Source organism: Paenibacillus tyrphae, from assembly GCF_024158745.1.
GTDB lineage: Bacteria > Bacillota > Bacilli > Paenibacillales > NBRC-103111 > Paenibacillus_G > Paenibacillus_G tyrfis_A.
On record NZ_JAMZAW010000041.1, the window covers coordinates 1 to 40,645 of the forward strand.

Annotated in this window: 35 protein-coding genes and 1 pseudogene; 12 read left to right on the forward strand and 24 right to left on the reverse strand. The window is 53.3% G+C overall.

Annotated features, from left to right (window positions below):
- Positions 1-48: 48 nt before the first annotated feature.
- The 3 genes from NI000_RS35065 to modA all read right to left on the reverse strand — a co-directional run bounded on the left by NI000_RS35065 (position 49) and on the right by modA (position 6,807).
- Positions 49-5,139 (reverse strand): S-layer homology domain-containing protein, encoded by a 5,091-nt coding sequence (locus NI000_RS35065; RefSeq protein WP_253415919.1) that lies wholly within the window; start codon positions 5,137-5,139, stop codon positions 49-51.
- Positions 5,140-5,293: 154 nt separating this feature from the next.
- Positions 5,294-5,956 (reverse strand): molybdate ABC transporter permease subunit, encoded by a 663-nt coding sequence (gene modB, locus NI000_RS35070; protein WP_253415920.1) that lies wholly within the window; start codon positions 5,954-5,956, stop codon positions 5,294-5,296.
- Positions 5,957-5,961: 5 nt separating this feature from the next.
- Positions 5,962-6,807, reverse strand: a complete 846-nt coding sequence (modA, locus tag NI000_RS35075) for a molybdate ABC transporter substrate-binding protein (RefSeq protein WP_253415921.1) — start codon at positions 6,805-6,807, stop codon at positions 5,962-5,964.
- A gap of 214 nt (positions 6,808-7,021) precedes the next feature.
- Here modA and NI000_RS35080 point away from each other — a divergent pair, with 214 nt between their 5' ends.
- Both NI000_RS35080 and NI000_RS35085 read left to right on the forward strand, forming a co-directional pair.
- A complete protein-coding gene (locus NI000_RS35080) occupies positions 7,022-7,972 on the forward strand; it encodes a helix-turn-helix transcriptional regulator (RefSeq protein WP_253415922.1) in 951 nt (316 codons plus the stop codon).
- 233 nt (positions 7,973-8,205) lie between these two features.
- Entirely contained in the window at positions 8,206-8,850 is a 645-nt protein-coding gene (locus tag NI000_RS35085) for a TVP38/TMEM64 family protein (RefSeq protein WP_253415923.1), read from the forward strand.
- 67 nt (positions 8,851-8,917) lie between these two features.
- On the opposite strand, the gene NI000_RS35090 is transcribed toward NI000_RS35085, so the two are convergent.
- From NI000_RS35090 to NI000_RS35120, 7 genes are all read right to left on the reverse strand, one after another.
- A complete protein-coding gene (locus NI000_RS35090) occupies positions 8,918-9,814 on the reverse strand; it encodes a hypothetical protein (protein ID WP_253415924.1) in 897 nt (298 codons plus the stop codon).
- A 121-nt stretch (positions 9,815-9,935) separates the two neighbouring features.
- Positions 9,936-10,721 (reverse strand): DeoR/GlpR family DNA-binding transcription regulator, encoded by a 786-nt coding sequence (locus NI000_RS35095; protein WP_253415925.1) that lies wholly within the window; start codon positions 10,719-10,721, stop codon positions 9,936-9,938.
- Between the two features lie 84 nt (positions 10,722-10,805).
- Entirely contained in the window at positions 10,806-11,906 is a 1,101-nt protein-coding gene (gene phnW, locus NI000_RS35100) for a 2-aminoethylphosphonate--pyruvate transaminase (RefSeq protein WP_253415947.1), read from the reverse strand.
- A 33-nt stretch (positions 11,907-11,939) separates the two neighbouring features.
- Positions 11,940-12,767, reverse strand: a complete 828-nt coding sequence (phnX, locus tag NI000_RS35105; protein ID WP_253415926.1) for a phosphonoacetaldehyde hydrolase — start codon at positions 12,765-12,767, stop codon at positions 11,940-11,942.
- A gap of 18 nt (positions 12,768-12,785) precedes the next feature.
- Positions 12,786-14,498: a putative 2-aminoethylphosphonate ABC transporter permease subunit gene (locus NI000_RS35110; RefSeq protein WP_253415927.1), complete on the reverse strand. Its 1,713-nt coding sequence runs from the start codon at positions 14,496-14,498 to the stop codon at positions 12,786-12,788.
- A gap of 23 nt (positions 14,499-14,521) precedes the next feature.
- Positions 14,522-15,550 carry a putative 2-aminoethylphosphonate ABC transporter ATP-binding protein gene (locus NI000_RS35115; protein WP_253415928.1) on the reverse strand — a complete coding sequence of 343 codons (1,029 nt, stop codon included), beginning with the start codon at positions 15,548-15,550 and terminating at the stop codon, positions 14,522-14,524.
- Between the two features lie 220 nt (positions 15,551-15,770).
- Positions 15,771-16,859: a putative 2-aminoethylphosphonate ABC transporter substrate-binding protein gene (locus NI000_RS35120; RefSeq protein WP_253415948.1), complete on the reverse strand. Its 1,089-nt coding sequence runs from the start codon at positions 16,857-16,859 to the stop codon at positions 15,771-15,773.
- A gap of 258 nt (positions 16,860-17,117) precedes the next feature.
- Between NI000_RS35120 and NI000_RS35125 the strand changes: the two genes are divergently transcribed.
- On the forward strand, positions 17,118-17,453 hold the full coding sequence (locus NI000_RS35125; protein WP_216791950.1) for a L,D-transpeptidase: 336 nt from the start codon (positions 17,118-17,120) through the stop codon (positions 17,451-17,453).
- 58 nt (positions 17,454-17,511) lie between these two features.
- On the opposite strand, the gene NI000_RS35130 is transcribed toward NI000_RS35125, so the two are convergent.
- Positions 17,512-19,617 carry a methyl-accepting chemotaxis protein gene (locus tag NI000_RS35130; RefSeq protein ID WP_253415929.1) on the reverse strand — a complete coding sequence of 702 codons (2,106 nt, stop codon included), beginning with the start codon at positions 19,615-19,617 and terminating at the stop codon, positions 17,512-17,514.
- A 315-nt stretch (positions 19,618-19,932) separates the two neighbouring features.
- Here NI000_RS35130 and corA point away from each other — a divergent pair, with 315 nt between their 5' ends.
- Both corA and NI000_RS35140 read left to right on the forward strand, forming a co-directional pair.
- Entirely contained in the window at positions 19,933-20,883 is a 951-nt protein-coding gene (corA, locus tag NI000_RS35135; RefSeq protein ID WP_253415930.1) for a magnesium/cobalt transporter CorA, read from the forward strand.
- Positions 20,884-21,096: 213 nt separating this feature from the next.
- Positions 21,097-21,987: a putative RNA methyltransferase gene (locus NI000_RS35140; protein ID WP_253415931.1), complete on the forward strand. Its 891-nt coding sequence runs from the start codon at positions 21,097-21,099 to the stop codon at positions 21,985-21,987.
- A gap of 254 nt (positions 21,988-22,241) precedes the next feature.
- Here the strand turns inward: NI000_RS35140 and NI000_RS35145 are convergent, their stop codons facing one another.
- Entirely contained in the window at positions 22,242-22,817 is a 576-nt protein-coding gene (locus tag NI000_RS35145) for a hypothetical protein (protein WP_253415932.1), read from the reverse strand.
- A gap of 85 nt (positions 22,818-22,902) precedes the next feature.
- Between NI000_RS35145 and NI000_RS35150 the strand changes: the two genes are divergently transcribed.
- Both NI000_RS35150 and NI000_RS35155 read left to right on the forward strand, forming a co-directional pair.
- Positions 22,903-23,595: a hypothetical protein gene (locus NI000_RS35150; RefSeq protein ID WP_253415933.1), complete on the forward strand. Its 693-nt coding sequence runs from the start codon at positions 22,903-22,905 to the stop codon at positions 23,593-23,595.
- A 203-nt stretch (positions 23,596-23,798) separates the two neighbouring features.
- Positions 23,799-24,875, forward strand: a complete 1,077-nt coding sequence (locus tag NI000_RS35155; protein WP_253415934.1) for an acyltransferase family protein — start codon at positions 23,799-23,801, stop codon at positions 24,873-24,875.
- Positions 24,876-24,980: 105 nt separating this feature from the next.
- On the opposite strand, the gene NI000_RS35160 is transcribed toward NI000_RS35155, so the two are convergent.
- The 7 genes from NI000_RS35160 to NI000_RS35190 all read right to left on the reverse strand — a co-directional run bounded on the left by NI000_RS35160 (position 24,981) and on the right by NI000_RS35190 (position 33,946).
- The gene (locus NI000_RS35160) at positions 24,981-26,129 is read right to left on the reverse strand and encodes a DUF2264 domain-containing protein (RefSeq protein WP_309247963.1); all 1,149 of its coding nucleotides are present in this window, start codon (positions 26,127-26,129) and stop codon (positions 24,981-24,983) included.
- 43 nt (positions 26,130-26,172) lie between these two features.
- Positions 26,173-27,768, reverse strand: a complete 1,596-nt coding sequence (locus NI000_RS35165; protein ID WP_253415935.1) for a response regulator — start codon at positions 27,766-27,768, stop codon at positions 26,173-26,175.
- Between the two features lie 32 nt (positions 27,769-27,800).
- Entirely contained in the window at positions 27,801-29,504 is a 1,704-nt protein-coding gene (locus tag NI000_RS35170; RefSeq protein WP_253415936.1) for a cache domain-containing sensor histidine kinase, read from the reverse strand.
- A gap of 318 nt (positions 29,505-29,822) precedes the next feature.
- The gene (locus NI000_RS35175) at positions 29,823-31,166 is read right to left on the reverse strand and encodes an ABC transporter substrate-binding protein (RefSeq protein ID WP_253415937.1); all 1,344 of its coding nucleotides are present in this window, start codon (positions 31,164-31,166) and stop codon (positions 29,823-29,825) included.
- A 112-nt stretch (positions 31,167-31,278) separates the two neighbouring features.
- Positions 31,279-32,115, reverse strand: coding sequence for a carbohydrate ABC transporter permease (locus NI000_RS35180; RefSeq protein ID WP_010493293.1), 837 nt, complete (start codon positions 32,113-32,115; stop codon positions 31,279-31,281).
- A 16-nt stretch (positions 32,116-32,131) separates the two neighbouring features.
- On the reverse strand, positions 32,132-33,070 hold the full coding sequence (locus NI000_RS35185; protein WP_253415938.1) for a carbohydrate ABC transporter permease: 939 nt from the start codon (positions 33,068-33,070) through the stop codon (positions 32,132-32,134).
- Positions 33,071-33,316: 246 nt separating this feature from the next.
- Positions 33,317-33,946 (reverse strand): stalk domain-containing protein, encoded by a 630-nt coding sequence (locus NI000_RS35190; protein ID WP_253415939.1) that lies wholly within the window; start codon positions 33,944-33,946, stop codon positions 33,317-33,319.
- A 161-nt stretch (positions 33,947-34,107) separates the two neighbouring features.
- Between NI000_RS35190 and NI000_RS35195 the strand changes: the two genes are divergently transcribed.
- A complete protein-coding gene (locus NI000_RS35195) occupies positions 34,108-35,178 on the forward strand; it encodes an FUSC family protein (RefSeq protein ID WP_253415940.1) in 1,071 nt (356 codons plus the stop codon).
- A 46-nt stretch (positions 35,179-35,224) separates the two neighbouring features.
- Here NI000_RS35195 and NI000_RS35200 read toward each other — a convergent pair whose 3' ends face one another.
- Positions 35,225-35,434: a hypothetical protein gene (locus NI000_RS35200; protein WP_010493297.1), complete on the reverse strand. Its 210-nt coding sequence runs from the start codon at positions 35,432-35,434 to the stop codon at positions 35,225-35,227.
- Positions 35,435-35,589: 155 nt separating this feature from the next.
- Between NI000_RS35200 and NI000_RS35205 the strand changes: the two genes are divergently transcribed.
- A complete protein-coding gene (locus NI000_RS35205; protein WP_251596703.1) occupies positions 35,590-35,913 on the forward strand; it encodes a helix-turn-helix domain-containing protein in 324 nt (107 codons plus the stop codon).
- A gap of 84 nt (positions 35,914-35,997) precedes the next feature.
- Here the strand turns inward: NI000_RS35205 and NI000_RS35210 are convergent, their stop codons facing one another.
- The 4 genes from NI000_RS35210 to NI000_RS35225 all read right to left on the reverse strand — a co-directional run bounded on the left by NI000_RS35210 (position 35,998) and on the right by NI000_RS35225 (position 38,503).
- Positions 35,998-36,297 carry a putative quinol monooxygenase gene (locus NI000_RS35210; RefSeq protein ID WP_253415941.1) on the reverse strand — a complete coding sequence of 100 codons (300 nt, stop codon included), beginning with the start codon at positions 36,295-36,297 and terminating at the stop codon, positions 35,998-36,000.
- A complete protein-coding gene (locus NI000_RS35215; protein ID WP_253415942.1) occupies positions 36,297-37,292 on the reverse strand; it encodes a helix-turn-helix transcriptional regulator in 996 nt (331 codons plus the stop codon). The genes NI000_RS35210 and NI000_RS35215 overlap by 1 nt, the downstream gene beginning before the upstream one ends.
- A 53-nt stretch (positions 37,293-37,345) precedes the next feature.
- Positions 37,346-37,843, reverse strand: coding sequence for a DinB family protein (locus NI000_RS35220; RefSeq protein ID WP_253415943.1), 498 nt, complete (start codon positions 37,841-37,843; stop codon positions 37,346-37,348).
- Positions 37,844-37,960: 117 nt separating this feature from the next.
- Positions 37,961-38,503 (reverse strand): DUF1697 domain-containing protein, encoded by a 543-nt coding sequence (locus tag NI000_RS35225; protein ID WP_253415944.1) that lies wholly within the window; start codon positions 38,501-38,503, stop codon positions 37,961-37,963.
- Between the two features lie 236 nt (positions 38,504-38,739).
- On the opposite strand from NI000_RS35225, the pseudogene NI000_RS37280 reads away from it, so the two are divergent.
- The 3 genes and pseudogenes from NI000_RS37280 (at position 38,740) to NI000_RS35240 (ending at position 40,460) form a co-directional block, all read left to right on the forward strand.
- Positions 38,740-39,284: pseudogene (locus NI000_RS37280) on the forward strand (GrpB family protein).
- 23 nt (positions 39,285-39,307) lie between these two features.
- Positions 39,308-39,724 (forward strand): GNAT family N-acetyltransferase, encoded by a 417-nt coding sequence (locus NI000_RS35235; RefSeq protein ID WP_253415945.1) that lies wholly within the window; start codon positions 39,308-39,310, stop codon positions 39,722-39,724.
- A 13-nt stretch (positions 39,725-39,737) separates the two neighbouring features.
- Positions 39,738-40,460, forward strand: coding sequence for a metallophosphoesterase family protein (locus NI000_RS35240; RefSeq protein ID WP_253415946.1), 723 nt, complete (start codon positions 39,738-39,740; stop codon positions 40,458-40,460).
- Positions 40,461-40,645: the final 185 nt, after the last annotated feature.

Below are 40,645 nucleotides of genomic sequence, written 5' to 3' on the forward strand. Positions count from 1 at the left end.
GAAAAGAAGCGCAAGCTGATCCAGCTTGCGCTTTCCTTTTGCATCCTGCTAGTTAATAAAATTCGCTGCTTTCATCATCCGATATAACATAACCGATACTTGCCCGCGATCAGCTTGCGCTTGCGGTCTGAAAGAGGAATCCTCAAACCCCTGCACTATCCCTAAGCGATTATTCAGGAATACCGCCTCCTTAGCCCATTCGGCGATTTGGTCCTGATCCCGATAAGACTGGACAGAATTAGCGTTATTTGCATCGGACGAAGCATTGGCCAGTCCTGCATAAATCATGGCACGTTGAAGCATTACAACAAGCTCCTGACGCGTTACAGGCCTATCGGGACGGAACGTTCCGTCTTCATATCCAGCGATCAAGCCGTTTGCCGCCGCTGACGCGACCGGAGCGCTATACCAATCAGACGCATTAACGTCAGAGAATCCAGTTTGACCTGCTTGGTCAGGTACCAATCCAAGTGCCTTCGTCAGCATGCTTGCAAGCTCTGCTCTTGTGACCGGTCTTGCATACGCAAAGCTGCCGTCCGGATAACCGGATACGATCAATTTTGAGGCTAACGTTTCAATCGCCCCTTTAGCATAGTGTTCCGGAGCTATGTCATTAAACGTTTTGCTATGTTTGACGATCGTATACAATGAGTTGCCTTTGCGATACAAAGTACCCTGCCACTTGCCATCACGATTGGCAAATATAGCGGGGACCGGGTAATACTGCCCGCTGTTCTTATCTATCATAAGGCCTGCAAGCTGTCCCGCAGACATCTCCGCCGACGTATCCCCGATTTCCAAAGTACGGGCGGCATAGGACGGGAATGCGTTGATTTCTTTGGTTGTCCCTTCAGCTGTGGTTACTTCAACTTTAAAGTCTACCAGCTTGCTCACAACAGACGCACCCGTCTGAGATAACACATCAATAGTCGCTTTCTCCAGAGCTTGATCCGCTTTTCTGAAGCTTACGATTACTCTTCCCTTTTCGTTCGCCGCCGATAATTCAGCTACAAGCTGCTCAATCAGAGATTTAGGCAGTTCCAGCGAAGTGCCCTCCGTCTTGATGACCAGTATTGCATTGCCCAGTCCACCGGCCAACGATTTAAAAGAACCTCTGGTGAATTCCGCCTGAACTGCGTCGGTTTTTCCGGGAATTTCAACGACCAGCTGCGCGGATTCTTTATTCAGGCCCTTCAACAGTTCGGCCGCTTTTTTATCATCGATTGTCGTTCTACTTACTTTATCATTGGAAGAAGAGCTTGGCGCGCCTCCGCCTCCTCCTCCACCTCCGCCACCCGAGTTAACAGGGGTCTGGGAGTTGTTATTTTCACCATTGTAGCTCTTGGCGGTCCGTAGACTTTCGACCGTATCAATACGCTGTATCGATACGTAAATCGAACCGCTTCCCGCTCCTAATTGATTCACATTAAAAGCTACGGATTGTTTGTCTTTTTCAACGACGGCAGAAGCCATAGAATACGGTACGGTCGGCGTGCGGTAAATCCGAATGATGTCGCCTTCCTGCAATCCATTCACTTGAATCGAATCGCTGGTATCCTTATTATTCGTTACGATGATCTGATCTTCCCGAAGCGGCGCAGTACGAATCCGGTCTTGGATGGGTAAAAACACAGGCTTGGCTTCTATTTCCCTACCGCGGGTAATGATTCCGATTTGCGTAGCGCCGGAAGGCAGTTTCGTGTGGGACGGAATGGAAATTTGGAATATCGATCCCGATCCGTCAAAAGATCCAACACGTCCCTTAATTTCAGACAATAGCTGAAGTTTCTCACCCTTTTGGTTAGCAAAAAATGTCTGATAAGTCATTTCCGGATTGTCATACTTTGCGAAAAAGTTCAACGTTCCCCCAATTTCGCCGGCCTCTCCATCATTGTCCAAGAAGGAGGATGGTTGGATCGGGCTAACAGAATCAACAAGCTTGAGCCAGTCTATTTTCTCGGAAGATACGTTATCGCTAATATGGGCAATTTCTTTATAAGGAGCGGGCTCTCCTTTCTCATTGACCGGAACGACCATAACATAAGCGGTGTCGGCCTTAATCTGTTCAGGAGCAACGTTAACTGTATACTGATCTTCCCCTTTAGTTACTTTAGCGAAGGGTTGAACATCCCATTGAAACGTTCTGTTCCCAAAAAATAAATGGTATCCGCTAATGTCCGATTCGTCAGCCGAAGGCTGCCAGGTTACTTTACCTTCTATCTTTCCCCGACTCGGGTTTGTATCGATAAACATCGTTTGAGAAGGAGTTGCGTATGGCCAGTCCCAGATGGAAGTAGTTGCTCCTGCTTCCGATTCTCCCTTCGCGTTCTTGGAGTAAACGGCGATTTGTTTCGCTCCGGAAGGAATAGCGATTTCTGGTAAGCTGACTTCATATCTCTCGCGGCTGTCGCTTCTCTTCGTCTGAACAATCGGTTTGAGCTTCTTGCCCTCACCATCGAGAAAATAGGCAATGTAATCTGTCACATCATTGGCCGCCATAAACTCGTGCCAAGCAAGGATGCCCGATATCTTTCCTTTAGCCTGATTCTCGTCGAAGAACGAAACTGCTGCCGGGATGGATGATGGTCTACCCTCAACGCCGGAATTCAAAGGCACCTGCTCCGACAAGATGTTGTCGTAAATCTTAAGATACGTAAAATTCGTCGCGGACTGACCCTTGGAGTTTACAGCTTTAATGGCAACGTATGCAGCTTGATCCGGAACAGGGTCCTTGATGTCAAAGGAAAACTTCCTTTGAACGTTTGAAGTATCCGAAACTGCCCCCGCTTCATAGGTAACTTTTCCGAATCGGTCTCCCAGCGGCTTTTTATTGATATCTGCAAAGTACAAATCATACCCAAACTTGTCAGATGTTTCGTAGGCAAACCAGTTCAGTTTTAAAGCCAGTGCCCCTCGCTGCGGATCTGTATCCACCAGACGCGGCTCAAGGGGAGAAGCATAAAAGACCGTTCCTGTGTTGTCCCAAATGTCCGCGATACCGGGAGCAGCCCCTTCTCCGACGCTGTTCTTGGCGTATACGCCAAAATATTTGGCCCCTTGGGGAAGCCGGGTGCCTTTGGGAATGTCAATGGAATAGCTGTACCCGGACGTTTTAGGGAGCGTATAAATCGAAGCTCCGATCTTCTGCTTATTGGCATCCAAGAAATAAACGGTATACTCCGTTATAAACTCCTCCGAAGAAGGCGCTGACCATCTTAGAGATCCGCCGATTGTCCCTTGGTTATCATCCGTATCATAGAAACTAACACCTAAAGGCAAATGCATCGGCGGTCTGTTGGCCGGAGTATCCTGCTGCAAATCGCTCATAGAAGTATATCTATATACAGTTAAGGTGCTTGGGTCATATGTCAATACATTGCCGTTCTTCAAAATCAATGCCTGATCGATCGTGTAAGATAAATCAAACTGCTTGTTGAACGTATCGCGATTATATACGGCGGATTGCGTAAAAACATAAGGACCGTTTGCGTAGACGACCGGGGCCCCATATTCTCCATAGACGTAACTGATGACGTTAGCATCCAGACGTTCTTTGCCGAAATAAAGAAACGGTCCGTCCTTCAGAAGGCGACTGTTATACGCGCCGCGATCCCTTTTAGAGATAATTTTATTGTCGGTTGTCCGGATTTGCGTTAAATCATAATCCCCCCCGACATACAGCATGTTGTTCGTTTGATCCAGCTTCAACTTGGGAGCATGTACCGACAGCGTTTGGTTATCAGGCTTCAGCTTTTGGCCGCTTCCACCGTAAACGGCGTCATACACTCGGACCTCTTGCCATTGATCGACGTTCGAATAATAAAGCTTATTTCCCGCCTCGATCCGAAATGGATTCGTGTCGACCGTTATTTGATACACGGATGACGGAACGCTGGTCCCATACACGGTATCGACCACTCCAATTTTTGTGGAGCCGGATAATGCAACATACAGCTTGCCTTCATAGCCGGATATATCAGTAGGGTTAGAGCCGATAAACATATCGTTAACGACGCTTAGATCGCTGCTGCGCAGAGTTACCAGGCGGTTCGCATCCTTAAAGATGGCGTAAATGTATTCCCCATTCCCGCTAACGGTCCAGTCGGATAGCCCATAATTAAATTGGACTCCCCCCGCTACTTTGCTCGCGGTCAGAGCTGCGGACGTCAAAGGAAGCTGTAATTTTTCAATCGTTGTAGTCCCGCTTTTAAACATATAAATTTGGTTGCTTGAATCCATTGCCATTAAACTTGAAGCATACGGAAGCTTGGTAACCTCGATAAACGTCTTCCGGTCCATTACGGCCCCTGGAGTATAATCAGTACCCGTCAGCACATATTTTCCGTTCGAAAAATATACACGTTCGCGATAATTGCCTTGTATTACCGCCAGATTGGCAGGATCGAGCAAATATCCGGCAAAGTAAATTCCGGCATCGTCGAGAACCAATTTTCGATTGGGATAACTAAAACCATACCCTTCATCGTAGGTCGTTTGGCTTAGCAGCCGATGATCGGATACGCTATAAGCGTAAAGGTTCGAGGCGCTGCTTCCCCTTGCTCCCACGAATAGCTTTTGCCCGGATTGATCGATAATGATATCCGGTTCCGATGAAGCCGCCGTCTCGACTTTTCGAATCCCGTTAGTCGACAAGTCATATTCGAATACACTGTTCCGGTAATCTCCGCCGACATAGAACACTTTATTATCGGTGACCGCCGTCAGATAAGGACGGTCTGTCGTCGCCAAAGTGCGTTCAACCGTCTTCGAAGCGATATCTACGATTTTGATTTGTGTTGCGCCCGAGAGAGGCACATACAGTTTGCCGTTAAATAAATCAATATCGGAAGGCTTGGAGCCGATATCGATCGACGTCTCGATTTGGAGATCAGACATGCGAATGAACAATAGCTTGTTTCCTTCTTGGGAAACGGCATAAATATACCCTCGGGATTCGTCCAAAACCCATTCGGTCAGGTTGAACCCGAGGCTCTGACTTTCAAGAGAGGCAGCTTGAGCCTTGGAAGGCGTCGCCACCGGAAGAAACGACGCGAGCAGGCTGGCAATGAGAACCGCCATCCAGCTTGATTTCACCAACCTCTGCTTCATGAACTGTTGTATCCGTACGACTAGAGACAAAAAAAATTCCTCCTAATGGCATAGTATGATTTTACCAACATCGTAGATTTTACAAGAAATTCCGATCAAATATTGTCATAATTTGTCGAATAAAATAATATTTTTTAATTATAAAAAGGCTTGTCGTCCTCACAAGAAAGAGAACAACAAGCCTTTACTTTCTGCTTACCACAAGCATCATCATAAACGAAATGACGATGATCGAGCCGGTCCACCACCAGGCGAGCGTCATGCGGCCGGATTCCACCGCCATGTAGATGGCGGTCGGAACGGTTTGCGTCTTCCCTGGGATATTGCCGGCGATCATCAGCGTCGCCCCGAATTCGCCGAGCGCCCGGGCGAAGCCCAGAATATAAGCCGTAGCCAAGGAGCGCCAGGCCAGCGGCAGTGAAATGTAGCGGAGCACCTGCCACTCGCCTGCGCCCGCGGAGCGCGCAGCATCTTCTAGGCTGCGGTCGACCGAGGCGAAGCCGACCTTCATCGTTTGGTACACGAGCGGAAAGGCGACCACGACCGAAGCGATGACGGCAGCCCACCACGTGAAGATGAGCGGTGCCGCGAACCACTCTTCGATCCAACGGCCGAACCAGCTCTTCTTGCCGAGAAGCACCAGCAGGATGAAGCCGATTACGGTCGGAGGAAGCACCAGCGGCAGCATCAGCGCGGTTTCCAGCAGCGTTTTGCCCGGAAACGTACGGCGGGACAAGCCCCACGCCGCAGCGATCCCGAGGACGAACACCAGCGCGCTCGCCACCAGCGATACTTTGACCGACAGCAGGACCGGCGACAGAAAAGCGTTCCAATCGATGCCAGACATGCCGGCTACTTCCCCGCAGGGATGGTGAAGCCGTACTTCGCGAACACGTCCGCCGCCTCTTTACTCTGCAGGTACGTGTAGAAGGCTTCGGCTTCTTTGGCATGCTTCGTCGCTTTGACGATACCGGCCGGATATTCGACCGGCTTGTAGGTTTTCGGATCGACGTTGAAGGCGATCTTCACTTTCTTGGACGTGAGCGCATCCGTCTTGTAGACGAAGCCCGCTTCCGCGTTGCCCGACTCGACGTAGGTCAGCACCTGCCGCACGTCTTTCGCCATGACAAGCTTCGGCTGCAGAGCATCCCACTGCTTCGCGTTCGTCAGCGCTTCCTTGGCATAGCCGCCCGCCGGTACGGATTCCGGCTCTCCGATGGCGACGTGCTTCACTTCCGGCTTCGCCAAATCGCCCACCGCGCCGACCTGCGCTTGGCCGCCTTCCGGCACGACGACGACGAGCTCGTTGACGAGCAGGTTTTTCTGCTGCGCCGCATCAACAAGCTGCTTGTCCACCAGCGCCTTCATATTTTTGGCGGCGGCGGACAGGAATACGTCGGCGGGAGCACCCTGCTCGATCTGCTGCTGCAGCGCGCCGGAGGCCCCGAAGTTGAAGTTCAGCTTGATGCCCGCGTTCTTGCTTTCGTAAGCGGTTTGGATTTCCTTGAGCGCATCGGTCAAGCTTGCCGCGGCGGATACGGTCAGCTCCACCTTCTCAGCGGGAGCGGCTTGGCTCTTCCCTTGCCCGGCTTTCGGCGCGTCCGCCGGGGTTGGCTTCGCTTCGCCACAGCCGGCAAGCCCGATGGCTAGAGATAAAGCAAGCAGCAGGAATAAACAAGAAGCAGCGATTTTACGCACAGATTCCTCTCTCCTATCTATTTAATTATGTTTAGATATAACTAGATATAATTAACTTGAAACTCATTATAAGCGAAAAAAAGGAACCCTGTAAACAGCGGTTTGAATCGCTGCCGCTTCCATCGTATGATAGATGTGACGACTTCGTGTCCAGGCCGGGACCAAGACCGGCGTTGCCTGCGAAGACGAATGCAAGACGGGAGGTTTTAGCGTCATGACCAACGACGTTTCCTATACAACCGAAGAAATTGCGAAGCTCTTGAAAATATCCAAGCTGACGGTGTACGACCTAATCAAAAAGGGCGAGCTTCCCGCCTACCGCGTCGGCAAGCAAATGCGTATCGACGCTACGGATCTGGAGGCCTACAAAGCCAGAGCCCGCGAAGGCCGTATACCGCCCGCAGCCGCTCCGGCGCCGTCCGGTGCCTCAAGGCCGGAGGCCGTTTTTGCTCCGGGCAGCCGTCCGCTCGTCATCACGGGGCAGGACATCAGCCTCGACATGTTGGCCAAGCATCTGGAGAAGCAAGCGCCGGGCGTCCGCCCGCTCCGCTCGTACGTCGGCAGCTTGGACAGCCTGATCTCGATGTACCGCGGCGAATCGGATATCGTGAGCACGCATCTGCTGGATGGCGATACCGGGGAATACAATATTCCGTATATCCGCAAGCTGCTGGTCGGCTTTTCGTATATCGTCGTGCATCTGCTTACCCGCAATGCCGGGCTTTACGTGCCGCAGGGCAATCCGAAAGGACTGCGGAGCTGGGGCGATCTCGCACAGTCCGGCCTGCGCATCGCCAACCGGGAGAAGGGCTCCGGCGCGCGCGTGCTGCTGGACGAGCAGCTGCGGCTGCACGGCATCGCACCGGGGAGTCTCGCCGGCTATGAGGCGGAGGAATCCAGCCACATGGGCGTAGCCGGCAAAGTCGCTGCGGGCGAGGCCGATGTCGGGGTCGGAATCGAGAAAGCGGCGAACATCGTCGAAGGCGTCGATTTTATCCCGCTGATCCGTGAGCGTTACGATCTCGTGATGCTGAAGAAGCCGGATAACCGCGAATGGATCGAAGCGGTCCGGCGCATCCTGCAATCGGACGCCTTTCTCGGCGAGCTGCGCTCCATCGGCGGATACGATTTGACCGAAACGGGCAAGGTGTTGCTGGAAACGTGACGGACCGGTTCCGGTAAACGCAGCCCGGCAGGACAAGGGGCAGGCATTGGAAAAAATGGATACGGATCATGACCGCCATCTGTGTCATTATTGTGGCTTGCCTTCCCTTCTATCCGAGACTGCGTTACGATCTTTATGAGCAAGACCGATTGCCGAGCAAGTACGAAGAGATCGAATAAATCGTGATGGCCGCTTGGCGCAAAATCTAACCGGACTCGGGTGATCGCATCAGCATGGATTTTTCAATCATCGAGCATTTGACAGAGGACAATATCAAGCATTGGCTGGAACAATACCGCTCCCTGGGGCCGCTGCCCGGCATCCTGCTCACGTTCGCCAAGTCGTTCGTTCCCCCGCTGCCTACGCTGGTCATCGTCGGAGTCAATGCGGCGGTGTACGGCTTATGGCTCGGCTTTCTGTATTCGTGGATCGGCATGATCGCCGGATGCCTGACGACCTTCCTGATCATTCGTAAAGCGGCCGGCCATCCGTACTTCGAGCGGTGGAAGCGCAAGCCCAAAGTCGAAAAAAGCATGCGGTGGGTCCGCCACAACGGGTTCAGCTATGTGTTTCTGCTGAGCGTGTTTCCGGTCGGTCCGTTCGTGCTTGTCAATATGGCGGCCGCCGTCGCGCGCATGCGGCCGCATACGTTTCTGATTGCCGTGGCCGCCGGCAAAGCGATCATGATCTTCTCCGTTTCGTACATCGGGCACGATCTGGAGCGTTTCGTCCGCGAGCCGCTTCAACTGCTCTATGTGGTGTTGTTTATCGGGGGCTCGCTGTTCCTTAGCAAAAAAATCGAGGCTCATTTCACGAGGGTGGCTGCGGCCAAAGAGGAGCAGCGTAGTCTGAACGGACACGAGCGGGGAAGCGAATAGAGTTCCCGCGCAACGCGCCAGAGGCAATGCTCCCTCCCCCTTGGGGGGGAGAAGCGGCTGTGACCGTTTATTCGCAAACCTTTTCCAGATCGGCCGTGCTGCCGATGCGATTCGCGTCATTGATTTGACAGCTTAGTTCCCTTCTATCTTTTTTAGACCTTATTTCAATCCACATCCTGTTGATACGCAAACTTTTCGCCAAATCAACCACGTTATGCACATTTTTCAACTCGTCCCCAACAGCTTTTCCATCTTCCAAGCTTTCATATCGGACATCCAGATAAAGAAGCTGCCGGTTAATGGCTTCTTGAAAAGAAATATACTTGGGCCCAAAAATAATGGCATTCTCATCCGGAAATTCTCCGTATAGGGAATGGTAGTCCGACACTTTGTTTATGCGGTATTTTTCCTCCGGCAGCAGCTCCTGCAGTTTCGGATAAACCGTCTCCTTCAGTTCGGCATTCCAAAAAGCTTGTACATAGTCGTCTCTAAACACGAACTGCTTGTTTTTCTCCGAAACATCCACACGGATCTTATAATCGGGTTTTGCAACAGAATGTACTTCAACATCGTAATGATCAATCGTACCGTTATACTCGACCTTTTCAATCCTGAATTCTTCCTGATATTTGTTTTTCAAATGAGTGGCCAATTCTTCCTGCACTCTCTTTTCCTCGGACGAGAATTGCTTGAAGATGGCATCCAGCATCAAAAAAACCATCCCGCCCATCAGCAAGTAGAGAACCACCAAAACGCAAAAGACGGCTGCAATAATAAAAAGTACGGTTTTGAGCGCCGCCTTAACGTATCTATTGGTTAAAAATTTATCCAGCAGCGTTGGTTCCTTATTTTCTTCCGCGATCCGTTTAAACTTGTCCGCACTTGAATTCATCGCTTCAAATAAATGCCGATCCATTCGCGTCATCCCATTCTTTTCTATATGTATCTGTTCATCCTTCGGCAAAACGACGAAATCCGGAAGCATAGGCTTCCGGATAGACTCCCGGGCTTGTGGCCCTCAGGGAGACGGTTTTCGTTTGGGCAGCGGCAGGCTGTACGGTTCCGCAAGGCAAGGCATTTGTTCCTTACAGGGCATGGATCCAAGTCACACCCGAAGTTTGAAGGTCGGCTTCCCATTCCTTCGGCATGTTCACATCGCTGATAATGATGTCGATTTCTTTGAGATCGGCCAGCTTGTAGAACTGTCCCTCGCCGATCTTCGAGCGGTCGGTCATGACGATCGATTGCTTGGAATGCTCGATCAGCTTGCGCGCGAGCTGCCCCCGCTCGGCGTCGAAGCTGGTAATTCCGCGGTTCACCATCATGCCGTCGATCGAGATAAACGCCTTGTCCGCATAAAACTGCTCGACCATCCGTTCGGCCATCGAGCCGGACACCCGCGCCTGCGCGGCATTGACCTTGCCCCCGATAAAATAAACGTCGCCGGAGAACAGCTCCTTATTCTTGTAATCGATGAGCAGATACAACGCCGGGGCGGAGAAGGCCAGTACCGTAATATTTTTTTTGTTGAGCAAAAAATGGATCATCTGCTGGGTCGTCGTGCCGTCGTCGATGAAGATGACGTCGTTGTCTTCCACAAGAGACGCGGCTGCCCGACCGATCCGCTTCTTCTCCTCAGCGTACAGCTCTTCCCGCTTCAGGTGCGGCGGCTCTTCCCGCGCCAGGTTGATTTTGACCGCGCCGCCGTAGACCCGCTTCAGCTTGTTCTCCGCCTCCAGCTCCTCCAAATACCGGCGCACCGTCTCCGAGGACACCTTCAGCTTCTCTACCAGCTCAAACGTTTTTACTTTTCCTTCCAGGTTGAGCGTGTTCAAAATAAAATCCTTGCGTTCTTCCCCCACCAAAGACATTCGGCGCAACCTCCAGCCCTGCGTATGATACTTGCATTATAGCACCCGAGCGCCGCGGCTTACACGATTTTCCGGTCCGCCGCTTTACAACCAGAACCGGTTGCGCCCGATCGCCTCCAGCAGCCGCCCGATATCGTCCGCATGCACATCCCCGATGTTGCCGATGCGGAACGTGTCCGCGGACGAGATTTTGCCCGGATACAGAACGAAGCCTTCGAGCTTCATTCGCGCGTAAAATTCCGCAAACGAAAACTGCGGATGCGCCGGGTACACAAACGAAGTAATGATCGGCGATTGGCACGAGGCCGGAAGCAGCGCTTGAAACCCAAGCTCCTCCATCCCCCGCACCAGCAGGCGCTGATTGTTCTCGTACCGCTGCTGCCGCTTCGCGATGCCTCCCTCGTCCTCCAGCTCCAGAAGCGCTTCGTGGAACGCGTGCACGACATGGGTCGGCGAGGTGAACCGCCACTTGCCCTGCTGCCGCTCCATCGTCTCCCATTGATCGTACAGATCGAGCGAGAGCGACCGGGCGCGTCCGGCGCAGGCAGTCAGCTCCTCCGTCTTCGCGATGACGAAACCGAAGCCGGGGACGCCTTGGATACACTTGTTGCTGCTGCTGATCAAAAAATCGATGCCGAGCGCCGCCACGTCGATGGCGATGCCGCCGAAGCTGCTCATCGCATCGGCGATCAGCGTCTTGCCGTGCTTCTTCGCCGTCCGGGCGATGTCCTCCAGCGGATTGCGCATCCCGGTCGTCGTCTCCGTATGAACGACGGCCACATGCGTAATGTCCGGCTGCGCGGCCAAGACGGCTTCCAAGGCGGCTGCGTCCGCAGGCGTCGTCTCGCCGAGCGCGATCCGAACGGTCGAAATGCACAGCCGCTCCGCCATTTGCGCGATCCGCTCGCCGTAAGCCCCGTTAATGAGGACCGCCAGCTTGCCGTCCGTAGGGATCGCCGAGCCGATCACCGATTCCACGACGAATGTGCCGCTTCCCTGCATCAGCACGGCCGTATACCGATCCGTCTCCGTCGTCGCCAGCCGGACCAGCCTGCCGCGAATGTCCTGTACTAAGTCGTTGTATTCGCGGTCCCACGTACACCAATCCTTCAGCATGGCCGCCTTCACCCGCTTCGTCGTGGACAAAGGTCCCGGCGTCAGCAGCAAGTATGGATTATCCGGCATCGCCGGAATGGTCATCGTTTCTGTCATGAGAGTTCATCCTTTCAATGCGGCTGCTGTGGAGCATGGGGATTCCCCTGCCGCCAAGCGCCGGTTAATGTCTGCAATGACCGGGTCCAATGCGCCGATGGAGTCAATGACGTAGTGTGCGCCCTCCGACCGGTAGCGCCGCCCGATCTCTTCCAGCTTCCGCTGAAGAACGGCAGGATCGCATGCGTTTACTTCCGCCTCGGTCATGCCGAGCTCACTGCTGCCTTTCAGAATACCGACCGTCCATGTCCCGGCGTTCAGTCCTTCGCGGATATCGCTGATCGTATCTCCGACTTTGACAATATGCTTCATCGGATAAATACCGAGCCGGATTGCGTTCTCGTAGATCATCCACGGATACGGTCGGCCCGCAGACATTTCGTCCGGCGTTACCAGCCCGTCCGGCGCATAGCCCTGCTTCTTCGCTTCGGCGGCGACGATCTCCATCATCTCCGTCGTATATCCCGTGGTCGAGCCGACCTTGATCCCCTGCGACCGCAGCCGCGCCACTAGTTCAATCGCTCCCCGAATCGGGGTCGCATACTGCTTCAGGATGCCGAACAGCATCAGCTCGAAATCCGCGTACAGCGAATCGACATCGGCTTCCTCCGGCGTCCGGCCGAAGGCCGCCTTCCACTGCTCCGCCACGCTGTTCAGGCGGCAAAGCTCGCGCAGATGGTCCCGCTTCAGCATCCCCATCGGCCCGCGCGCTTCCTCGGCGGTCAGCGCAATGCCCCGCTTCGCGAACACTTCCACGAATACCGCCACCGGTGCGAAGCAGCCGTAATCCACAGCGGTTCCCGCCCAATCCAAAATGACTCCTTGTACCGTCATATCTTGATTCCTCCCGTATTATTTGTGCATTTGCCAAGCTTCCGTCCGCCGCCTCACGCCCCGCAAAATCAGCTCGTAAAGCAGCCGGATGGCGATATTCGTTCCCAGGATCAGCACCGACATAGCCGCCGCGGCCGCCGTATCGCCCGCATCGTCCATATGGACGATAGAAACCGCCGCCAGCTTAAAGTCCGGCGAAGTCAGGAAGACGAGCGCCGATACCGTTACCATGGAGTTGACGAAGAAGTACATCGCCATCTCGATAATGGCCGGCAGCGACAGCGGCACCGTCACCTTGAGGAACGTCCGGTAGAACGGCACCCGCATCGACTCCGCCACCAGCTCGAACTCCTTGTCTTGCTTCTTCAGCGTCGTCATTGCCGTGATGAAGGGCACCGAGAAAAAGTGAACGACATTTGCCAACACCAGAATGGCTACGGTGCCGTACATCGGGTGCAGCGGGTTGTCCAGCGCGTTGAAGAAGAAAATGTACGCCAGTCCGATGACCATGCCGGGCAGCGACAGCGGCAGGATGGCCAAGAAATAGCCGAGCTGCCGGGCGCTTCGCAGCATCCGCGTTTTTTCGATCAAGTACGCCGTGACGAACGCGAACAGCGTGCCCAGGACTGCCGTCAGCAGCGAGAGAACCAAGCTGTTCCAGAACGGCTCGAACCCGGCCGCCGCCATCGCGGAAAAATCAAAATGCTTGAGCGACAGCGTCAGGTTGTAAGGCCATACGTTCACCAAGGAAGCATAAACGATCGTCAGCAGCGGAATGAGAATTCCGATGGACATCAGCGCGCAGAACAGCGTGAACAGCATGTCCCGCAGGCGGCCGTTCGCAATGCGGTACGGCGTCGATTTGGACGTGATCAGCGCACTTTGCTTGCGCTGCACGAGCCGGTCCACCACGAACGCGACAACCGCCGGGATCGTCAGCAGAATGCCGACCGCCGCGCCCATGGACATGTTTTGCTGCCCGATCACCTGCTTATAAATATCCGTCGCGAGCACGTTGAACTTCCCGCCGATGACCTGCGGCGCGCCGAAATCAGTGAAGCACGCGGTGAAGCAGACGAAGATGGCGCTGATCAGCCCGAACTTGACCGACGGCAGCGTCACCGTGAGCAGCCGCTTGAGCCTTCCCGCGCCGAGCGTTTCCGCCGCTTCGTACAGCCGGTAATCGGTCACGGCCAGCGACGCCGCCAGGATGAGAAACGCCTGCGGGAACAAGTAGATGACCTCCGCCAGGATGATGCCGACCGGGCCGTACAGCTCGATTTTAAACCCCGGCACCAGTCCGAACAGTCCGTTCGTGACAAGCCCTTGGTTGCCGAACAAATACGTCAACGCGATTCCGTGCATCATCGTAGGCGCGAACAACGGCACAAGCGCGATCGTTTTGAAAAACGCCTTGCCCCGGATCGCCGTCCGGATGACCCCGTACGCGTAGAAGAACGCCAGCGTAACGGCGATGACCGTCGAAACGACGGAGACGTAGATCGTATTCGTTAGCGACTGGGACAGCGCCGGCGTCGAGAAGTAACGCACAAAGTTAGCCAGCCCCACGAAAGCTCCTTCACGGTCCAGGAACGCCTTGGCGAACAAGACGCCCAGAGGAAACAAAACGGACGTGAGCAGCAGCAGGACGACGATGACGACAAGCGACATCTGCCAGAGCTCCGCGCCCCCCGCTTTCGGGCTGAGCGCCCGGGTTCGTGCAGTCCACATGATGAAATCTCCTTCGCTTGGATTCAATGGGCCAAGGCTTCCGCCTGGAACGACAGCAGCTTCTCCGCGGGCACCTTCAGCAGGACGCGGGCGTCTTTGGCCAGCGGCAGCTCGCGGGAGGCTTGGGCGGGAACGTCCACCGTTACCAGCTCGCCTGCGCCGGAGTGCAGCATTTGGAGATTCAGCCGGTAGAACGGACCGCGGAATTCGACGTTCCGGACGATAGCCGGGATGCCTTCGCCCGCATCGCCCGCTCTGACCTCGATATGCTCCGGCCGGACGGCGATCGCTTGCTTGCCTTCCCGCCCTGCTTGCCATACCCCGTCTTCCAGAAAGTTGATCGCCCCGACAAAATCGGCGACGAACGGAGAGTTCGGGCGATCGTACACATCCTGCGGCGTGCCGGTCTGAACGACCTCCGCATTGTTCATGACGACGATCCGGTCGGCCATCGTTAGCGCCTCTTCCTGATCGTGCGTCACCATGATGGTCGTAATGCCGAGCTTGGTCTGCAGCTCGCGGATTTCCTGCCGCAGCTTCACGCGCACCTTCGCGTCCAAAGCCGACAACGGCTCGTCCAGCAGCAGCATGTCCGGCGACAGTACGATGGCGCGGGCCAAAGCGATGCGCTGCTGCTGGCCGCCCGATAGCTGGGACGGATAGCGCTGCATGACATGCTCCAGATCGATCAGCGCGAACGCCTCGCGCACCTTGAAGTCGATATCTTTCTTGGACCACTTCTTGTTCTGCAGCCCGTAAGCGACGTTCTGGTAAGCCGTCAGGTTCGGGAACAAGGCGTATGATTGGAAGACCATGCCGAAGTTCCGTTTCGCGGGCGGCAAAGCGGTGATATCCTTCCCGTCGACGGCAATCCGTCCTTCGGTCGGGCTTTCGAGACCGGCGATCAAGCGCAGCAGCGTCGTTTTGCCGCAGCCGCTCGGCCCGAGCAGGCAGACGAATTCGTTTTTGTACATATCGAGATTAACCTGTTTCAACGCCGTGAACGAACCGAATGATTTGGACAACTGCCGGATCGATAAATACGGTTGCATAAGAGCCTCCTTCAGACCGGCCCGCAGGAGACCGGCTTGCTTGCTTTCAGTTCAAGTATAGGCTGGTTTTGTTAACGGAGTATCAAACGCAAGTAAAGATTATGTTATTTGTTTTGTTTTGTTGTATTTATGTTGTTTTCATGAGAGAAGTTGGCAAAAAAAGCGCAGAACCTGCGGCTCCGCGCTTTCATTTGGTTGCGATTTGTTCGTTTGCGTACTATTATTTCTTGGCTTCGCTCTTGTTGTCGTAGCGTTTGCTCCACTCGTTCAAGACGCTTTCGCGGTTTTTGGCCGCTTCGTTCAGGTCGTTCTTGATCAATTGCTTGATCGGGTCTTGTTCATAGCCTTCCGGAATTTGGCTGCCGTCGCTCTTCACCGCCAAAATCGCAAAGTTTTTGCCATATTCCTTCATGGCGTCGTCGCTGATGGCCCAATCGAGGAAATCTTTGGCCGCCTGCTTGACGGTCTTCTTCTTCAGCAGCGCATTGGCTTCCACATCCCAGCCGGAGCCTTCCTTCGGAAACACGACCTCGACCGGAGCGCCGGTTTTCTTCTCTTGGATCCCGCGGTAGCCGAAGGAGATCCCGATCGGATATTCGCCCGTTCCGGCCATCTTCGCCGGTTTGGAGCCGGAATGCACATACATTGCGATGTTGTCGTGAAGCTTGTCCATGTACGCCCACGCTTTGTCCTTGCCTTCCAACTGCACCAGTCCCGACACGGTCAGGAAGCCGGTTCCGGAGGAGGCGGGATTCGACATCGTAATCAAGCCCTTGTACTCCGGCTTAATCAAATCGGCATAGCTTTGCGGAACCGGCAAGCCGCGCTTCTCCATCTCTTTCTTGTTCACGATAAACGCCGTTTCCCAGGCGTCGATCCCGACCCAGCGCGTCGGGCTGTTCTTATCCTTGAAGTCCGGTTGTACTCGGTCGACACCCTTCGGCGAGTACCCTTCGAGCATCCCCTTCTGATCCAGCACGAGCAGGCTCGTTGCGGCAAGCCCCCACACGACGTCAGCTTGCGGGTTATCCTTCTCGGCGATCAGCTTCGCCGTAATGATGCCCGTCGAATCGCGAACGATGTTCAGCTTCACGTCAGGGTACTTCGCTTTATACGTCTCCAGATATTTTTTGATCTGATCGTCTTCCAGCGCGGTATAAACCGTGAGCTCTTTGCTTTTCGTATCGATGCCCGCATCGGCGCCGGCGCTTCCGGTATTGCCCGCTCCCGCAGCTTGCCCCTTTGGCGCAGGCTCCGTTTTTCCGCAAGCGGCCAGCAGCATGGAAATCGCCAGCATAAGGATCATCATAAGCGATAAAGACTTTTTCACGTCATGTTCTCTCCTTTAATTGGATATGACACCTTGGGCTTAGCCCGTTATCCTAACTATAAGAGAGTTTTGTAAAATACATATTAAATGCACGTTAAGTTATTGTGTTGTTATTCTTTTAATTGTTTTTAGTTTTGTTTTGTATTAAAAACCAGCTTTTCTGTCCGTCGCCCCGATAGGCTCCCGTGCATATGGTAGTAGCATACTTGCGAATCTTCTGCGAAGGAGCTGCTCCCCATGCCATACCGCATTATCGTCGATTTGTCACAGCGGATGCTTCATCTGCTGGAAGGCGACCGCGTGATCCGTTCGTATCCGATCGCCATCGGCAAAATACTGACACAGTCGCCCGTGGGCGAGTACAAGATTGTAAATAAGGTGCCCCATCCCGGCGGACCGTTCGGCGCCTTCTGGATGGGACTGTCTCGCCCGCATTACGGCATCCACGGCACCAACAACCCGGCGTCCATCGGCCACGCCGTCTCCAAAGGCTGCATCCGCATGTATAATGAGGACGTACTGGCGCTTTCCCGTCTTGTCCGCCTTGGCACGCGGGTAACGATTCGACCGTAGCTGCCGTAAACGGCAGGAGCTTCACCGCCCGGTTCCTGCCCGCGGCTCTTTGCCTGCCTTACGGCGCGAAATTCTCATCGCTTGTCAAAGCGGCATTCGGCCGTGTCTTGAACCGGGACAAGGAATGCATAAGCTCTTCCGCCATCTTGCTGAGCGATTCGGCCAACGCGGAAATGTCCTTCATCGTTTCATATTGACTTTGGGCGGAGGCTGAAATTCCGGCGGAATGCTGAACATGGATCTGATGATTCGTTACGACGTCGGACATGGAAGCGGCGACTTGATCGGTGCCGGCAGCCATCTGCTGGGCCGTTGCGGTAACGTCCTGAATTTGAACGGCGATCGCTTGGAAGGTTTCCGTAATGTTGTTAAAGACGACGCTGACCGAATCGATCACCTCCGAGCCCTGCTCCACATCTTTAACGCCTTTCTGCATCGTTTGCGTCGCTTTTTGGGCGGAAAGCTGAATATCTTTTACCAATTGCGATATTCCTTGCGCGGACAGCGCGGATTGCTCGGCCAGCTTCTTGACTTCGCCCGCGACAACGGCAAATCCCCTGCCGTGCTCACCGGCCCGCGCCGCTTCGATCGAAGCGTTCAGCGAAAGCAGCTGCGTCTGGTTGGAAATATCGGCGATCACGTTGATAATGTCCGTAATCTTCTGCGAATGCTCGTACAGCTGCTGCATATCGTGCGCCGTTTGGCCTACCGATTCGCGAATCGACTTCATTTGGCTGACCGCATCCTGAATCGCCCGGTGCCCTTCCTTGATTTCCTGCATCGACGCATCCGATACTTCCGCAACGATGCTGGACGATTCGGCCACCCTCTGCACCCCGATCGCCATTTCCTCCATCGCCCGCGAGGTTTCTACGGCGCTGTTCAACTGACTTTCGCCGCCGTCGGTCATTTCTTTCACCGCCGTTGCGATATGATCGGAGGCTCTGACCGATTCGAGGGAGGAAGCCGTAAGCTGCTCCGAAGCGGCGGCCATTTGCTCGGAAGCCAAGTGGAACCGGTTGATCATCACGGAGAACGCATCCAGCATCCGGTTGAGATTGTCGGCCACCTGCCCGACCTCGTCCTGACTATCCACCGCCAGCGTCGGAGTCAAATCGCCATGCGAGATTTGCTTGATCGTTTCGGACATTTTCGGGATGGTACGCAGCATGTAACGAAGCAGGAAATAAACGGCCAAGATCAGCACGAGCGTCGAACCCGCGAAATACAAAATCGTCGTCCAGACAAACGACCGCAAGCCTGCCAGCGCTTCGGCTTCCGGCATGACGCTGACGACCTTCCAGCCGGTCAACGCTACGGTGGAATATCCGAAATACGCGACCGTCCCCTTGTCGTCTTTTCCAAACATTAAGCCTGCGTCGTTCTTGTCCAACTGCGCAGCCAATCCGCCGAGATCGCCTGTCATCTCGCCAAGCTTCCGCTTCATGACGTATTCTTGGTTGGGATGATACATCATCGTGCCGTTATTATCGAGCAGGAAGGTATACCCGCTCTGTCCGAGCTTGTACGACTCCATAATTTGCGGAAGCGTATCCAAAAACAAATCGACGGCGACAAAACCGATCAATGCTCCCCCGTCCCTTACCGGGTGCAGAATACTGACCACCAGTTTGCCGCTCTGCGCATCGAGATACGGGTCGGTATAGGCCATATCCTTCGCCTTGGACGCCGCCGCGTACCAGGGCCGCTGCTTCACGTCATAGTCCGGCTTGGACAACGCGCCGCCGCTTCCGACATAGAAGCCCCCTTTGTCGCTCGCAATCCATGTAAACGCTATCGTTTTATCCGTTGTGGAGATTTCGTTCAAGGTCGTGTCTACACTTTTATACAGAGGGCCGCTTTGCGCATGATCGCGGGCCTGCACGGTTTTTAAATAGTTGACGATTTCCTGGTTGGTGGCCATTTGGCGGACCAGCGTTCCCTTTTCCTTGAACAGGGCGCCTGCTTGGTCGGCTATCGCTCCGCTCTTGGTGGCCAGATTCGTTTCGATTTCGTTCTGCAGCAAACGGCTGGTATGAGAATAAATCAGATAGCCTGTAAGGCATGAGGAGAGGATAATGACGGCAAGCATCGCCATAGCCAGCTTTGTGGAAATGTTTTTCCTGATGTGTGTGGCAGAAATCCATTGGTGTATGATATTCATGTTGTCGACGACCTCTTTCGGAGTCTTATGTAGTTTCCACTAACGCAACTTTCAGCTATGTTGTCACATGGTCGTCCCGAACTTGACCCTCCGTCCCGGCATGGCCGAGTTGCCTTTCACCGCCTTATGTCCCCGATTATCGATTTGATGTATTCATTAAAACATAATTCGACTAATTTCGACAATAACCAAGTTAACCGATGCGTCTTTTTTCAAGACAATTTCCCCTTTGATGTCCTGATTTTTGCGTGCCCATAAAATGCGGTATACTGGCTAACAGATGAACCAATTGAACATAAGGTCAGGTGAGCGGGTTTGCTGCGGATATGCGCCGTTACTCATAATGCGGAGTTACTTACCGATATTGGACTGGACAGGCTGGACGATCCCGACATCGCCTGGTATTGGGTCGACTTCAATCAACCGACAGAGCAGGAAGCGAAGCTGCTGGAAAGCCATTTTCATTTCCACCCGCTCGCGATTGAGGACTGCTACCATTTGCTGCAGCGGCCAAAGGTCGACCATTACGAAACCGTTCATTTCTTCGTGCTGCATGCGCTCAATCCCCAAAAGCTGTCGGCGCAGGAGGTGGACATGTTTCTGGGCAGCCGCTTCCTGGTAACGTTTCACTTCGGACAGCAGCCGGAGCTCGACGAAGCGTGGCAGCGCGTGCAAGAGCAGCCTTCCTGCCGGGAGAAAGGACATCTGTACGCCGCCTATCTAGTGATGGACAAGCTGGTGGACGAATATTTTCCGGCGGTGTACGAGCTGGAGGACCAACTGCTCGCAATTGAGGCCGGAAGCCGCAAACGGTCGATACAGCAAATGATGGACGATATCTTCGAAATTCGCGGCCGTTTGCTGAAATTGCGGCGGACGATCGTGCCGATGCGCGATCTGCTGTACCGGATCGTGAACTCGGAGCGGATCGAGGGGGTCAAGGAGCATCTGTTTTATTTTACGGACGTGTACGACCACCTCCTCAAGCTCGCGGAGATGATCGAATCGAACCGGGACATGACCGCCGACATGCGCGACAGCTACATCTCCATGAACTCCAACCGGATGAATACGATCATGAAGACGCTCACGGTTATCACGACCATTTTCATGCCGTTGACGTTTATCGCCGGCATTTACGGGATGAACTTCGATTATATGCCCGAGCTGAAGTGGCATGCCGGGTACTTCTTCGTGCTCGGCGTCATGTTCGGCATCGGGGCGGGGATGTTCTGGTGGTTCAAGCGGAAGGGCTGGTTCGACTGAACCGGCGAACCGTGCTATACTTTCGGAAGAGCTTATGGAAAGGCTCTGTTTCGTTATAAAGGAGAGCGGTTTTCGATGATCATCCAGTTCATACGTTATCGTTAATGTAAGGTACAGAACAGGCAGCCCCCCATTTTTTTCGAGCTATGGGATGGGTTTCTTTGTGCTGTGCCTTTTTCATTCAACGAAAACGAATGAACGAGGTGTTTTTTGGTGTTGAAAAAAATCGATGCGGCCGCCCGATTGATCGGCCGGTACAGCTCTCTGTTTCAATGTCCCGTCTGCGGGCTTGCTATGGAAATGAACGAAAACCGGACGCTGCTTTGCCGGAACCGGCACGGCTTTGATACCGCGAAGCCGGGCTATGTTTCATTATTGACGAAAGCCGTCAAAAGCGATTATGGAAAAACGATGTTCGAAGCCCGGAATCTCGTATGCCGAAGCGGTTTCTTTCGTCCTCTGATCGAACGGATCGGTCAGACGATCCTTACGAATATATGCGGCGGCGGCTTGGAGCCGGTCACCGTGTTGGATACCGGATGCGGCGAGGGCTCTCAGCTGGCGCAGCTTGCAGACGTATGGAAGCGCGGAACGCCTGGGGGGTTCCTCGGGGCCGGGCTCGATCTGTCCAAGGAAGGCGTCGCGATCGCTGCGCGAGAGCATGCGGGTTTCATCTGGTGCGTGGGCGATCTGGCGCAGAGCCCTTTTCGAGACCAGTCGTTCGATGTCATCCTGAACGTATTATCCGCTTCGAATTATGGGGAATTCAGCCGCTTGCTGCGCAAGGACGGCATGTTGATCAAGGTCATTCCGGGCAGCGGGCATTTGCGGCAGCTGCGGGACGCCTTGTACGACCGCTCGCCCAAGCAAGCTTATACCAACGACAAGACGAGAGCGCTTTTCATGCGCCATTTCGAGATCTTGGATGAACAGCAGCTGCGATACGACGTCACTTTGCAAAAGGAGCTGCTTGAACCTCTGGTCCGGATGACGCCGCTATCGTGGGGCGCCCGGGACGAGCAGATTCAGCAGGCGCTGCGACTGGCGATCCGGGAGGTTACCGCAGATTTCACCGTGCTGGTCGGGCGCGCAAAAGTCCGGTAGTCTGGCTTAGGTATAGAGAACACCTCCGCTGCGGTTGAAGCAGGCGGAGGTGTTTTTTGGGGCAGGTTCATTATCTGGCAGAAGCCTATATGGGCGGCAAAGCATTTTTCTGGTATTACATTCTGCTAATTTAAATATGTGCGTGATAAAACCCGGCTTGTTCGGGGCAAATGGGAAAGCATAGCTTTATCCCACAGTATAGCCTGTATCGAGTAAATCTAAGTTAAGTCTCTTCTATAACTTTGCTCAGTTTGTTAGTCGATGTACGCAAGATTCCATCTGTTGTCTTCCAGTTTAAAGATAAATACACTTGTTTCTTTTTTTATTTGTTGGTTTTGCTGAATCTCTGTTGAAACGATCACCTGAAGTTCATTTGGGTTTGTATCATTTTTTTTAAATTCTGCCTTCTCCAGATTCAAGATGTATTTTTCCATGTCCCTTACGAGTGTTTTGTAGCTGGATTCGGCATTTGTTTTTACCTGCGGTTCTGCGGAATTAAACGATGAAACATATCTTTGTTCATCTCTCTCGTTAAGAGCTTTCACATTTTGATTAATGATAGAAATCATCTCTCGGTAATCTTTATTGTCACTATAAAGTTCTAGGTTAAAATAGTTTATCTTCGTAAGATCAACTGTAGCTTTGGGCTCTTCATCAGAAGATCGTGGTGAATTCTGGGTTCCGCCTATTTTACATCCTGTAAGTATGAGGGTTAAGAATAAAATAAAAAGAACAATGTTAATATTTTTTATGTCAATCACCACTTTATTTAGATAATAAGGTTGTTTTTTCGTGTAATAATTCACTTTATCTATTGTACGGCGATTCATTCTACATACAGTTAGGGATGACCTGTATGTACGAACATCCCATTCGTCTGCAACTAATAATTAACTTACCATGGGAGGTTAAAATATGTCAACATATTCCAAATACACGGCGAATGTTAATGGTAAATTTATTGATCTTCATGTCATTAGTGCACCAGCCCAAAATATTACTTTGCAAACCATCAACTCCAAAGTACCAGACCAAAATAATAACGGAATTAACGGAAGTTTCTATATGTTTGAAAATGGCGATCTTCTTTCTATCTCTGTAGTTAATGATTATGTCCTGAAGCCGTCGATGTCTTATGGTGGTCGTTATAACGTCGGGAATGCTTCTGTCTCTATTCCCAAAGGAACCATTGTATATGATGGCGCCGAATCCGTAGTCAGTCATCAAATCGTCGATGACTATAAGAAACTCGCAGTGATTAAACGCTATAACTACTGGGCGCAGGGCGGAGTCAGCATGAGTTTGCGAGACGATGCTAATTGGAAACAAACGATGGCAGCTCAAGACCTCCCAGCCCAAGACTATGCTACAACAAGGTCCGGCCTTGCCTTTACAAATGGCTCGATGCCATATATTTATGGTATTGTAACAACCACAGCTTGCTTACCGGGAGAATTCCGTGCTGCAATTAAAACCACCTTCTCTTTTGATGACGCGATCTTCCTTGATAGTGGTCCATCTTCCCAAATGCGTGCCGTAGATAGTAACGGCCAAACGGTCAAAATTACTGGCGGTAATACCCCACAAGAAATGATTGTATTTTATTAAGCAAAGGCAGAGCCTGCTCCTCTATAAGGAGCGGGTTTTTACTATGATTTGTTATATTTAAAATTTTTCTTAAAACCTAAAAGTAATCCCCTTTTCTCCGAACCATTTTCAGCTTGCATTCAGGTTCATGTCATGATTTCTTCATCTTTGTCTGCCATAATGCTTTAAAAAGCAGACATCCTATGCAAGAAAGGCTGGACGGAATGGAGCGGAAACACAATTTCTTTTATATTCAAGCGGCCCGCGGCATTGCCGTTCTGCTGGTCATGCTGTTTCATGCTTCGCAAACGGGCCAGCATTATTTCGGATACAATTATCTCGGAATCAGCGAAATGGGACGCTCTGGTGCCTATACGTTTTTTTTCGCTTTGACCGGTTATTTAATGTTCACGCTGTATCGCGAACAATTCGGAAGAACAGAACTGTTCAGAACATTTCTATTGAAACGATTCTACCGCATTTATCCGTTATACTGGCTCATGACGGCTGCCGTCGTCCCGATCTATTTTTTGGTGCCGTCGTTCGGCTTCGGCTATGAGCGCAATCCCGGGGTCATTTTCAAATCGATGCTGCTGTGGCCGCAGGCTAATCCGCCGATTCTGGGCGTCGCTTGGTCATTGACGTACGTCGTGTGGTTTTATCTGATGTTCTCCCTGGTGTTTCTCTTGAAGGAAAAAACCGTCGCCGCGATCTATTCGGGATGGCTGACGATCATTGCCCTCAACGCCATCGGGTGGATTCAGGTGAAAGAGGGGTTGCTGGAGCAATTTTTGTTTAACGAGGCGCACTTGGAGTTTTTCGCCGGAATGCTCGTCGCCTATCTCGTCCGCAAGCGTTCGCTCGGCCACAGCCTATGGTGGATCGCGGGGGGCGGAGCCGTCTACGCGACTCTCTGGGTACTGCGGTACGAGCAGGCCGGTCTGCGGTATACGGACTTGCTGCATACGTTCGGATCGGCGTTAGTGCTGGCCGGGGTAGCGACGTGGAAAGGCCCGGTGTACCGCTGGCTGAAGCCGCTCGCGCTGTGCGGGAACGCCTCCTATTCGATCCTGCTCGCCAGTCTGCCGATGATGTCGGTCACCTTCAAGCTGGCGCGGGCCGCGAATGCGGTGGAACGGATCGGTCCGGCGCTGACGGTCACGCTCTGCTTTCTGTCGGGACTGCTCCTGTGCCTCGCCGTGTACCGCTGGGTCGAAAGACCGCTGAACGCGTTGACCAAAAAAGCTGTGCAAGCACGGAGCCGCCGCAAAGCCCAGGAAGCCTATTCGCGCGCCACGTAGATTCGAAAAGCCGTATTCCATAAGAGGAGGGAAACCCCCGCTTGCGGAATACGGCTTTTTAGGTTGTTGCAGCCACGCTTGGAGCGGCTCCCGGCGACGGTCAAGTTATTCCAAAGCATGGTCTGCCGGGGTATACCCACCCGACCATGCTTTGCGCGATGTCCAGTCCGCCGCTTCGTCCTGCCAGAATGGACGGTCCGGAGAAAGCCCGAGCGGCAGAAAAACGGTAACGCACAAGTACAAGCTACCGGTGGAAATGTACGGCTCTCCGATTTCCGGCTGATGCCCGCAGAAGCCGATCGTCAGCCAACCGCCCGCATCGAATGTACCCGGCACTTCGATCATGCGGCGCATCACCGCGGTCAGCGCACAGCGCACTTGGGCCGGCGCGACATCGTCAGGCAGCTGCTCGCGCAGCGCCATCTGGGCCAGCAGTTGGAACGCGCCGAAGCGGTAAGCGAGCGAACGTCCGACGACGGGAAACGTTCCTTCCGGCGAAATGGATCGTTCCTGCACGGCGGCGTAACGCACCGCCCTCCGCTGGATACGCTCCCGCAGTCCCGCCCATTCGGCATAGCGGTCGCCGACCGTCTCCAGAAGATCGAGCAGCATCGGCTGAATGACGAAGCTGTTGTAGTAGTCCGCATGGTAATGAGGTCCGTCGCCGTACATGCCGTCTCCGAGATACCACTGCTCATGCTGCTTCAGCGCGTAATCGATCCGCATCGGGTCCCACGTGTCGTCGCCGATTACGCAGAGCGCCGCTTCAATCATGGCCGCGAACAGCAGCCAGTTGTTAAACCACGGCTTTCGGGAACGGGTCGCCCGCAGAGCTTCCTTCACGTTCGCCTTGACGCGGTCGTCTAGCCCGCTCCACAACGCAGTCGGCGCCCGCAGAATCGCATGGGCCAGAAAAGCCGCATCGACGATCGGCTGGTAGCCCTCGGAGAAGTTCATCCGGTCCGGTGACTGCGGATCGGTCGCCGCATCCATCGCCAACTGCGCCAGCCGGACGTACTCGCCGCGCAGCTCCCCTTCTACGCCCGTCTCCGGGCCGTGTTCCAGCCACGGCGCGATGCCTGCGAGCAGCCGGCCGTACGCCTCCAGATACGTGTACAGCTCCCGGTCGTCCAGCTTCGCCTCCACCGGCATCCACTCTTTCAGCTTGCGCTGCGACAGCGCTTTGAGCATCGGTTTCGCGATGCGCTGCATCGTTTGCAGCCAGTAGTCTCGGTCATCGGCATGAGTCGTCACGTTCGATCTTCCTCTCGTTTGATGCTTGTTCCGTAAGAGCCCGCTACATCACGCCGGACCTCGACTTGTACTCCCCAGGCGTGACGCCAATGTATTTTTTGAACACCTTGGAGAAGTACGTCCGGTCGGAATAGCCGCAGCGCAGCGCGACGACCTCGATTGAATCCTTCGTCTTCTCCAGCAGGTCGGCGGCGATCTTCATTTTGTACCGGTGAACGTAGTCCGTGAAATTTTCGCCGGAAAGCTTCTTAAAGTACCGTGAAAAATAGCTCGGGTTCAAATACAAATGCGTCGCAATATCGATCGAGGTGATTGTCTCCGCCAAATGCTGCGCGATGTACTGGTCGATCGTCTGCAGCTTCGGCTCCTTGCTCGCCTGCGGCTCCCCTAGCCGTCGGCCGTTCATGATCTGCCTCAGCTTCAGCCCCATCAGCCCGAGCGCGTCGCCTAGCGTCAGCGTCTGCTGCAGGCAGGCGTACAGCGTCTCGCCGCTGAACGCCCGGTACTGGAGCTCGACGAGCCGCAGCCTGTCCGCGCACTGATGCACGAACGACGCCGGTTCCGGCCGCAGCTCCAGCACGGAACGACGAATGCCTGCCAGCCCCTTCTCCAAAAGCGCCTCATCGTGATCCCGGACCGCCTGCGACAGTTCGGCGTACTCCTGCTCGAACCCCCCGGCTCCCGGATGATACGCTTGCGGCAAGCCGGCCGCGGGCAGCACGGTCACCGGAAGCTCCATGTAGAAAGCGGCGTAGCGCTCTGACGCCATGCGGCGATGGGCTGCGCCAATCTCCGTAACCGTCAGCTTGTCCGCACTCGAGCTGGCGAAGAACGTCGTGCCGACGCCGAGAAATTCTTTGCATTTGGCTTGAAGCTTCGCCAAAAATGCCAGCAGATGCTCCTGCGCGTTCCATTTCAAAGAAGGCCGGTAATTGAGCAGCACGGCCAACCCTTCGCCGTCGTTGAATGTCGTGATGCCTTCGAACTCACCCGCCAGCTCAGCTGCAATATTCGCGACGCCGTAACGGATGAGCGGCAGGTCCTTGTGCGCATAGCGCGAGAGCACGTCGTAATACGACACGTAGCCGAGCGCCAGCAGAAACGACGGCTGGTCCCAAACGAGGCCGAGCCGCGCGGCGGAATCGGTCAAATAAGCGGCATCTCCGCCGCGCAGCAGCTGCTTGAAAAAAGAATCCCGCAGCACATTGGCATGCCGGCTCCAGTCCTCGCGATACGTCAACTGCTCCGTCTGCGCTTTTGCCGCGCGAATGAGCCTTACGGATTTCTCCAAGCTTTGCGCCAGCTGCTCGGCCGTCAGCTCGTCCTTGATCAGGTAATCGTCGACGCTCAGCTTGAGCGCCTTCTGCGCATAGTGGAAGTCTTCGTGGCACGTCAGAAAAATAACCCTCACCTCCGGCCGCCGCCGCAGCATTTCCGAAGCCAGCTCCAACCCGTCCATTTGAGGCAGGCCGATATCCGACACGACGAGGTCCGGACGGAGCTCATCGAACAGCCGCAGCGCCTTGACGCTGGAGTACGTATCCGCGACGATCTGCAAGCCGAGCTCATTCCAATCGATCAGCTGCTTCAAATATTTCAGCATCGGCACATCATCGTCGATGATCAGAACTTTGTACATGACTATCCTCTCCCGTTGTCCATAGTCGCTCGTCAGGCTCGCATATTCAAAATAACGGTTAAGCCCCCGGACGGGTTCGCCCGAAGCTTCATCGTCGCATCCGGCCCGTACGTCAGCCGAAGCCGCTGCAGCACGTTGATCAGTCCGACTCGCCGGTACGTCTGCGGCTTGTCCGTCTCAGGCCCCTCCAGCATCCGGTTCAGCGCCTCCCGCTCTTCGTCCGGCATCCCCTCGCCGTTATCCGTCACCCGGATCTCGAGGCGCGAGTCCAGCCGCTCGGCCTCGATGTCGATTTTTGCATCGTCCAGCTTCTCGGCAAACCCGTGCAGCAGCGCATTCTCGACGATCGGCTGCAGCAGCAGCTTCGGCACCTCGAATTCGGCAGACTCGGGAGCCAAAGTTACCTTAAGCTCGACGTGAAGCTCGCTGCGCAGCCGCATAATGTCCATATAATGCTCAAGCAGCTTGCATTCCGCGGCCAAGGAGGTCGGCTCGTTTACCTTCATGTACGCCCGCAGCAGGCTCATCAGCGAATCGATCTGGCGGCTGTGCCGACGATCGCCGCCTAGAATCAGACTGCATTTGATCGAATTGAGCGTATTGATCAAAAAATGCGGCCGGATTTGCGCGAACAGCGCCTGCAGCTCGATCACGCGCTTCTGCTCCTGCTCCTGCTCGATGTTCGTAATGAGCTGCTCGATCTCGTCGAGCATCCGGTTCCACGTCTGTCCGAGCTGCGCGATCTCGTCCTTGCCCTTGCCCTGAAACCGGATCAGCCGGTTCCCTTGGCCGAACTGCTTGGCCATAAAGTCCAGCTTCTGAATTGGCCGATGAAGCCGTTTGGCCAGCAGCAGCGACACGATAAAGAACAGCGCAAAAAACGGAACGACGAACAGCATGGCGATATAAAAGATTTTATAAATTTGCCCGGCCACCTCTTGGTCGGACGTCTCGTAGATCATCTTCCAGCCGGTCTTGGACAGCACCGCTTCGCTCCGCAGCGTGTGGTCGGACGCGCCTCCGCCGCCGAACCGGACGGAAGCGTCTCCCGCGATAAGCCGCCCTTCCTCATCATAGAGCGCAAAGGTGCCGGAGGCCGCCTGCCGGAACAGCTTCTCGAAGTACGGGTTCGTAATGCCGATGTATAGCGTGGCCAAATAAGCATTATCCGCCGGATCACGTATCACTCTGGCCGCGTAATAAACAGGCTCGCTCTTGCTTCCCTCGGTCTGGACGCGGCTCAGCCACTGCAGCCGCTTCGGCGTATCGAGGTCGACCTGGGACCGAAGCTGCTCCCAGTGCTGCCGGAATGGAGCCAGCTGATCAGGCTCGCTGGACGGGATGATGAAGCCCTTGCCGTTAACCAGAAACATCCGGATGTCCGTATTGAGCGTCTTCGCCAGCACCAGACCGAAAAAGTCCTGAATGTGCTGCTGTCTCTGGTAATCGGCGAAGCTGGTAATTTGCTGGGTATCGGTGAAGCTGCGAAGCTGAGCCCTCGCGCTCGGGTCTTGTATGAAAAAATTCGACGCATACGTCAGATCGTCGATCGTCTTCGTAATATCCTTCGCCATCACGTCGACGACCGACTGGTTGGTCAGACGAATTTTGTCCATCACCGCATCCCGCGTCATAGACAACAAAAATACGGACACGATGACAATCGGCAGCAAAATGAGAATCAGAAACGAGAGCTGAATACGCCGGTAGTAGGAAAATTGAAACATGCTGTTCATGGTGTCGAAAGCTCCCCTCTCTTTCCTGTCCCCATTGTATCACCGGTCCCGCGTAGACCCAAGTATTTGCTTCGCCCGAGCCAAATAAAGGAACTGATCTGTCGTTATCCAGTGCGGTTCCAATTCTTTTGTGCCCCCCGTTTTCCGCATATAACGCACCCAGGATGATTTATTTCTTCTTTACCGCCCGATCCATGCCGCTTAACACATCTGCGATGCGCTATTTTTACCACAAGACCTTCGACTGACCGGGCCGCTTCCCAACCCCGGTTCGTCGTGGCGCAAAGAAAGGACGCCCTGCGGCGCCCTTTTTCCTGACTATTTTTTGCTGTTCTCTTTGATGACTTTGTTTGCCTGCTCAACCATTTGCTTCTGGGCGTCTTCGGCAGACTTGCCGTCCAGAATGAACGAACTGAAGCCGTCTTCGAGCACTTTCTTCAGCTGCGGCGCATACGGCGCAACAACCTCGGACGGAGCCGGCGCGTGAATGCGTTTGTCGAACAGCGCTTTGTCAAGCGAGTCGGTATTGAAGAGATCTTTGCTTTTAGCGATCGTGCCTTCGATGATCTTCTTGTCGTCGGCTTTCTTCCAGCCGGACAATTCCTTCTTCGCATCCGACGTATTCGTCGTTACGAAACGGATGAACTGATACGCTTCTTCTTTATACTTCGAACCGGCAGCGACAGAAATGAACTGTCCGCCGATGCTCGTTTGACCGAGCTCCGCATCCTTCGAAGAGCGCGGCACCGGCGCGAACGCCACTTTGAAGTTATGCGGGTACTTCGTCACGTCGGCCGAGTCGGCAACCATCCAGCTGCCGGTCACGAGCATGGCCGCTTTTTCGTTGAAGAACTCCGTCCGGTACGCCAGCTTCGCGCCTACCACATCGGCGAACGGTGTCGTGGACTTATCTTCTTTCTCCATCGCGCGGCGGAGGTTGAAGAACGACAGCATCGACGGATCGTCGAATTGGGTCGTGCCGTCTTCCTTCAGGAACGCATTCCGCTTCTCGTTGAACAGAATCGGGTTGGCGTAATCGCCCCAGTTATGGAAGTAAGCGCCATACCGTTTGCTGTTGCCTTCGCCTTTGGTCAGCTTCTTCGCATATTCGCGGAAGTCGTCCCAGGTCCAGCCGACCTCCGGCACCGGCAGCTTCGCTTCGTCGAGTGCCTTCTGGTTTAGCAGAACGATCCAGTTGCTGCGCTGGTACATGGCGGCGTAGTTTTTGCCTTTGTACTTCGGATTGACGTAATATTCGTCCTCCGGCTTCACGTTCTCTTTAGCGTACATATCATCCAGAGGAGCCAACACGCCTTGCGCCGCGCGGGCCAGCGTCTCGTCGATGCTTGGGAACAGCACCAAGTCGATCTGCTCGCCGGAGGACATCGTTACGTCCAGCTTCTTGAGCGTCTCTACCGAGTTGCCCGGCACGAGCGGCACGGACTCGACTTTGATGTTCGGATATTTCGCCTGAAACTGGTCGATGAGCGCCTTGGTCGTCGCACCCATAACCTCATTGTCCCAGTTGTAATATTTCAGCGTAACGTTCTTCTGTCCGCCTTCGCCGGACGCTTCCTGCTTCTCCGCCCCTTGGCCGCAGCCGCTCAGTACGGAAACCGCAAGTACCGCCCCGCTCAACAGCAACGCGCTTGTTTTCTTCATGTGAACTCCCCCTCGGGTCATGATGATGTAGGTCTCTATAGCTGCATTCTAATGCTTTCACGCCCAAAACGATGTGTCTAATTTTTGCCTGTCCCGTGCAATATTTTGACCTTTATCCTTTTACCCCGCCCAGCGAGATGCCGTTAATGACCTGCTTCTGCAGCACGACGAAAATAATCAGCAGCGGCAGGATCGCAGACAGCGAAGCCATCATGATCACCGCGTAGTTGTCGGCGAATTCGTCCTTGAACATTTGCATCCCCAGCGGAATCGTATACAGACCTTTGTTGATCAAGAAAATAAGCGGCGTCTGGTAATCGTTCCACGTCCAGATGAACTTGATGATGCCGACTGTCGCCAGAATCGGCTTACAGAGCGGCAGGATGATGCTCCAGTACGTTTTAAAATAGCCTGCGCCGTCAATTCTAGCCGCCTCGATAAAATCACTGTGAATCCCCATCATAAACTGCCGAAGCAAAAACGTGAAGTAGATGGAAAACATGCCCATCAGGACCATGCCCGCGTGCGTGTTGTACAGATGCAGCCATTTCATCAGAAGATAGCGCGGCACAAGCGTCGCCTGCTCGGGAATGACCATGAACGTCAGCAGCATGCCGAAGGCGAGATCCCGGCCTTTGAAGCGCAGCTTCGTGAACGCAAACGCCGCCATCGACGAGAAGAAAATGGTGCACGCCGTCATGATCAGCGCCAGCTTGAGCGAATTTAAGTAAAAGAGGTAAAACGGTACCTTGCCCAGCCAAACCTCTTGGAAGTTGCCGATAAAGTTCCAATCCTTCGGAATCCAGCGGATCGGAAACTCCATGACGTCCTTCTCGAACTTCGACGCGGCCGAGATCATCCAGATCAGCGGAACCAGGAACAATACGGAGAACGCTCCGAGAAGGATCGTCAGGAGCCATTTAGTGAGATCGAATTTTCGTACAGGCATACCCTTCTACTCCTCTCTAGTAATGTACTTTGCGCTTCTGGAGCTGCCAAGTGGCCAGCGTCGCCAGTCCGACAATCGCGAACAGGAGCCAGGAAATCGCAGAAGCGTAGCCCATCTTGAAGTTGCGGAAGCCTTCCTCGTAGATCCGGAAGACGATAACCGTTGAAGAGTCGTTCGGTCCCCCGCCGGTCATAAAGGCGACAAGGTCGAACACCTTGAACGAAGACATCAGCAGCGTGATGAACAAAAAGGACGTCGTCGGCCCGAGCAGCGGCAGCGTGATCTTCGTAAACTTATGCCAAGGCGAGGCGCCGTCGATGCTGGCCGCTTCGTACATTTCTTCGGGAATGTTCGTCAGGCCCGCCAAGTAAATGACAATCTGGTAGCCGATGCCGGCCCAGATCGCAATAATAATGATCGAGAGCAGCGAGTAGTTCGAATCCGCCAGCCACTTGGGCGGGTCAGTGATTCCGAGGCTGATCAGAAATTGGTTGATCGGCCCTTTCGAAGGATGGTACAGCGCGCTCCATACCGCACCAAGCGCGACGAGCGACGAAATGTACGGAATGAAAAAAGCGACCTTAAAATAGCTTTTTCCGTAAACGCGCGAATGAATAAGTACGGCGAGAATCAAGGCGAGCAGCATGCCGACCGGCACCGTGAGCACCGTGTAAATCAAGTTGTTTTTGAGCGCCATCAGCACTTTCTCGTCATCGAAGAGCTTCGCGAAGTTCTCGAGTCCGACGAATTTAATGGAAGAAATACCTCCGACCAGATTCCAATCGCTGAAGCTGAGATATAGCGAGAACACGACCGGAAATACGTAAAGCAGCACGATCCCGACAAATTCGGGAGCCAGAAACAGCCAACCGACAAGCGCTTCCTTTTTGGAATTGTTCCATTTGGATTTGGCCGCGTCGCCCGCCGTCCGGTTCGAAAGCTTGTTTGTCTCCATCGTTATCACCCCTGTAAGTGAACAATACTATTGTTGATTCTTACTATATAAGAGGCTCCTCCCCCCGCGCTGCGGACGATTCTGACCGAGTTGTGCAAAATTTTTACCATGCCGGCAGGATTGGAGGGAGCGGGGCAGGCATAGCAAAAAGGACAATCCGGGTTGAATGTCAACCTGAATTGTCCTTTTCGGGGTTTCTTTCATAATTTCCATTCATGTCGTGCGGATAATGTAGCAGCCGGGTACTTACTTATTGCCCTTTTTCACTTCTTCCAGGGTGATGACATTCGCTTCGATCAGCGGAGTGATCTCCACACTAAAGTTCATGCCGTTGATGATAAGCTTCAATTTGTACTCCTTTTCATTGATCACGATTGTTGCTTCGTCACCTGTTGCCCCGCCTCTGGTACCTTTATATTTTTTATCCAGAGCATCCATCAAGTCTCTGAGATCAACCCAAGCCGCACCGTCTGCTTTGTTTGCCGCCTCATTCGATTTTTTTACGGTTTCCTCCGCTTTCCCCGTGTCTTTCTTTACGTCCGCATCAACTTTTTTTACGGTTTCTGTGGCCGGTTGTTCGCTCTTGGCGGGGGGTGTGTAGGTCGTACTTGTCACATTGGTGAGTTCAATCGTTTGGGTGTCTTCTTTATACGACACGGTGTATCCGGTTAATTTCCCTACCTCGCGAACCGGCAAATAAGCCGTACCATCATATACCAGCGGAGTCGTCTCCAATGCGGTGTCCACGCCGTTGATTTTGAAATTGAACTTGGCAAAGACCGCTTTGATTTCTTTGCCGATATCTTCCGCTGCAAACGCCGTTGCCGCCGAACCAAGCATCATTCCCACGGTAAGACCGACTATCAGTTTTTTCATTCTAGTAAAACCCCTCTCCAATTCTGGAATATTTTTCACATAAGTAAGACGGAAGTAGCGCGACAAATGTTTCACTTTTATCTATTATTTTTCATTTTGCCAACGAGCCCGGATTCCGTGTAAGATAGTCGTGAATACTATATATTAAAGGAGGGGTGACTGTGACGTTCGGAGCCCGCGTATTGAAAACGGGGATTGCGGTTACCCTGGCACTGTATATTAGCGTACTGGTCGGTTTCACGCCCCCCGTCATCGCCGGAGTCGCTGCGATTTTTGCCATGCAGCCGTCCATTTACCGGTCGTGGCGTTATTTTCTCGAACAGCTGCAAACGAATACACTCGGGGCCGTGCTGGCTTTGGTCGCCGGTATGATTTTCTCGAACGACCCGGTCGCGGTCGGCATCGTTTGTATCCTTGCCATTATGATCTGTCTGAAACTCAAAATGGAAGAAACCGTCGGCCTGACACTGGTGACCGTCATCGCTGTCATGGAAGCGTCCGGCCAATGGGATTTCGCGCTCAACCGGTTTTTGCTCAGCTTGATCGGGATCGGCTCCGCTTTTTTGATCAACATTACGTTCTTCCCACCACGCCCCAGAGTACAGTTCGTGAAGCAGATCGAATCGATTTTCTTCAAAATGTCTCTGCTGCTGCGTACGGTCATTTCGGACGAAATCAAGGAAAGCGTATTCCGCGACGAAAAGCAGGCGCTCGAAGGAGCACTCAAGTCGCTGACGGACAAGTATACCTTGTTCGAAGAAGAACTGCATAAACTCAAACGCGCCAGATTCAGCGAGGCCCGTCATTTGGTGGTCTACAAGCAAATGCTGCACACGCTGCATAAAGGGATGGCCGTGCTGGAAGCCGTGGAGGAGCATTATTTTCAAGCGAACCGCACTCCGGAAATCGATCGGGAATTCGACCGCCATCTGGAGAAGCTGATCAAGTTCCACGAGCACGTGCTCTTGAAATTCGAGAATAAGCTGAAAGAGAACATTTCCGAAGCCGCAGTTATCGAAGTGGAAAACGACCGTTTCCTGAAGAGTCTCATGAACCGGTACGTCGATGCCGGCGACGGCGACCTGCGCCTCTCGATCGTAGCCGCGGCCATGTATGATTACGGCTACCAAACCGGCAGGCTGAACAAGCTGGTCGAGCAATTCGACCGCGGCGCGGAGGATAAGGAGAACGAGCTGCTGGAATCTGTGTCAGCGTGGATTAATAAGAAGTAGGGGAACGGCCCTTTTGCAGACGATGTGCTGTAAGAGGGCTTTTGCATCAAGTAACCGTGCGGGATGGATATCTATTCAACGCAATAGAAACTTTTATTCGGCCTTCCTCAACAATCAATTCTGATTGAAAAGCTTTATAAGAAATCCCTTTTATCGATACAAGATCAACTAGCTCTAACATAAATAGAAGCTGATCGATGTTCGGAACACTAGATTCTATAATTTTGTCATCAGGCAGTAACCATAGAACATTCATGATTATTCTCTTCCTTTCACGGTCGTTTTACACGTTTTGTGTAGATGAGAATTAATATATCATACACAAAAGGTGTTTTCAACACTTTTGGTGTAAATTTTTAATACCACGATGCTTTATTGTTACAATGTTAATGAAATGTGAGGTGACGACCTATGTCCGTACTTGCCGAACGATTGCGGCACTTGAGAGAAGATAAAGGCTGGTCTCAAACCTATGTAGCCGAACGATTAGGTATCAAACGCAGCAGCACTTACGCTAATTGGGAGTACGGGATACGTGATCCGGATACCGAAACGTTGGTCAAGCTTGCACAAATCTTTGAAGTGACCACAGATTATTTAACCGGAGCATCGGACCATGTCCATTTTCCGCCATTAGACGAGCTGGATCGGAAGCTATTTCAAGCGATTCGCAGCTTAAGCGATGAAGATAAGGAATACGTGCTAGGATTCGTTCAACGGATTAAAAATAAGTAACGACATGACTGACAAAATAAAAAACCAGGATGCGCCGATACACACATCCTGGTTTTTCGCTTACTTATGCGTAGAACTTCCTTATCAAAACCCTTTTCCCCCGATCGGCCGGACCTTTACGCCGCCGACGTCCGCGATCAAATGCCGGCAGCGCCCGATGAGCTCGCGCACTTTTTCGTTCTTCAGCGACGCGGCATGCGCCTCCTGGCTCTCCCACAGCTCCGTAATCCACAAGACGTCCGGATCTTCTTCAGCCTCGTGCAGGATATAATAGATGCAGCCCTCCATGTCGTTCAGCGTATCGGCTTCCAGCATCATTTTCGCAAGCTCTTCCCGTTTCCCCGGGTGGGCGGTCAATTTTCCGAACATGGCGTATTTACTCATCATTCATCTCCCTTTCTGCTTGTGTGACCAGATAACATCGCTTCGTAATGCGCGAGTATGCGGGCGCTGGCCTCCGTCATATTCCGGACGAGCAGCTCCGACTCGATCTGCAATGCCGTACTGTACGGCATCAGAAAACAGGGCACGTAGGTCTGCAGCGTCGAACGTTCCAAACGGAATACGGCTTCTTCAGGCCGACGCTCAACAAGCGCATGACCGAACAGCCAATGCCGGCACAGCTCGTTCAGCACCTGCTCCTTCCCTTGAATACGCACGGTCTCGAACTCCGCTGGTCCGGACGGATCGGGAAGCAGATTGCCGAGTAGATGATCTTTAGCGGAGAACCCCGCCGGACGCTCGAAGCGTCCCTCGGTTTCCCGCAGCCCGCGTATGCGGTCTACGCGAAAGCTCCGTATCTCCCCCCGGTAACCGCAATGCCCGACCGCATACCAGCTTCCTTTCCAGAAGACAATACCGTAAGGGTCGAACAGCCGCGGAGGGGAAGTCTCTCCCTTGCCCCGGTCATATTCCATTTCCAGCGTCCGCCCCTGCCCGGCTGCCTCCTCCAGCACTTGCAGATAGGCCTGATCCCCGCCGTCGGCGGGCGGATAAATGACCGACAAGCCGCCGCTATGGCGCTCAAGCAGGTCCAACTGCTTCTCGTTCGCATAGCGCTTCAGCTTGTCCACCGCCCGGGCCAAAGCGTCCGAGTAAGGATACCCGGCCTCCTTGGCGAAGATCGTGGCATGGATCAGCCCCTTCTGCTCCTCGGCATCGAAGACGAGCGGGGAATCGGCGAAACGGCTCAGGATGCTGTAGCCGCCGTTTGGACCGGATTCCGCGACGATCGGCACTCCGCTGGCGCACAGAGAATCGATGCAGCGGTAGACCGTTCGCACGTGGATTTCCAGCTCGTCCGCCAACTGCTTGGCGGTCATCCGCTTGCCCGAGCGAAGCATCCAGAGGATCGATAACATGTTGTCCGCTTTCGTCATGGTCCAAACCTTCTTTCCCGCAATCGTCTGAAATCGATTCTTTTGTACGCCGGTCAGTCCAAAGGCGCCTTTCCCTTATCCACCCAAGTCTCGTAAGTCGGACCGTAGATTTCAGGGGGACGCAATCCGGATTGTCTCATCAGCACCGTCATCTGGCCCCGGTGATGGGCCTGGTGCATGAGGAAATACCGCAAAGCAGCACTGTTCGGCCATTCCCCTCCCCCAATCTTGCGCGACTCGCGAAGGCTGTCATCGGTCCATTGCGTCTTTACGGCTTCGAGTAAAGCCAGACTGATGCGCCGGTACGCCTCAGCGATGCCTCCTGCCGATTCCGAAGCTTTCTCGCCTTCGTTCACTCCCTTGAAATCAAGACCCAACGAGGTCATAAAATCAATCGATGTGACCAGATGCCAAGCCAGCGCTCCCAACGTGCGGCGATCAGCGTCAATCCTCCGTTGTAACGACTCGTCGGTCAGTCCGTTCAAAACCTGAGCGGTCAATTCCGCCTCCTTCTCCCACTCCGCCGCAAAATTCGCTATCATCGTAAACATGCCCATTCCTCCCGGGATCTTTTTTCTCCTCATTATGAGTATAATTTCAGATCCCTGACAGAAACGGTCAGTCATTCCGATGAGCTATTCTTTCTTTTCCGGTCTGCAGTTTTCCCGTTAAGCCTGTATCGCTTTCGCCAGCGCGGCCAGTTTGTTCATCGTATTCCAGTTGCGCGTGGTCACCGTATCGCCCAGCTTGTTCAAATGCTTCGCCAGCTTGGAATCCAGTATGCTTTGACGGAACAAGAAATAAATCTCGCGTCCGTGGATGTGGTACTCATCGTTATCGCGTTCGCTAGCGGATAATAGGTCGACCACCTTCTGCGGCGGCGCTTCGGTCAATACGGAAACGTGGATGCTCTCGCCTTCCGCCAAAGGGATATCCGCATAAGGGCAATCCGCAATGATTCGCTCCAGTTCCTCGGCCGTCCTTAAGACAACGGTGATCGAAATGCCAAAAGCCGATTTAATCTCCTCTTCGATCCGGGGGCGCAGCATCTCCGGGCTCTCTTCTGATTCAAACAGAACATTGCCGCTTTGAATATACGTTTGGACCCGATGCAGGCCCATCGTTTCCAGCGTGCGCTTCAATTCGGCCATCTTGATCTTATTGTGTCCGCTCACGTTAATTCCCCGCAGCAGCGCGATATAAATGATCATTTTGCCACCTCTTCTTCGGAAGTATAAATACAAGGCTGGGACACGCTCTGCTGTGAATTTGCTAATTCTTAGTATACCTTTGCCGTACCCTTTTGAATATGTTTTTCATAGGTCGGAGCGATAGGTTGTCCATGACGGACCGCAGCTAGTACGGTATTGTATTTTTTCGCGGAGAGCCAATTTTTGGTATACTAACTTCGAGAGAGTCATTTCAACGGAACAGCGCGAGGTGAAGCATGAAAGACCCGGTTATCGTCTTGCCTTACAACGATTCGTGGCCTGATGAATTCAACATCATCGGAGAGCGCATAAGACAAGCCCTGGGAGACGCCGCCATGCGAATCGACCATGTCGGGTCCACTTCCGTGAAAGGGATCGACGCGAAGCCCATCATCGACATTCAAATTTCGGTGAAGCAGCTTGCATCCCCGGAGACTTATAAGCCGCAGTTGGAAAGCATCGGCTTCATTCACCGGGAGGATAACCCTGACAAATCCAAAGCCTATTTCAGAGAACGTCCGGGAACGAAAAGGACCATATCCATGTCAGGGAACACGGCAGTTGGTCCGAGCAGCTGACTCTGCTATTTAGAGACTACTTGCGCTCCCATCCGGAAGCTTGTACGGCCTATGTCAAGGAGAAGCATCGTCTCATGGAGCTATACCGGAATGAGCGGGAGAGCTACGTGGACGGGAAAACCCCTGTGATTTGGAGCATTTTGCAGCAAGCGCATTCCTGGTCTCAAGAAACGGGATGGAGGCCCGGAAATAGCGATAGGTAAACCACGAAACGGAGGAGAAAAACATGAACTACCATTTGGAAAGAGTCGCCAGCGAATCGGACGAATACGGGTTCGTTCGGAATCAACTGATAGCCTACAATCTCAAGAACGTGGACGCTTCCTACGATTTCATAAACTTCATTGTAAAAAACGAAAACCAAGAGATCATCGGCGGACTGCTTAGCCGTCGGTTCGGTGAAGGTATTTTTATTGAAATGCTGTGGGTAGATGAAGGCTCGCGAAAATTGGGATTGGGATCACGCTTGCTTCAAGAGATCGAACAGGCCGGAAGGCAGCAAGACGTAAAACTCATTTATTTGGACACCTTCAGCTTCCAGGCTCCGGATTTCTATAAAAGGCACGGCTTCGAGGTGTTCGGGACTCTGGAGGATTTTCCGGTCCAGGGGTGTACGAAATACTTTTTGAAGAAGACTCTGTAGCAGGTAACGGAAAATGGTGAAATTCGACCTGATATCGGACATCCACTTGGACTTTTGGGTGGAATATTCGGGGAATTTGACGAAAATGAACCGGCAGTTGGACGCTTTTATCCAGCTGCTTTTGCCTGCCTCTCCCTCAAGCACCTTAGTCATCGCCGGCGATCTCGGGCACTTCAATAAGCAGAATGCAATGATGCTTACGAGGCTCAAGGAGCATTACCCTCATATCGTCATCGCGGCAGGCAATCACGACTATTATTTGGTGTCGAAATCCATCAAAAATAAATACAAAAAGAACTCGTTCCACCGATGGGCCGAAATGAAGCGGCTCCTTGACCCGATGCCGGACGTGCATATCCTGGATGGAAGCTCGATCGTAATCGATGGGATTCGGTTCGGCGGCTGCGGCATGTGGTACGACTTTCAGTACGGTCTCCAAGTATTAAAGGCTGACGAGGCCCGGATCTACGACCATTGGAAAACCATTTCGAACGATTCCGCGTTGATCGAAGGAAGACTGAGATTTTATTATTTTGACGGCTCGGAGTACTTCGGGCATATTCACAATAAGATATGGTGCTTCGGGCATGTACACAGCCGGATGGATACACCAGCCATGGCTGCCGGTTTATTAATGCTTCGCTCTAGGTGGGTTAAAAAAGAAGCCCTTGAGAAAGAATCCTCAAGGGCTCAATTTATTACTATACGTGTTCTTGATAGGTATACGATTCAATGAATCGTTCAAAAGCGGGAATTGTCTTGGAAACATACCAATTTATACCAGTAATACATGAACCATCTACATTTTGTAACACTATACGATTTATGCTTAAGCTAATAGTAATTTTATTTATTTTGGGGGTTCAAAAGAAAATCTCCTCCAACTCCACTTTCTCCCCAAATTAGAGTTACACCGATAAT

Excerpts from the sequence above, each read along its gene's own strand:
- modB (WP_253415920.1), bottom strand. The coding sequence starts at position 5,956 with ATGTCTGGCATCGATTGGAACGCTTTTCTGTCGCCGGTCCTGCTGTCG.
- NI000_RS35080 (WP_253415922.1), top strand. The coding sequence starts at position 7,022 with ATGACCAACGACGTTTCCTATACAACCGAAGAAATTGCGAAGCTCTTG.
- NI000_RS35085 (WP_253415923.1), top strand. The coding sequence starts at position 8,206 with ATGGATTTTTCAATCATCGAGCATTTGACAGAGGACAATATCAAGCAT.
- NI000_RS35095 (WP_253415925.1), bottom strand. The coding sequence starts at position 10,721 with ATGTCTTTGGTGGGGGAAGAACGCAAGGATTTTATTTTGAACACGCTC.
- phnW (WP_253415947.1), bottom strand. The coding sequence starts at position 11,906 with ATGCCGGATAATCCATACTTGCTGCTGACGCCGGGACCTTTGTCCACG.
- phnX (WP_253415926.1), bottom strand. The coding sequence starts at position 12,767 with ATGACGGTACAAGGAGTCATTTTGGATTGGGCGGGAACCGCTGTGGAT.
- NI000_RS35110 (WP_253415927.1), bottom strand. The coding sequence starts at position 14,498 with ATGTGGACTGCACGAACCCGGGCGCTCAGCCCGAAAGCGGGGGGCGCG.
- NI000_RS35115 (WP_253415928.1), bottom strand. The coding sequence starts at position 15,550 with ATGCAACCGTATTTATCGATCCGGCAGTTGTCCAAATCATTCGGTTCG.
- NI000_RS35120 (WP_253415948.1), bottom strand. The coding sequence starts at position 16,859 with ATGATGATCCTTATGCTGGCGATTTCCATGCTGCTGGCCGCTTGCGGA.
- NI000_RS35125 (WP_216791950.1), top strand. The coding sequence starts at position 17,118 with ATGCCATACCGCATTATCGTCGATTTGTCACAGCGGATGCTTCATCTG.
- NI000_RS35130 (WP_253415929.1), bottom strand. The coding sequence starts at position 19,617 with ATGAATATCATACACCAATGGATTTCTGCCACACACATCAGGAAAAAC.
- NI000_RS35145 (WP_253415932.1), bottom strand. The coding sequence starts at position 22,817 with ATGAATCGCCGTACAATAGATAAAGTGAATTATTACACGAAAAAACAA.
- NI000_RS35150 (WP_253415933.1), top strand. The coding sequence starts at position 22,903 with ATGTCAACATATTCCAAATACACGGCGAATGTTAATGGTAAATTTATT.
- NI000_RS35155 (WP_253415934.1), top strand. The coding sequence starts at position 23,799 with ATGGAGCGGAAACACAATTTCTTTTATATTCAAGCGGCCCGCGGCATT.
- NI000_RS35165 (WP_253415935.1), bottom strand. The coding sequence starts at position 27,768 with ATGTACAAAGTTCTGATCATCGACGATGATGTGCCGATGCTGAAATAT.
- NI000_RS35170 (WP_253415936.1), bottom strand. The coding sequence starts at position 29,504 with ATGAACAGCATGTTTCAATTTTCCTACTACCGGCGTATTCAGCTCTCG.
- NI000_RS35175 (WP_253415937.1), bottom strand. The coding sequence starts at position 31,166 with ATGAAGAAAACAAGCGCGTTGCTGTTGAGCGGGGCGGTACTTGCGGTT.
- NI000_RS35180 (WP_010493293.1), bottom strand. The coding sequence starts at position 32,115 with ATGCCTGTACGAAAATTCGATCTCACTAAATGGCTCCTGACGATCCTT.
- NI000_RS35185 (WP_253415938.1), bottom strand. The coding sequence starts at position 33,070 with ATGGAGACAAACAAGCTTTCGAACCGGACGGCGGGCGACGCGGCCAAA.
- NI000_RS35190 (WP_253415939.1), bottom strand. The coding sequence starts at position 33,946 with ATGAAAAAACTGATAGTCGGTCTTACCGTGGGAATGATGCTTGGTTCG.
- NI000_RS35200 (WP_010493297.1), bottom strand. The coding sequence starts at position 35,434 with ATGAATGTTCTATGGTTACTGCCTGATGACAAAATTATAGAATCTAGT.
- NI000_RS35205 (WP_251596703.1), top strand. The coding sequence starts at position 35,590 with ATGTCCGTACTTGCCGAACGATTGCGGCACTTGAGAGAAGATAAAGGC.
- NI000_RS35210 (WP_253415941.1), bottom strand. The coding sequence starts at position 36,297 with ATGAGTAAATACGCCATGTTCGGAAAATTGACCGCCCACCCGGGGAAA.
- NI000_RS35215 (WP_253415942.1), bottom strand. The coding sequence starts at position 37,292 with ATGACGAAAGCGGACAACATGTTATCGATCCTCTGGATGCTTCGCTCG.
- NI000_RS35220 (WP_253415943.1), bottom strand. The coding sequence starts at position 37,843 with ATGTTTACGATGATAGCGAATTTTGCGGCGGAGTGGGAGAAGGAGGCG.
- NI000_RS35225 (WP_253415944.1), bottom strand. The coding sequence starts at position 38,503 with ATGATCATTTATATCGCGCTGCTGCGGGGAATTAACGTGAGCGGACAC.
- NI000_RS35235 (WP_253415945.1), top strand. The coding sequence starts at position 39,308 with ATGAACTACCATTTGGAAAGAGTCGCCAGCGAATCGGACGAATACGGG.
- NI000_RS35240 (WP_253415946.1), top strand. The coding sequence starts at position 39,738 with ATGGTGAAATTCGACCTGATATCGGACATCCACTTGGACTTTTGGGTG.